General features: G+C 60.1%; 51 protein-coding genes (1 of these 51 cut by a window edge). 19 read left to right on the top strand and 32 right to left on the bottom strand.

All coding sequences use genetic code 11. From position 1 onward, the window contains the following. Positions 1-15 precede the first annotated feature (15 nt). The 4 genes from JFT87_RS21765 to JFT87_RS21750 all read right to left on the bottom strand — a co-directional run bounded on the left by JFT87_RS21765 (position 16) and on the right by JFT87_RS21750 (position 3,158). Positions 16-393, bottom strand: a complete 378-nt coding sequence (locus JFT87_RS21765) for a DUF6124 family protein (RefSeq protein WP_201204462.1) — start codon at positions 391-393, stop codon at positions 16-18. Between the two features lie 403 nt (positions 394-796). Then, a complete protein-coding gene (locus JFT87_RS21760) occupies positions 797-1,630 on the bottom strand; it encodes an IS3 family transposase (RefSeq protein WP_201200759.1) in 834 nt (277 codons plus the stop codon). Further along, positions 1,627-1,923, bottom strand: a complete 297-nt coding sequence (locus tag JFT87_RS21755) for a transposase (RefSeq protein WP_201200757.1) — start codon at positions 1,921-1,923, stop codon at positions 1,627-1,629. Before JFT87_RS21755 ends, JFT87_RS21760 begins: the two co-directional genes overlap by 4 nt. 131 nt (positions 1,924-2,054) lie before the next feature. After that, positions 2,055-3,158 carry a cytochrome P450 gene (locus JFT87_RS21750; protein ID WP_201204460.1) on the bottom strand — a complete coding sequence of 368 codons (1,104 nt, stop codon included), beginning with the start codon at positions 3,156-3,158 and terminating at the stop codon, positions 2,055-2,057. Positions 3,159-3,240: 82 nt separating this feature from the next. Between JFT87_RS21750 and JFT87_RS21745 the strand changes: the two genes are divergently transcribed. The 3 genes from JFT87_RS21745 to JFT87_RS21735 all read left to right on the top strand — a co-directional run bounded on the left by JFT87_RS21745 (position 3,241) and on the right by JFT87_RS21735 (position 6,176). Next, positions 3,241-4,002, top strand: a complete 762-nt coding sequence (locus tag JFT87_RS21745; protein ID WP_201204457.1) for an ArsR/SmtB family transcription factor — start codon at positions 3,241-3,243, stop codon at positions 4,000-4,002. Between the two features lie 132 nt (positions 4,003-4,134). After that, positions 4,135-5,355 (top strand): putative DNA modification/repair radical SAM protein, encoded by a 1,221-nt coding sequence (locus tag JFT87_RS21740; RefSeq protein WP_201204455.1) that lies wholly within the window; start codon positions 4,135-4,137, stop codon positions 5,353-5,355. Next, positions 5,352-6,176, top strand: a complete 825-nt coding sequence (locus JFT87_RS21735) for a TIGR03915 family putative DNA repair protein (RefSeq protein WP_201204453.1) — start codon at positions 5,352-5,354, stop codon at positions 6,174-6,176. The genes JFT87_RS21740 and JFT87_RS21735 overlap by 4 nt, the downstream gene beginning before the upstream one ends. Before the next feature lie 149 nt (positions 6,177-6,325). Here JFT87_RS21735 and JFT87_RS21730 read toward each other — a convergent pair whose 3' ends face one another. The 5 genes from JFT87_RS21730 to JFT87_RS21710 all read right to left on the bottom strand — a co-directional run bounded on the left by JFT87_RS21730 (position 6,326) and on the right by JFT87_RS21710 (position 12,614). Continuing rightward, on the bottom strand, positions 6,326-7,345 hold the full coding sequence (locus JFT87_RS21730) for a branched-chain amino acid aminotransferase (protein ID WP_201204451.1): 1,020 nt from the start codon (positions 7,343-7,345) through the stop codon (positions 6,326-6,328). 312 nt (positions 7,346-7,657) lie between these two features. Next, positions 7,658-9,040, bottom strand: coding sequence for a dihydrolipoyl dehydrogenase (lpdA, locus tag JFT87_RS21725; RefSeq protein WP_201204449.1), 1,383 nt, complete (start codon positions 9,038-9,040; stop codon positions 7,658-7,660). 3 nt (positions 9,041-9,043) lie between these two features. Further along, positions 9,044-10,318 carry a dihydrolipoamide acetyltransferase family protein gene (locus tag JFT87_RS21720; protein WP_201204447.1) on the bottom strand — a complete coding sequence of 425 codons (1,275 nt, stop codon included), beginning with the start codon at positions 10,316-10,318 and terminating at the stop codon, positions 9,044-9,046. Beyond that, positions 10,319-11,377, bottom strand: coding sequence for an alpha-ketoacid dehydrogenase subunit beta (locus JFT87_RS21715; protein ID WP_201204445.1), 1,059 nt, complete (start codon positions 11,375-11,377; stop codon positions 10,319-10,321). It lies immediately after the preceding gene. A 1-nt stretch (position 11,378) separates the two neighbouring features. Beyond that, positions 11,379-12,614, bottom strand: coding sequence for a 3-methyl-2-oxobutanoate dehydrogenase (2-methylpropanoyl-transferring) subunit alpha (locus tag JFT87_RS21710; protein WP_201204443.1), 1,236 nt, complete (start codon positions 12,612-12,614; stop codon positions 11,379-11,381). A 186-nt stretch (positions 12,615-12,800) separates the two neighbouring features. On the opposite strand from JFT87_RS21710, the gene bkdR reads away from it, so the two are divergent. Beyond that, on the top strand, positions 12,801-13,289 hold the full coding sequence (gene bkdR / locus JFT87_RS21705; protein ID WP_169368978.1) for a Bkd operon transcriptional regulator BkdR: 489 nt from the start codon (positions 12,801-12,803) through the stop codon (positions 13,287-13,289). Between the two features lie 20 nt (positions 13,290-13,309). Here bkdR and JFT87_RS21700 read toward each other — a convergent pair whose 3' ends face one another. Further along, positions 13,310-14,173, bottom strand: a complete 864-nt coding sequence (locus JFT87_RS21700; protein ID WP_201204441.1) for an MBL fold metallo-hydrolase — start codon at positions 14,171-14,173, stop codon at positions 13,310-13,312. Between the two features lie 104 nt (positions 14,174-14,277). On the opposite strand from JFT87_RS21700, the gene JFT87_RS21695 reads away from it, so the two are divergent. The 3 genes from JFT87_RS21695 to JFT87_RS21685 all read left to right on the top strand — a co-directional run bounded on the left by JFT87_RS21695 (position 14,278) and on the right by JFT87_RS21685 (position 16,924). Continuing rightward, positions 14,278-14,631, top strand: a complete 354-nt coding sequence (locus JFT87_RS21695) for an ArsR/SmtB family transcription factor (protein WP_201204439.1) — start codon at positions 14,278-14,280, stop codon at positions 14,629-14,631. 238 nt (positions 14,632-14,869) lie between these two features. Next, positions 14,870-16,114, top strand: a complete 1,245-nt coding sequence (locus JFT87_RS21690; protein WP_201204437.1) for an NAD(P)/FAD-dependent oxidoreductase — start codon at positions 14,870-14,872, stop codon at positions 16,112-16,114. A 9-nt stretch (positions 16,115-16,123) separates the two neighbouring features. Then, the gene (locus JFT87_RS21685) at positions 16,124-16,924 is read left to right on the top strand and encodes a sulfite exporter TauE/SafE family protein (protein ID WP_201204436.1); all 801 of its coding nucleotides are present in this window, start codon (positions 16,124-16,126) and stop codon (positions 16,922-16,924) included. Between the two features lie 102 nt (positions 16,925-17,026). Here JFT87_RS21685 and JFT87_RS21680 read toward each other — a convergent pair whose 3' ends face one another. The 6 genes from JFT87_RS21680 to JFT87_RS21655 all read right to left on the bottom strand — a co-directional run bounded on the left by JFT87_RS21680 (position 17,027) and on the right by JFT87_RS21655 (position 23,268). Next, complete coding sequence (locus tag JFT87_RS21680; protein ID WP_201149147.1) at positions 17,027-18,307, bottom strand: TRAP transporter large permease; 1,281 nt, start codon at positions 18,305-18,307, stop codon at positions 17,027-17,029. Further along, positions 18,307-18,834 (bottom strand): TRAP transporter small permease, encoded by a 528-nt coding sequence (locus tag JFT87_RS21675; protein WP_201149148.1) that lies wholly within the window; start codon positions 18,832-18,834, stop codon positions 18,307-18,309. Before JFT87_RS21675 ends, JFT87_RS21680 begins: the two co-directional genes overlap by 1 nt. A gap of 79 nt (positions 18,835-18,913) precedes the next feature. Continuing rightward, a complete protein-coding gene (locus JFT87_RS21670) occupies positions 18,914-19,885 on the bottom strand; it encodes a TRAP transporter substrate-binding protein (protein ID WP_201204435.1) in 972 nt (323 codons plus the stop codon). A gap of 60 nt (positions 19,886-19,945) precedes the next feature. After that, the gene (locus JFT87_RS21665) at positions 19,946-20,839 is read right to left on the bottom strand and encodes an SMP-30/gluconolactonase/LRE family protein (RefSeq protein WP_201204434.1); all 894 of its coding nucleotides are present in this window, start codon (positions 20,837-20,839) and stop codon (positions 19,946-19,948) included. A gap of 26 nt (positions 20,840-20,865) precedes the next feature. Further along, positions 20,866-21,690: an NAD-dependent epimerase/dehydratase family protein gene (locus JFT87_RS21660; protein WP_201204433.1), complete on the bottom strand. Its 825-nt coding sequence runs from the start codon at positions 21,688-21,690 to the stop codon at positions 20,866-20,868. 282 nt (positions 21,691-21,972) lie between these two features. Further along, positions 21,973-23,268 carry an OprD family outer membrane porin gene (locus JFT87_RS21655; RefSeq protein ID WP_201204432.1) on the bottom strand — a complete coding sequence of 432 codons (1,296 nt, stop codon included), beginning with the start codon at positions 23,266-23,268 and terminating at the stop codon, positions 21,973-21,975. Positions 23,269-23,553: 285 nt separating this feature from the next. Between JFT87_RS21655 and JFT87_RS21650 the strand changes: the two genes are divergently transcribed. Together JFT87_RS21650 and JFT87_RS21645 are read left to right on the top strand one after the other, a co-directional pair. Further along, a complete protein-coding gene (locus JFT87_RS21650; RefSeq protein ID WP_201204430.1) occupies positions 23,554-25,218 on the top strand; it encodes an MFS transporter in 1,665 nt (554 codons plus the stop codon). Further along, positions 25,215-26,357, top strand: coding sequence for an HlyD family secretion protein (locus tag JFT87_RS21645; RefSeq protein ID WP_201204428.1), 1,143 nt, complete (start codon positions 25,215-25,217; stop codon positions 26,355-26,357). The genes JFT87_RS21650 and JFT87_RS21645 overlap by 4 nt, the downstream gene beginning before the upstream one ends. Positions 26,358-26,429: 72 nt before the next feature. On the opposite strand, the gene copD is transcribed toward JFT87_RS21645, so the two are convergent. Both copD and copC read right to left on the bottom strand, forming a co-directional pair. Further along, entirely contained in the window at positions 26,430-27,290 is an 861-nt protein-coding gene (gene copD, locus JFT87_RS21640; RefSeq protein WP_201204426.1) for a copper homeostasis membrane protein CopD, read from the bottom strand. Positions 27,291-27,293: 3 nt separating this feature from the next. Beyond that, a complete protein-coding gene (gene copC, locus JFT87_RS21635; protein WP_201204424.1) occupies positions 27,294-27,659 on the bottom strand; it encodes a copper homeostasis periplasmic binding protein CopC in 366 nt (121 codons plus the stop codon). A 140-nt stretch (positions 27,660-27,799) separates the two neighbouring features. Between copC and JFT87_RS21630 the strand changes: the two genes are divergently transcribed. Beyond that, positions 27,800-28,420 (top strand): TetR/AcrR family transcriptional regulator, encoded by a 621-nt coding sequence (locus JFT87_RS21630; RefSeq protein WP_201197383.1) that lies wholly within the window; start codon positions 27,800-27,802, stop codon positions 28,418-28,420. 116 nt (positions 28,421-28,536) lie between these two features. On the opposite strand, the gene preA is transcribed toward JFT87_RS21630, so the two are convergent. The 3 genes from preA to hydA form a co-directional block, all read right to left on the bottom strand. Beyond that, positions 28,537-29,811: an NAD-dependent dihydropyrimidine dehydrogenase subunit PreA gene (gene preA, locus JFT87_RS21625; protein WP_201204422.1), complete on the bottom strand. Its 1,275-nt coding sequence runs from the start codon at positions 29,809-29,811 to the stop codon at positions 28,537-28,539. After that, positions 29,812-31,179 carry an NAD(P)-dependent oxidoreductase gene (locus JFT87_RS21620; RefSeq protein WP_201204421.1) on the bottom strand — a complete coding sequence of 456 codons (1,368 nt, stop codon included), beginning with the start codon at positions 31,177-31,179 and terminating at the stop codon, positions 29,812-29,814. 202 nt (positions 31,180-31,381) lie between these two features. Beyond that, positions 31,382-32,821, bottom strand: a complete 1,440-nt coding sequence (gene hydA / locus JFT87_RS21615; protein WP_201204420.1) for a dihydropyrimidinase — start codon at positions 32,819-32,821, stop codon at positions 31,382-31,384. Between the two features lie 637 nt (positions 32,822-33,458). On the opposite strand from hydA, the gene JFT87_RS21610 reads away from it, so the two are divergent. From JFT87_RS21610 to JFT87_RS21600, 3 genes are all read left to right on the top strand, one after another. Continuing rightward, positions 33,459-34,943, top strand: a complete 1,485-nt coding sequence (locus tag JFT87_RS21610) for an NCS1 family nucleobase:cation symporter-1 (RefSeq protein WP_201204419.1) — start codon at positions 33,459-33,461, stop codon at positions 34,941-34,943. A gap of 134 nt (positions 34,944-35,077) precedes the next feature. Continuing rightward, positions 35,078-36,361, top strand: a complete 1,284-nt coding sequence (locus JFT87_RS21605; RefSeq protein WP_201204418.1) for a Zn-dependent hydrolase — start codon at positions 35,078-35,080, stop codon at positions 36,359-36,361. A gap of 95 nt (positions 36,362-36,456) precedes the next feature. Further along, entirely contained in the window at positions 36,457-37,371 is a 915-nt protein-coding gene (locus tag JFT87_RS21600) for a DHH family phosphoesterase (RefSeq protein WP_201204417.1), read from the top strand. A 367-nt stretch (positions 37,372-37,738) separates the two neighbouring features. Here the strand turns inward: JFT87_RS21600 and JFT87_RS21595 are convergent, their stop codons facing one another. From JFT87_RS21595 to JFT87_RS21555, 9 genes are all read right to left on the bottom strand, one after another. Then, positions 37,739-37,936, bottom strand: a complete 198-nt coding sequence (locus JFT87_RS21595) for a hypothetical protein (protein WP_201204416.1) — start codon at positions 37,934-37,936, stop codon at positions 37,739-37,741. 188 nt (positions 37,937-38,124) lie between these two features. Further along, positions 38,125-39,513, bottom strand: a complete 1,389-nt coding sequence (locus JFT87_RS21590; protein WP_201204414.1) for an amidohydrolase family protein — start codon at positions 39,511-39,513, stop codon at positions 38,125-38,127. A 12-nt stretch (positions 39,514-39,525) separates the two neighbouring features. Next, positions 39,526-40,878 (bottom strand): nucleobase:cation symporter-2 family protein, encoded by a 1,353-nt coding sequence (locus JFT87_RS21585; RefSeq protein WP_201204412.1) that lies wholly within the window; start codon positions 40,876-40,878, stop codon positions 39,526-39,528. 434 nt (positions 40,879-41,312) lie between these two features. Next, a complete protein-coding gene (locus JFT87_RS21580; RefSeq protein ID WP_201204410.1) occupies positions 41,313-42,353 on the bottom strand; it encodes a CobW family GTP-binding protein in 1,041 nt (346 codons plus the stop codon). Positions 42,354-42,527: 174 nt separating this feature from the next. Further along, positions 42,528-43,166: a UbiX family flavin prenyltransferase gene (locus tag JFT87_RS21575; RefSeq protein WP_201204408.1), complete on the bottom strand. Its 639-nt coding sequence runs from the start codon at positions 43,164-43,166 to the stop codon at positions 42,528-42,530. Continuing rightward, the gene (locus JFT87_RS21570) at positions 43,163-44,548 is read right to left on the bottom strand and encodes a UbiD family decarboxylase (RefSeq protein ID WP_201204407.1); all 1,386 of its coding nucleotides are present in this window, start codon (positions 44,546-44,548) and stop codon (positions 43,163-43,165) included. The genes JFT87_RS21575 and JFT87_RS21570 overlap by 4 nt, the downstream gene beginning before the upstream one ends. Before the next feature lie 315 nt (positions 44,549-44,863). Beyond that, positions 44,864-45,769: an amidohydrolase family protein gene (locus tag JFT87_RS21565; protein WP_201204406.1), complete on the bottom strand. Its 906-nt coding sequence runs from the start codon at positions 45,767-45,769 to the stop codon at positions 44,864-44,866. A gap of 4 nt (positions 45,770-45,773) precedes the next feature. After that, positions 45,774-46,703 carry an amidohydrolase family protein gene (locus JFT87_RS21560; protein WP_201204405.1) on the bottom strand — a complete coding sequence of 310 codons (930 nt, stop codon included), beginning with the start codon at positions 46,701-46,703 and terminating at the stop codon, positions 45,774-45,776. 341 nt (positions 46,704-47,044) lie between these two features. Beyond that, a complete protein-coding gene (locus JFT87_RS21555) occupies positions 47,045-47,935 on the bottom strand; it encodes a LysR substrate-binding domain-containing protein (RefSeq protein WP_201204404.1) in 891 nt (296 codons plus the stop codon). A 118-nt stretch (positions 47,936-48,053) separates the two neighbouring features. On the opposite strand from JFT87_RS21555, the gene JFT87_RS21550 reads away from it, so the two are divergent. The 6 genes from JFT87_RS21550 (at position 48,054) to JFT87_RS21525 (ending at position 55,080) form a co-directional block, all read left to right on the top strand. After that, positions 48,054-48,518, top strand: coding sequence for a (2Fe-2S)-binding protein (locus tag JFT87_RS21550; protein WP_201204403.1), 465 nt, complete (start codon positions 48,054-48,056; stop codon positions 48,516-48,518). Beyond that, positions 48,518-50,689, top strand: a complete 2,172-nt coding sequence (locus JFT87_RS21545; protein ID WP_201204402.1) for a xanthine dehydrogenase family protein molybdopterin-binding subunit — start codon at positions 48,518-48,520, stop codon at positions 50,687-50,689. The genes JFT87_RS21550 and JFT87_RS21545 overlap by 1 nt, the downstream gene beginning before the upstream one ends. 6 nt (positions 50,690-50,695) lie before the next feature. After that, entirely contained in the window at positions 50,696-51,607 is a 912-nt protein-coding gene (locus tag JFT87_RS21540) for a LysR substrate-binding domain-containing protein (RefSeq protein ID WP_201204401.1), read from the top strand. 65 nt (positions 51,608-51,672) lie between these two features. Next, positions 51,673-53,169 (top strand): helix-turn-helix transcriptional regulator, encoded by a 1,497-nt coding sequence (locus JFT87_RS21535; RefSeq protein WP_201204400.1) that lies wholly within the window; start codon positions 51,673-51,675, stop codon positions 53,167-53,169. 134 nt (positions 53,170-53,303) lie between these two features. Next, positions 53,304-53,561 (top strand): DUF1652 domain-containing protein, encoded by a 258-nt coding sequence (locus tag JFT87_RS21530; protein ID WP_201204399.1) that lies wholly within the window; start codon positions 53,304-53,306, stop codon positions 53,559-53,561. An 868-nt stretch (positions 53,562-54,429) separates the two neighbouring features. After that, complete coding sequence (locus JFT87_RS21525) at positions 54,430-55,080, top strand: trimeric intracellular cation channel family protein (RefSeq protein WP_207199787.1); 651 nt, start codon at positions 54,430-54,432, stop codon at positions 55,078-55,080. Between the two features lie 114 nt (positions 55,081-55,194). On the opposite strand, the gene JFT87_RS21520 is transcribed toward JFT87_RS21525, so the two are convergent. Beyond that, positions 55,195-55,962 (bottom strand): SDR family oxidoreductase, encoded by a 768-nt coding sequence (locus JFT87_RS21520; protein ID WP_201204398.1) that lies wholly within the window; start codon positions 55,960-55,962, stop codon positions 55,195-55,197. Between the two features lie 38 nt (positions 55,963-56,000). Next, positions 56,001-56,704, bottom strand: the 3' portion of a protein-coding gene (locus JFT87_RS21515) for a phosphotransferase family protein (protein WP_201204397.1). It continues 364 nt past the right edge of the window; 704 of the gene's 1,068 nt are visible here — the last part of the coding sequence; its start codon lies off the right edge, out of view; the stop codon is at positions 56,001-56,003.

Here is a 56,704-nt window from a genome sequence, read left to right as displayed (position 1 = left end):
CCTCATCAACTCACTTCAATTTCTGGTCGGCGGCTCCAGGTTGTCGAGCGCGCGGTTGACGGCGAGTTCGCCGAGCATCACCACTTGCTGAATGCCAAGCAGGGTGTTGCGGTAGGGCGTTTCGAGCAGGCCGGCGAAGTCGCTGAGCATGATGCTGGCCGAGGCCATGGATTCGCAGGCGTGAGCGAGGAGGGATTCGGTGTCCATGTTCGGGGCGACCAGGAACATGGTGCTGGGTGTTCGCTGCGGTGGGGCGTGGGGTTTGAGGTAGTGATCGAGGGCGCGTTCGGCGGCGTCGTTCAGTTTTGTCGGGTCTAGCGTGGAGTAAGGGGATGTTGGATCGGATTCGGGTATGGCATCCGCTTCTGGCGGATTTGGCGTTACTTTGAACATGACTTGGATAACCTCAATGAGGCTGACACGGTCTTGCGACTAAACAATAGGTGGCAGCTGTACGCAGGTTAGTCGACCAGTATCCAAGCATTACCGGCGCACCCGAAGGCGCCCTGCGCACAGCTACCATTTAGCGCAGGCGTATAAATACCTGACTGAATGACAGCTTGCGAACTTGGAAAAACACCGAGCGACTAAACCCGATCACTGACCATCAGTGATGCGAACAAAGTTACCGGCGACCCCCAAGACGCACAAGCCGGCGGATTCTGGCGTAGTTGTAGGCAAAGGCGCAAGGCGTTGTAGCCCGGTGGATGATGTCGAAATGATGCGTTGTTTTTCCGGGCCTTTTCGCGAGCAAGCTTGTAGTGGTTCAGTTTTTTTAAACCATTCCGTAGGAGCATTAGGCCGCCTGCCGCTCAAATAGCGCAGGTGGCAAGTGGTTTGAAGCAGAGTGGCAGCGGCGATGGTTGTAGTGCGAAATGAAATCCATCACATCCTTCTCCGCTTCCAAATGATTTTGGTAGCCGTTCTCCGGCATCCAGTCGTGCTTCAATGTTCTGAAATAGCGCTCTACCACGGCGTTATCCCAACAGTTTCCTCGACGGCTCATACTCTGCAAAATCCGGTTTTCTGCCAAGCAGGCAACAAATCGATCAGCTGTGTACTGACAGCCCTGGTCTGAGTGAAATAACAACTCAGGCATCGGTCGGCGAAATGCCACTGCCAACCTCAGAGCCTTCGCAGCGAGTTCGGCGTCGGCAGTTCTTGAGCACGCCCAGCCCACAATCCTGCGTGAAAAAAGATCCATCACTACGGCAAGATAAAGCCAACTGTTACCGACCCTGATGTAGGTGATATCGCCTGCCCAAAGAGTATCTGGCTGAGTCGGATTAAATCGACGATCAAGTATGTTGGGAGCAACGATTGCCGGCTTTGTGGCGCGGCGATAGTGTGCATAACGCGGTCTGCGCCGGTGCAGACCGAAGGTTTTAATCAACGTGCGCATTCGATAGCGTCCGATAAAGACCCCTTCTTTTCTCAACGCTTTGCAAAGGCCACGAGTACCTAAGGCTTCCCGATGCTGTTTGTGCAATGCACGAAGCTTGCGCCTTAGCCAACGCAGACGAGGCTTTAGTCGTTTGGTTTTACGCTTTGCGTAATAGCTGCTTCGAGCAATGCCAAGCACGGAGCACGTGCGCCGAATTGACAACGCACCTCTAACGCCATCAATCATTTGGTTCGACCGAACAGAACCTTCAGATGAGAGGGCAATTGCTTTTTTAACACTTGATTCTCGGTCTCAAGTAGCGCCAGTTTCGCTTGAAGCGACTCGATCAGTTCCTGATCCTGCAGTCGTGGCAATTGAGCAACGCCTTCCTGATCCCGGCGCCACCGTATTACCCATCGACGCAGGGCTGTAGGCCCTACACCGGTGGCCTCACAGGCTTTGGGGACGGAGTATTGCATGTCCACCACCAAGCGAATCGCCTCTGCTTTTTCTTCTGGTGTAACAACCCGATATCCCATGATGCTTCCTTAAATCGACGCTCCTACATCATGGTCTAAAAAAGTTCGACCACAGCAGCTTTGCTCCTACAGTGTCTCGGGGTGTGCAAGAAACCTTTGTAGGAGCCGGGCTTGCCCGCGAAGGCGGACGATCAGTCACCGACGATATTGAACAGTGGAATTCGCCCATTCAGCGAAGGCCGGTAATGCCAGGCCAGTCGCTCCAGATTCACACCGTGATCGAGGATTTCCCTGACAGTCGCGCAGGCAATTTCCATCGCCAGCACCTGACCTGGACACTGATGTCGCCCGCTGCCAAAACTGAAACTGCGCCGATTCGGCCGATCCAGTAAAAAACTGTCTGGCTGTTCATCAAGCGCCGGATCGCGATTGGCCGAGGCCAGCAGTACCAGAATCACATCGCCGGCCTCGACCCGCACACCGTCGATCTCGCAAGCGGCAGCCACAAACCGCCGCGTGTTTTGCACCGACGGATCAAAGCGCTGCACTTCGGCCATCAGCGTATCCATCGACGCACCGAGCAACTCAGGATGACGCCGCAACGCCACCAACGCGTTGCCAATCAAACCAGCGGTAGCTTCGTGGGTCTGCGAACACAGGCCAATCAGGTTAGCGATCATCGTGTCTGCATCGCCTTCAAATCGCTGCTTGATCGCCGCCAGCAAAGCGCTATCCGTCTTCGCCAGCAACTCAATGAAATAACCCCGCAACTGTTCAGTCGCCCCATGCGCAGCATCCAGTTGAGCCTGGCTACTCAGCGGCGATAGGCAGGCCACGAAGTCCGCCGTCAACTCACTGATCATCCGACCCTGAGCAGGGGAGAACCCCAACAACGCCGCCACCACGCACACCGGACCGCGGAACATCGCTTTGGACAGACCCTCGGCGTCCGGGGTGATCAACCGCGCATTGACCAACGCTTGCACTTCATTCCGGTCGATCAACGCCAGTCCCGGCTCAATCGCCGACCTCGGGCAGCGCTGCGGTTCACCTTCATTCATCCGCATCAACCGACCGAATACTTCGCCGGCCAATCCTTCAACAATCGTCTTGGGCACCGGCTCACTCAGCGGGCGCACCTGGCAGTCCGGATGCGCGAACACCGCCGCCACGGCGTCAGCACTGCTGGCCACCCACAGTTTCAGTCCTTGATGAAAAACCAGCCCACCCTCGGCGCGCAGTTGCGCGTAATACGGGTAAGGGTCGGCATGAGTCGCAGCGATGATCGGGTCCATGGGTCGCAGCCTTGTTCGTGGTGGGAAAAGTGTTGCTACTATCTCCAGTCCAACCAGGCCTTGATTCGTCCGGGAGCGAAATATGAACGTTGAACAACACGACATCGGCGTTTCTCAAGTGGCGGCCGCGATTGCGGAGCCGGCCCGGACGAAAATCCTCTGCTCGTTGATGGACGGCCACGCCCGCACCAGCACCGAGCTGGCGGCGATTGCCGAGGTCAGTGCCTCCACCGCCAGCGCGCACTTGGCCAAACTCAAGGAATCGGCGCTGGTGCGGCTGCACGTTCAGGGCCGCCATCGTTATTACAGCCTCGCGGACAAGCGTGTGGCCCAAGCACTGGAAGCCTTGATGGTGCTCGGCCAGAACGCCGCGCCGACGTTCAATTCGCGCACCCCGGATCGCCTGCAATTCGCCCGCACTTGCTACGACCACATGGCCGGCACCCTGGCGGTGTTGCTGCATGACCGGATGATCGAGGCGGGGTGGTTGCTGGAAACCGATGAGCAGGTTTATCAACTGAGCGAGAGCGGCGAGGCGTTGTTCGAGGGCTTGGGGGTTGAGGTCAAGGATTTGAGCGCGTTGCGCCGGCGGTTTGCCTGCCCGTGCCTGGACTGGAGTATGCGCCGGCCGCATTTGGGCGGTTCACTGGGGGCGGCGTTGTTGCAAACGGCGATCAAGCGCAAATGGGTGACCCAGGATCTGGACAGTCGGGCGTTGGCGTTGACGGCGCTTGGCAGAAAGGAACTCAACGTGCGGTTTGGCTTGGCGTTGCCAATTGAAAACCGCCAGATCGAAAGATCGCAGCCTGCGACGGCTCCCTCAGGAAGTGTGCACACCCGATAAAGAATCCATGTAGGAGCTGCCGCAGGCTGCGATCTTTTGATCTTCGCCCCGAGCCGACGAGGGGTCATACCTCACCTTGTGCCCACGCTCAGGACTCTATACTGTATATCTAAACAGTAAAGAGCCCGCACCATGCAAATCATCGACAAGCTCAGCATCCTCGCCGACGCCGCCAAGTACGACGCCTCCTGCGCGAGCAGCGGTGCGCCCAAGCGCAGCTCCGAGGGCAAGAGCGGTCTGGGCTCGACCGATGGCATGGGCATTTGCCACAGCTATACGCCCGACGGGCGTTGTGTCTCGCTATTGAAAATCCTGCTGACCAACTTCTGCCTCTACGATTGCCAATACTGCGTCAATCGCCGCTCCAGCGATGTGCCGCGGGCACGCTTCACGCCCGAAGAGGTCGTCACGCTGACCCTGGATTTCTACCGGCGCAACTGCGTCAGCGGGCTGTTCCTCAGTTCCGGCATCATCCGTTCGGCGGACTACACCATGGAACAACTGGTGCGGGTGGCCAGGTTACTGCGCGAAGAGCACGAGTTTCGCGGCTACATCCATCTCAAGACCATTCCCGAGGCCGACCCGGCGCTGATCGAAGAGGCCGGGCGTTACGCCGATCGCCTGAGCGTGAACATCGAACTGCCCACCGATGCTAGCCTGCAAACCCTGGCGCCGGAGAAGGACATCGGTTCGATCAAGCAAGCAATGAGCACCATCTACACCGGCGTACAAACAGTACTCAACGAACCCCGTTCGGCGAAGTTCGCGCCCGCCGGCCAGAGTACGCAAATGATCGTCGGCGCCGATGACACCGACGACAGCACGATTTTGCACAGTGCCCAGTCGCTGTACGGCAACTATCGCTTGCGGCGCGTTTACTATTCGGCGTTCAGCCCGATCCCCGACAGCCCGAAAAGCGTGCCTCTGGCCGCGCCGCCGCTGATGCGCGAGCACCGTTTGTACCAAGCCGATTTCCTCTTGCGCAGTTACGGTTACAGCGCCGACGAGTTGCTCAAGGGGCCGGGCAATCTGGCGTTGGATATCGACCCGAAGCTGGCGTGGGCGCTGCAGAATCGCGAAGTGTTTCCGCTGGATCTCAACCGCGCCGAAGCCTCGTTGATCGCGCGCATCCCCGGCATCGGGCTACGTACCACTGAACGTCTGGTCGAGCTGCGTCGGCAACGACGGATCCGCTACGAAGATGTCGCGCGCATGCGCTGCGTATTGGCCAAGGCCAAACCCTTCATCATCACCAGCGACTACCACCCGCAGCAGGCTGAGGTCACCAGCCATATGCTTTATCAGCAACTGCGCGACCGGCCGATGCCGCAACAGATGGGGTTGTGGGGATGATCAATCTCGATTGCGACGATTTGTTCGACACCTGGCGACAGCAGGCGCGTTGGCTGCTCAGCCATGAAGTCGACCCGAGTCTGGTGAGTTGGGCGTCGGAAGGCGTGGGAGATCTGTTTGCCAATAATGATGATCCGGTGCCTGAAGGGCAGGGGCCGTTTATGGCGAAGATCCCGCGCGTGCTGCTCGATACCCTGGAACAAGCCGCGCAATATCGGGGTGATCAACGCTGGAGTCTGTTGTACGAAGTGCTGTGGCGCGTCAGCCACGGTGATCGCACGGCAATGATGGCCGGTGACAAACTCGGTAGCGAGTTGCAGCGGCGAATCAAGCAAGTGCGCCGAGAAGCTCATCACCTGCATGCCTTTGTCCGATTCATCGAGCGTCCCAAATCCAGTGTCGGCCCGCAATATGTGGCGTGGCACGAACCGGCCCACGACATTCTGCACAGCGCCAGCGAGCATTTTGTCGGGCGCATGGGCCAGCACCGCTGGCTGATCGCCACGCCGCGTGACGGGGTTTATTACGATGGCGAGCAACTGATCCATCAGCGTCAATGTCCGCGGGAATGGCAACAACTGGCACAGAACGTCGACGATCCGCATGGCGAATTGTGGCTGACCTATTACAGCCACATCTTCAACCCGGCGCGTTTGAACGAGAAGGTCATGCAGGGGCATCTACCGGTGCGGTTCTGGAAAAATCTGCCGGAGGGTGAGTTGATTCCCGGATTGATCACCCAGGCACGAATGGGCAAACAGCAGGATGGCCAGGCGAGTGGGATTGCCAGTCGTTCGGGTAAACGTATTGCGTTGAAATAAAAGATCAAAAGATCGCAGCCTGCGGCAGCTCCTACATCGATCTCCTGTAGGAGCTGCCGCAGGCTGCGATCTTTGATCTTCATCTTCACAACAAAAAGCCCCCCATCGATCACTCGATGGAGGGCTTTCGTGCATCAGCAGCCGTCAGGTCAGACCTTAACGATCCAGCCCGCTGGCGCTTCGATGTCGCCGGTCTGTACACCAGTCAGCTCTTTGTAGAGCTTTTGGGTGACCGGGCCGACCTCGGTTTCGCTGTGGAACACGTGCAGGTGATCGTTGTAGCTGATGCCGCCGATTGGCGTAATCACGGCAGCGGTGCCGCAAGCGCCTGCTTCCTTGAAGTCCGACAGTTTGTCGATCAACACGTCGCCTTCGATCACTTCCAGGCCCAGACGCGATTTCGCCAGCTCGATCAACGACAGACGGGTGATGCCCGGCAGTACCGATGGCGAGTTCGGGGTGACGAACTTGTTGTCGTGGGTGATCCCGAAGAAGTTGGCCGAGCCGACTTCTTCGATTTTGGTGTGGGTCATCGGGTCCAGGTAGATGCAGTCGGCAAAGTGCGCCTTCTTGGCTTGGGAGCCTGGCATCAGGCTGGCGGCGTAGTTGCCACCGACCTTGGCCGCGCCGGTGCCTTGTGGGGCTGCGCGGTCGAAGCTGGAGATCAGGAAGTTATGCGGGGTCAGGCCGCCCTTGAAGTAGGCACCGACCGGGATCGCGAAGATCGAGAAGATGAACTCGGGAGCGGTGCGCACGCCGATGTTGTCACCCACGCCGATCACGAACGGACGCAGGTACAGCGCGCCGCCAGTGCCATAAGGCGGGATGAAACGCTCGTTGGCGCGGACCACAGCCTTGCAGGCTTCGATGAACTGCTCGGTTTCCACGAACGGCATCAGCAGGCGAGCACAGCTGCGCTGCATGCGCAGGGCGTTCTGGTCCGGGCGGAACAGGTTGATCGAGCCGTCCTTGCAACGATAGGCCTTCATGCCTTCGAAGCACTGCTGGCCATAGTGAAGGGCAGTCGAGCCTTCGCTGATGTGCAGCACGTTATCTTCGGTCAGGGTGCCTGCGTCCCACTCGCCATTGCGCCAGTACGACAAGAAACGCTTGTCTGTCTTGATGTAGTCAAAACCCAGCTTGTCCCAATTGATGCTTTCGTTACCCATGACACCCTCTATCACTTAACAACCGCCGAAACGGTTCAAGGCTTCTGACGTTTTTCTGGATGGGGACAACAATACTTCATTCCGGGCCTGTTTCGCAGCCCGGACTATCGGCTGATTGGCAGATTTCTTAGGTAGCTCATGAAATTTGCCGCCGATTCTTCATTGTTCAAAATACCTGTGGCGAGGGAGCTTGCTCCCGCTCGGCTGCGAAGCAGTCGTAAATCCTGACAACTCGGTATCCCGGGAAGTCAGCAAGGGGCCGCTTTGCGACCCAACGGGAGCACAAGCTCCCTCGCCACAGTTTGATAGCGTTTACAGGTGCAGCGCATGCCCAAGCGCACGCAACGCCGCTTCCTGCACCGCCTCGCCCAGCGTCGGGTGCGCGTGGATGGTGCCGGCGATGTCTTCCAGCCGGGCGCCCATTTCCAGGCTCTGGCCGAACGCGGTCGACAACTCCGAAACTCCCACGCCGACCGCTTGCCAACCCACAATCAGATGATTGTCCCGACGAGCGACCACCCGCACGAAGCCGGTTTTCGATTCCAGGGTCATCGCCCGGCCATTGGCCGCGAACGGGAAGCTCGAAACGATGCAGTCCAATCCGGCAGCCTTGGCCTCGTCCGGGGTCTTGCCGACCACCACCAGTTCCGGGTCGGTAAAGCACACGGCGGCGATGGCGGTCGGGTTGAACTCGCGGGATTTGCCGCTGATCAACTCGGCGACCATCTCGCCCTGAGCCATGGCCCTGTGCGCGAGCATCGGTTCGCCACTCAAATCGCCGATGGCGTAGACATTGCGCATGCTGGTCTGGCAGCGATTGTCGATCTTGATCGCCGAACCGTTCATGGCCAGGTTCAGCCCTTCAAGGTTCCAGCCCTGGGTGTTCGGCTTGCGACCGACCGCTACCAGGACCTGATCGGTTTCAAGGTTCAGAACGTCGCTATCCGGATCCAGAACTTGCAAAGTATTGTTTGTAGAATCAAATCCTTGAACGCTGTGCTTCAAGTAAAGCTTCACGCCAAGTTGCTTGAGTGCTTCGTGCACCGGTTGAGTCAATTCGGCGTCGTAGGCCGGCAGGATGCGATCCTGAGCCTCGACCACACTGACTTCGGCGCCGAGCTTGCGATAGGCAATCCCGAGCTCCAGACCGATGTAACCGCCACCGACCACGATCAGTCGTTTAGGCACGGACTTCGGCGCCAGGGCTTCGGTAGAAGAGATGATCGGCCCGCCAATCGGCAGCATCGGCAGGTTCACGCTTTTCGAACCGGTGGCCAGCACCAGGTGCTCGCACTGAATCCGCGTGTCGCCGACTTCAACGGTTTTACCGTCGATTACTTTCGCCCAGCCTTGAACGACCTGGACCTTGTGCTTCTTCAGCAACGCGGAAACGCCAGTGGTCAGGCGATCAACGATGCCGTCCTTCCACTCGACGCTCTTAGTGATGTCGAGGGTCGGCGTCGAAACGCTGATGCCCAGGGCCGAATGTTGGCTGTGGTGCTGCGTCTGGTGAAACTGCTCGGCGACATGAATCAGCGCCTTCGACGGAATGCAGCCGATGTTCAGGCAGGTGCCGCCCAACGATTCGCCTTCCACCAGAATGGTCGAAATGCCCAGCTGACCGGCACGGATCGCCGTCACATAGCCGCCAGGGCCGCCACCGATAATCAGCAGCGTGGTGTTCAGAGTTTGCATCACTTACTCCACAAACAAGGTTGCGGGTTGTTCGAGCAAGCCACGAATGGCCTGGATGAATTGCGCCGCGTCCATGCCATCGACCACGCGGTGATCGAAGGAGCTGGAGAGGTTCATCATCTTGCGAACCACGATCTGGCCTTTGACCACCATCGGGCGTTCGACGATTTTGTTCACGCCGACGATCGCCACTTCCGGCAGGTTCAGCACCGGAGTGCTGACGATCCCGCCCAACGCGCCAAGGCTGGTCAGGGTGATGGTCGAGCCGGACAGCTCATCGCGGCTGGCCTTGCCATTACGCGCGGCGGTGGCCAGACGAGAAATTTCCTGAGCGCTGTCCCACAGGCTGCGGGCTTCAGCGTGACGCACCACCGGCACCATCAAACCAATGTCGCTCTGGGTGGCGACGCCGACATGCACCGCGCCGAGGCGGGTGATGACTTGGGCTTCGTCGTCGTAACGGGCATTGATCTGCGGGAAGTCGCGCAGGGCAACGACCAGTGCACGGACCAGGAACGGCAGCAACGTCAGCTTGCCGCGGCTCGCGCCGTGTTTTTCGTTCAGGTGTGTGCGCAGTTCTTCCACGGCGGTGACGTCGATTTCCTCGACATAACTGAAGTGCGCGGCGCGCTGGGTGGCGTCCTGCATGCGCTGGGCGATCTTGCGGCGCATGCCGATCACCGGGATTTGCTCTTCGTCGGTACGCTGGGCGTAAGCGGCGGTAGCGGTCGAGACATTCGACTGACCCTCGGCCAGATAGGCGTCGAGGTCTTCGTGCAGTACGCGACCGGCAGGGCCGGTGCCACGCACCAGACGCAACTGGATGCCGAGGTCCAGCGCATGTTTACGTACGGCCGGGGAGGCAAGCGGACGTTCATCGGCGTCACGGGCAACCATCGGGCCCTGACAAACCGCAGGACGAGGCGCTGCTACGGGCTTGCTTGCAGCTACGGCTTCGACTTTAGGAGGCGCTGCAACCGGTGCTTCTTTAGCAGCAACCGGAGCAGGCTGCGAGGACTCTTTAAAGTTGCCCGCGCCTTCGACTTCAATGCTGATCAGGATGCTGCCAACCGCCATCACTTCCCCCGGCACACCGCCCAGAGAAATGACTTTGCCGTGCACCGGCGAAGGGATGTCGACCATCGCCTTGTCGGTCATTACATCGGCCAGCACCTGATCTTCGACAACCAGGTCGCCGACCTTGACGTGCCACACCGACAATTCAACTTCTGCAATGCCTTCACCAATGTCCGGCATTTTAATAACGTGCGTGCCCATTCAGACCTCCATAACCCGTTTCAACGCCGCGCCCACTCGGGACGGACCTGGGAAATACGCCCACTCTTGCGCGTGCGGGTAGGGGGTGTCCCAACCGGTGACGCGTTCGATCGGCGCTTCCAGGTAGTGGAAGCAATGCTCTTGCACCAACGCGACCAGCTCCGCGCCGAAACCGCAGGTGCGGGTGGCTTCGTGAACGATCACGCAACGGCCGGTTTTCTTCACCGACTTGACGATGGTGTCCAGGTCCAGCGGCCACAGGCTGCGCAGGTCGATGACTTCAGCGTCGACACCGCTTTCTTCAGCGGCCACTTGCGACACGTAAACCGTGGTGCCGTAGGTCAGGATGGTCACGTCCTTGCCTGGGCGGGCGATGGCGGCAACGTCCAGTGGCACGGTGTAGTAACCGTCCGGCACTTGTGCGGCCGGGTGTTTCGACCACGGGGTTACCGGGCGGTCGTGGTGACCGTCGAACGGGCCGTTGTACAGGCGTTTCGGCTCAAGGAAGATCACCGGATCATCGTTTTCGATGGAGGCGATCAGCAGGCCTTTGGCGTCGTAAGGGTTGGACGGCATGACCGTGCGCAGGCCGCAGACCTGGGTGAACATCGCCTCGATACTTTGGCTGTGGGTCTGGCCGCCGTAGATGCCGCCGCCGCAAGGCATGCGCAGGGTCATCGGCGCGGTGAACTCGCCGGCCGAGCGATAGCGCAGGCGCGCTGCTTCGGAAATGATCTGGTCGGATGCCGGATAAACGTAATCGGCGAACTGAATCTCGGCCACCGGCCGCAGACCGTAGGCGCCCATGCCGACGGCGACGCCAACGATCCCGCTTTCGGAGATCGGTGCATCGAACACCCGGGAGGTGCCGTACTTGCTTTGTAAACCTTCGGTGCAACGGAACACGCCGCCGAAGTAACCCACGTCCTGGCCGAATACCACGACGTTGTCGTCGCGCTCAAGCATCACGTCCATGGCCGAGCGCAGGGCCTGGATCATGGTCATGGTGGTTGTGGTCATGGCGGTTTCCAGCTCGATATTGTTGTTGTGGTCGTTCATGTCAGATCCCCAACTCTTGACGCTGGCGCTTCAAGTGCTCCGGCATCTCTTTGTAGACGTCTTCGAACATGGTCGCGGCGCTTGGCGTCTGGCCACCGGCGAGGGTGCCGTACTGCTCGGCTTCTTTCTGCGCGGCGATCACTTCGGCTTCCAGCTCGGCGCTGACGGCGGTGTGTTCCTCTTCAGACCAATGGCCGATTTTCACCAGGTGCTGCTTGAGGCGCGCAATCGGGTCGCCCAACGGGAAGTGGCTCCAGTCGTCGGCAGGACGGTATTTCGAAGGATCATCGGAGGTGGAGTGCGGGCCGGCGCGGTAGGTGACCCATTCGATCATGGTCGGGCCAAGGTTGCGGCGCGCGCGTTCGGCGGCCCAGGCAGAGGCGGCATAGACCGCGACGAAATCGTTGCCATCAACCCGCAGCGAGGCAATGCCGCAGCCGACGCCACGACCGGCGAACGTGGTGGCTTCACCACCGGCAATTGCCTGGAAGGTCGAAATCGCCCATTGGTTGTTGACCACGTTCAGGATCACTGGCGCCCGGTAAACGTGGGCGAAGGTGAGGGCGGTGTGGAAGTCCGATTCGGCGGTAGCGCCGTCGCCGATCCAGGCCGAAGCGATTTTAGTGTCGCCCTTGATCGCCGATGCCATGCCCCAGCCCACACCCTGTACGAATTGGGTGGCAAGGTTGCCGGAAATGGTGAAGAAACCGTGATCGCGCACCGAGTACATGATCGGCAACTGACGGCCCTTGAGCGGATCGCGCTCGTTGGACAGCAGTTGGCAGATCAGGTCCACCAGCGGCACTTCGCGGGCCATCAGGATGCTTTGCTGACGGTAGGTGGGAAAGCACATGTCGTCGATGTTCAAGGCCAGGGCCTGGGCGCTGCCGATGGCTTCTTCGCCGAGGCTTTGCATGTAGAACGACATTTTTTTCTGACGCTGGGCGACCACCATGCGGTTATCGAAGATCCGCGTCTTGAGCATGGCGCGCATGCCTTTGCGCAGGATCTCGACCGGGACGCCTTCAGCCCACGGACCGAGGGCATTGCCCTGGTCGTCGAGCACGCGAATCAGGCCTTTGGCCAGATCAGCCGTGTCGGCCGGTTCAACGTCGATTGGGGGTTTGCGCACCGTACCGGCATCGGTCAGACGCAGGTAGGAGAAGTCGGTTTTGCAGCCTGGGCGGCCCGATGGTTCGGGAACGTGCAACTGCAGCGGTTCATACGCTTGGTTCATGGCTTCTACGCTCGATCTTGTGAATTTCTTGTAGTGAGCTGGCAGTCCTTCCACGGGTGATGGAAATCTTGTCCTACAAACATCATAGGCCCGGTGCAGGAGAATATTTCTCTCTGTTTCGTTGCGTTGGCGGTCATTTGAGGATAGAAATTCTGCATAAACAAAAATAACAGGTGGTTTTGTCTCATGCGCAAACTGGACCGTACCGACATCGGCATTCTCAACAGCCTTCAGGAGAACGCCCGCATCACCAACGCCGACCTCGCACGCTCGGTCAACCTGTCGCCGACACCGTGCTTCAACCGGGTCAAGGCAATGGAAGAATTAGGGCTGATTCGTGAGCAAGTCACGCTGCTGGACGCCGACCTGCTGGGGCTGCATGTGAATGTGTTCATTCACGTCAGCCTGGAGAAGCAGGTGGAAGAGGCGCTGGCGCATTTCGAAGAAGCGATTTCGGATCGCCCGGAAGTGATGGAGTGCTATTTGATGGCTGGCGACCCGGATTATCTGATCCGGGTGTTGGTGCCGACCATTCAGTCGCTGGAGCGCTTCATGATGGACTTCCTGACCAAGGTGCCTGGCGTCGCCAACATCCGCTCAAGCTTTGCGCTCAAGCAAGTGCGCTATAAGACCGCGCTGCCATTGCCGGCGAATGGGTTGACCCTCGGGGGCTAAGCGAAACTCTGTGGGAGCGTTCACAGTTTATTAACGGGGATCTTTAGGTACGTCACGCCGTTATCCTCGGCCGGCGGCATATTCCCCGCCCGCACATTCACCTGAATTGCCGGCAGCAACAGATTCGGCATCCCCAACCCGGCATCGCGCTGCGTCCGCATGGCGACGAACGCCGCCTCTTCAACGCCGTCGTGCACATGAATGTTGCTTTTACGCTGCTCACCCACCGTGGTCTGACATTCAGGCTCGCGCCCCTCAGGCGGGTAGTCATGGCAAACGTAGAGCCGCACGCCAGCCGGGAAGGCCAGCAGCTTGTGGATCGAGGCGAACAACTGGTTGGCATTGCCGCCCGGAAAGTCGCAACGCGCGGTGCCGACATCCGGCATGAACAGTGTATCGCCCACCAGAATCACATCGCCGTCGATCAAATACGCCATGTCTGCCGGGGTGTGGCCGGGCACGTGCAGGGCCGTGGCCTTGAGGTTGCCAATCATGAACGATTCGTTCGGGGCGAACAGGTGATCGAACTGCGAGCCATCCACACAAAATTCCGGCTCCAGATTGAACAGGGTCTTGAACACGCCCTGGACCTTGCTGATCGACTGCCCAATCGCAATCTTCCCGCCCAGTTCCCGACGCAGATACGGCGCGGCGGAGAGGTGATCGGCGTGAGCGTGGGTTTCCAGCAGCCATTGCACCTGCAACTGCTGTTCGCGCACGAAAGCGATGATTCGGTCGGCCTGGACAGTCGCGGTTCGCCCGGCGGCCGGGTCGTAATCGAGCACCGTGTCGACAATCGCGCAGTACCCGCCAGCCTGCTCGTAGACAACGTAGCTGTAGGTCGACGAGGCGGGGTCGAGGAAGGCTTCAATCAGCGCGGGCATGGGAGGCAAACCTGTGAAAAAGGTGGAAAGACAGTAACCGGTTGCAACACTTTATGTTTACACATAATGTCTGCAGCTTAAGTGACGTCGAAGGCATCCTGCAAATGCAATCCAGTCTGACCGAATGTGAAGTCGCCCAATTGCGGGCGTCGGCCTCCAAAGCTTGCGCGCTGCTCAAGGCTTTGGCCAATGAGGATCGCTTGCTGATTCTCTGCCAGTTGACCCAGGGCGAACGCAACGTTGGCGAACTGGAAACCATGACCGGCGTACGCCAGCCCACACTGTCCCAACAGCTGGGCATTTTGCGCGATGAAGGCCTGGTCGCGACTCGCCGTGAAGGCAAATACATTTTCTATGGCCTGGCCAGTCATGAAGTGATTCAGGTAATGAAAACGCTGTCCGGCCTGTATTGCGGGGCGGTTCTAAAAAGTTGGGCCGACCCTGTACCTGTCAGTTAAAGGAGGCACGGTGAGCACCCTACTTGTGGCGAGGGGGCTTGCCCCCGTTCGGCTGCGCAGCAGTCGTAAATCCAGGCGACTCGGTTGACCTGAATAAATGAAGGGGCCGCTTCGCGACCCAACGGGGGCAAGCCCCCTCGCCACAGGGTGTTTGCCAGACTTTGATACTCAATTTAACTGATGGGTATCGGGCCCGAACCCGGCTAAATGCGTGTAGCAGTAAAAAAGGGAACAACCTATGAACGATCAACACTGGGGCCCAACCATCAGTGCAGACATCGTGGTGATAGGCGGCGGCACGGCAGGGATTGGTTTTGTCGCCAGCCTGCTTAAGCGCGATCCGTCGTTGAACATCACCGTTATCGAACCTAGCGCCCAGCATTACTACCAACCGGCCTGGACCTTGGTCGGCGGTGGTGCCTACTCGGTGGAAGACACCGTACGCCCGATGTCCAGCGTCATGCCGCGTCAAGCGACCTGGCTGCAAGCCGCCGTCACTGAAATCGCGGCTGACAAAAAACACCTGACCCTCGACGACGGCCGTACGGTCGGCTATCAAAACCTCATCGTCTGCCCCGGCCTGCGCCTGGCCTGGGAGAAGATCGAAGGCTTGCAGGACGCCCTCGGCCAGCACGGCGTGACGTCCAATTACAGCTACCAGCACGCGGCCTACACCTGGGAACTGGTCAAGGGTTTGCGCGGCGGCAAGGCGATCTTCACCCAGCCACCGATCCCGATCAAATGCGCCGGAGCGCCGCAAAAGGCCTTGTACCTGTCCTGCGATCACTGGTTGAAAAGTGGTGTGCTGAACAAGATCGACGTCGAGTTCAACCTGGCCGGTGCCGCGTTGTTCGGTGTGCCAACGTTCGTGCCGCCGCTGATGAAGTACATCGAAAAATACAACGCACGGCTGGCCTTCACCTCCAACCTGATCAAGGTCGACGGCCCGGCAAAAACCGCATGGTTCGAGATCAGGGACGCCGACGGCAACGTCACCCGCGAGGCGAAAACCTTCGATCTGTTGCACGTGGTACCGCCGCAGGTTTCGCCAGACTTCATCGCACACAGCCCTTTGGCCGATGCGGCCGGCTGGTGTGAAGTCAATCCGCACAGCCTGCAGCACCCGCGTTATCCCGAGGTCTTCGGCCTGGGCGATATCTGCTCCACCAGCAACGCGAAAACCGCTGCCGCCGTGCGCAAGCAGATTGTGGTGGTGGCCGAAAACCTGCTGGCCCTGCGCAAGCAACAGCCGCTGCCGCTCAAGTACGACGGCTATGGCTCGTGCCCGCTGACGGTGGAAAAGGGCAAGGTGATCCTCGCCGAGTTTGGCTATGCCGGTAAGTTGCTGCCGACCTTTCCCTTGGACCCGACCGTAGCCCGTCGTTCTGCGTGGTGGCTGAAGGCGAGCCTGCTGCCGTGGTTCTACTGGAACGGCATGCTCAAGGGCCGCGAATGGCTGACTGCCCTGTCCAAGGTCGATTGAGAGAACCCTATGCTGCTGGCAAGTTTTTTTGGTGTGCTGATGGGCCTGGTCCTCGGTTTGACCGGGGCCGGGGGCGGGATTCTGGCGGTGCCGGCGTTGGTACTGGGGCTCGGCTGGACCATGACCCAAGCGGCGCCGGTCGCATTATTTGCGGTGGGTAGCGCGGCGGCGGTCGGTGCCATCGATGGCTTGCGCCACGGTCTGGTGCGCTATCGTGCGGCGCTGTTGATCGCCTTGCTCGGCGCGGTGTTTTCGCCAGTGGGCATCTACTTTGCCCATCAGATGCCGGAAAAAATCCTGATGATCCTGTTCAGTCTGCTGATGGTCATGGTGGCCTGGCGGATGCTGCGCCGCGAACGTCAGGAGGAGGGCCCGAACGACCACGGCCACGCCAACTGGGGCCAGAAGAACTGCATGCTCGATCAACAGACCGGGCGTTTTTCCTGGACCGCCAAATGCACCGCGACCCTGGCAGCCCTCGGCGCGGTGACCGGCGTGGTGTCAGGATTGTTGGGCGTGGGTGGCGGCTTTCTGATCGTCCCGGCGTTCAAGCAACTGACCGACGTGCAGATGCGCGGGATCATCGCCACGTCGTTGATGGTGATCAGCCTGATTTCCGTGATTGGCGTTATCGGCTCGTTCCACGCAGGCGTACGCATCGACAGTCAGGGGGTGGCGTTTATCGTTGCCAGCGTTGTCGGCATGATCATCGGGCGCAAGCTGTGCGCGCGAGTGCCGGCGCGGGCCTTGCAGGTGGGGTTTGCCAGTGTCTGTCTGGTGGTGGCGGGGTATATGTTGTTACGGGCGTGAGTGTGGGCAAGATCAAAAGAGCGCAGCCTTCGGCAGCTCCTGCATGGGAATACGATTCCTGTAGGAGCTGTCGAGTGAAACGAGGCTGCGATCTTTAGGGCTTTACAACACCAAGTGCGGTAACCACAGGGAAATGGCGGGAATGTAAGTCACCAGCATCAACACCAGGAACAACACCGCGTAAAACGGCATCAGCGCTTTCACTGTGCTCTCGATACTCACTTTTCCCACCGCTGAACCGACAAACAACACCGCGCCCACCGGCGGCGTTATCAGCCCGATCCCCAGGTTAACCAGCATGATCATGCCGAACTGCACCGGATCAACGCCGATGCCGAGAATCACCGGCATCAGAATCGGCGTGAGGATCAGGATCAGCGGCGCCATGTCCATCACCGTGCCGAGCAATAGCAGCATGACGTTGATGCACATCAGGATCACATAGCGGTTGTCCGACAGGGTCAGGAACAGCGTGGTGATTTTCGCCGGGATCTGCATCAGGGTCATGATGTAGCCGAAGCTCGCGGCGAAGCCGATCAGGATCATCACGATCGAAATGGTGCGCACGGTGCGGTGCATCAGTTTCGGCAGTTCACGCCATTTGTAGTCACGGTAGATGAACATGGTCACGAAGAACGCCCAGAGCACCGCAATCGCTGCCGATTCTGTGGCAGTGAAAATCCCCGAGAGAATCCCGCCGAGGATGATCACCATCGCCATCAGCCCCCACAGCGCTTCGCCGCAGATTTTCAGCGCCTCGCGCAGCGGGATGACTTCGCCTTTCGGATAGTCGCGTTTGCGCGCGAAGATCAGGCACAGCACCATCAGGCACGCGCTCATCAACAGGCCCGGCACGACGCCGGCCATGAACAGCGAAGCAATCGAAACGGTGCCACCGGCTGCCAGCGAATAGAGCACCGAGTTGTGGCTCGGCGGTGTCAGCAACGCTTGCACCGAACCGCTCACGGTCACCGCCGTGGAGAAGTCGCGTGGATAACCCTTGCGCTCCATTTCCGGAATCAGCACCGAGCCTACCGATGCGGTGTCGGCTACCGACGAACCGGAGATTGCGCCGAAAAACGTCGAGGCCATGATGTTGACCAACGACAGACCGCCACGCACGAACCCGACCAGCACGCCGGCAAATGCCACCAGCCGGCGCGACATGCCGCCCTCGGCCATGATCGCCCCGGCCAGCACAAAGAACGGAATCGCCAGCAGCGAGAATTTGTTCACCCCGCCCGCGACCTGAATCATCAGGGCCTGGAACGGGATGTCGATCCACCACGCACCGATCAGCGCCGACAGCCCGAGGGCGTAGGCGACAGGCATGCCCATCAGGATCAAAGCGATAAAACTGCCCAGCAGAATCAATGCGTCCATCAGGCAGCCCCTTCGTTTTCTTCAACCATGTCGAACCGCACAACCCGACGGTTGCTCTGGTCGCCGAACAGCAGTTTTTCCACGACAAAAATCAGCGTCAGCGCGCCGCCCAGCGGGATCGGCATGTAAGTGATGCCCACGCGCAACGTCGGCAGGGCGCTCATGAACTGGTTCCACGTCGAGGCGCACAGCTTGGCGCCCCAGATCGTCATGAACAGGCAGATGGTGGCCATTAATAATTGCGAAACGATGCTCATGGTTTTGCGCAGATTCGGTGGCAAACGGTCGGTGACCATCGCCACCGCCATGTGGGCACCTGCGCGGTAACTGGCGGCGGCGCCGATGAAGGTGAAGACCATCATCAGCAAGATAGCGGTGGGCTCCGGCCAACTCGAACCGGTGCCGAGGGCGTAACGGGCAAACACGCCCCAGGGAATGATCAGGGCGATGGTCAGCACGGACAGGCCGGCGACCCAGATGCAGGTCATGTACAAGATGTCGTTGAGGCGCAGCAGCGAATTCTTCATCGGGTTCCACCGTAACCGGGCGGACGCGGGCGTCAATGCACGCCAGCGCCGCCGGGCCTTTCGTTGAGGGTCGGGAGGGTTACTGAACGGCTTCGATGCGTTTGATCAGGTCGGCGTAAGGCGCGCCGTATTTCTCGCGAATCGAGGCGGTGGCCTCGTAGAAGGGTTTCTTGTCGACGGTGATGAACTCGACGCCTGCGGCTTTGAGTTTTTCCTCGCTGCTGGCGGATTTGGCATCCCACAGCACGCGCTCCTCTGCCTGCGCGGCCTTGGCGGCTTTCTTCACCAGCGTCTGCTGATCGGGGGTGAGTTTTTCCCAAGTGATTTTCGACATCACAATGGGCTCGGGCAGGATCAGGTGCCCGGTCAGGCTGTAGAACTTGGCGTTCTGAAAATGGTTGTGTTCAAGCAGGGTTGGCGGGTTGTTTTCCGCGCCGTCGATCACCCCGGTCTGCAAGGCGCTGAAGATCTCGCCGGTGTCCATGGCAATGCCGTTGCCGCCCATGGCGTTGATGGTCTCGATGAACATCGGGTTGCCTTGCACGCGGATCTTCATGCCCTTGAGGTCTTCAAGTTTGCGCACCGGTTTTTTGGTGTAGATATTGCGCGTACCGCCGTCCATCCAGGCCAGGGCCACCAGGCCGAATTCGGAGTTGCTGATCTTGTCGAGAATCGCATCGCCGACTTCGCCATCGATCACCGCACGCATGTGCGCCTGATCGCGGAAGATGAACGGCATGTTGAACACGTTCACATCCGGCACCACCGGGCCGACGATACCCAGGCTGACGCGGGTCATCTGGATCGCGCCGACCTGCGCCTGCTCGATGACTTCTTTCTCCGAACCGAGCACGCCGCCCGGGAAATACTTGAAGGTGAGTTCGCCATTGGTTTCCTTGTTCAGGGTCTTGCCCATACTCTCTTCAGCGACCACGGTGGGATAACCGGCGGGATGCACATCGGCGAATTTGATCTCCAGCGCCTGGGCGGCACTGGTGAAGGTGAAGGCCAACGGTAGAGCGACGGCGAGCAAGGTGCGTTTGAAGTCCATGGGGTTCTCCAGTCTTGTTATTGTTGTGTTCAAGGCGCAGCGGTGCAGCACAGGCGGGCGTTACAGCAAATCGTTGAATTGGGGTTCCGGCAGGCCTTTGACGCCGGGGTTCAAGGCGAATACGCCGCCGGCCAGCGACTGCGGATCATGGTCGTCACCGGGGCGGATTGAAGTCACGAACAGTGTGTCCAGTCGATTGCCACCAAAGGCACACATCGTCGGTTTTTTCACCGGCACGGCGAGGGAACGATCCAGTCGACCATCGGGCGTAAAGCGGTGAATCAACCCGGCGTCGTTGGCGCAGATCCAGTAGCAGCCTTCGGCATCGACCGCCGCGCCGTCGGGACGACCAGCGTACTGATTCATGTCGACAAACAGCCGACGATTGCTCGGCGTGCCGCTGTCGATGTCGTAGTCAAAGGCCCAGATTTGCTGGGCCAAAGGGTGGGAGTCCGACAGGTACATCGTCCGGCCGTCCGGGCTGAAACCCAGGCCGTTGGGGACGATGAAACCGTCGAGTTGCGCGGCGATTACTGCGGATTGTCCGGCGCCATAGCGATAGAGCCGGCCTTCGGGCGCATTCAAGCCCATGTTCAGCACCATGCTGCCAGCCCAGAAACGGCCCTGACGATCGCAGCGACCATCGTTCAGGCGCATGTCCGGACGGGCGTGATCGACGTGGGCCAGCAGTTCGCTGTCGAGGCTGCCATCGCTGTGCGGGAGCAGATGAAAGAACCCGCTTTCCATCCCGGCAACCCAGCCGCCGTCGCTGTGCCGCGCAATGCAGGCGAGCATCTCGGGGGCGGTCCAGGCATGGACGTGGCCGGTGTCGGCACTCCAGCGCTGCAAGCCGCCGGTGGGAATATCGACCCAGTACAGGGCGTTTTCTTCGGCGACCCATACCGGGCTTTCACCAACGGCGTTACGGGCATCGACAATCAATTCGGCTTGCATGGCGAATCATTCCTTTGGACGTTGGCTCAGTCGCCGAACGGGCCGGAGGCGACAAACGCGCCACCCTGGTAAACCATCGCCGGGTCATCAGCGGCCGGCATCGGTTGGGCTTCGACTTTTTCGCGGAACCCTTCGGAGCTGTCCTGCGGCGCATATCCCAGGCCGGTGGCAAAGCGGTTGTCCCACCAGACGTTCTTGTTATCGGACACGCCGTACACGATGGTGTGGCCGACGTTCGGGGCGTACAGAGCACGTTCGATCAGTTGAGTCAGGTCACCGAAGCTCAGCCATGTGCTCATCATCCGGCGGTTTTGCGGTTCCGCGAACGAGGAGCCGATACGGATGCTGACGGTCTCGATGCCATAGCGATCGAAGTAGAAACTGGCCATGTCTTCGCCATAGGACTTGGACAAACCATAGTAGCTGTCCGGGCGGCGAGGGGAGTGGGCGTCGATCACCTCATCTTGCTTGTAGAAACCGATGACGTGGTTGGAGCTGGCGAAAATGACTCGCTTCACGCCATGGCGGCGCGCCGCTTCGTAGATGTGGAAGACGCCGCAGATGTTGGCGCCGAGAATCTCCTCGAACGCGTGCTCTGTCGATACACCGCCAAAGTGCAGGATCGCGTCCACGCCTTCGACCAGTTGATGCACGGCGTGTTTGTCGGCGAGGTCGCAAGGCACGACTTCTTCGCGGTCATCGATGGCCGGGGTGATGTCGGCAATGTCCGACAGGCGAATCACGTTGGCATAGGGCCGCAGGCTCTCGCGTAGAACTTTACCGAGGCCACCGGCGGCACCGGTCAGCAGCAGACGATTGAAAGGGGCGCGGGGAGTAGAGGTAGACGTCATGGCAATCCCTTACACGTTGTTATTAGGTTTGTTGTAGGTTGTCGTATGACTGCGCTGAAGTATCGGTAGGGTTTCCGGAACTTGTCAACGCGACTTTCGGTGTAAATGACGGAAGGGCTATTCCTTTTTCGATCACCACAGTTCCGTATTTGCAATGCAATCCCTTGTGGAAGCGAGCCTGCTCGCGAACGCGCTGTGTCATTTGGAATTTATATCGACTGACACGCCGCCTTCGCGAGCAGGCTCGCTCCCACAGGGTGAAACCCGGTGTGGCGGCTGGCTTTACAACAACGAAATCGGATAGCTGATGAAGATCCGGTTCTCATCAAATTCGTTGGTGCTGAAGTCCTTGCGAATGCTCGAGTTGCGCCATTTGACGTTGAGGTTTTTCAGTGTGCCGCTCTGCACGGTATAGGCCAGTTCCGATTCGCGGCCCCATTCCTTACCGTCGGTGATTGCTCCGGTGTGCACGTTATCGCCGCTGATGTAGCGGTTCATCATGGTCAGGCCGGGAATGCCGAGGGCGACGAAATTGTAGTCGTGGCGCACTTGCCAGGAGCGTTCCTGAGCGTTGTCGTAGCTGTTGTTGTAACTGTCGTTGGCCAGGGTTCCGCCGCTGGTGCCGTTGACGCGCATCCAGACGCTGTCGCCGGTGAGTTTTTGTAGGCCGACATAGAACGTGCTGCCGCCGTACCCGGCCGAGAGCAGGGCGAAGGTGGTTTTGTTATCCAGTTCGCCGGCCAGCGCACTGCCGTCTTCCTTACCGGTGAAGTACCCGAGGTTGGCGCCCAGCGTCCAGTCGCCGATTGGCTGGCTGTGACTCAGGTTGAAAAATTCCTGCTGATAAATGTCGCTGAGTTGCGAGTACCAGACGCCGACCATCGTGCGTTTGTCGTTGAAGGTGTATTCACCGCCACCGAAGTTGAAGCGATCCGAAGTGAACGCCGCTTTGCCGTTCATCGACATGTCGCTCATGCTCGAATCGTTGCGTGGGCTGTTGGCGCGGAACTGGCCGCCGTAGAGCTTCAGGCCTTCGATCTCGCTGGAAGTGACCTGGCCACCGCGGAAGGTTTGCGGCAGGGAACGGCCATCGTCCGAGCGCAGGATCGGCAGCACCGGCATCCATTCGCCGACCTTCATTTCAGTCTTCGACACCTTGGCTTTGAGCGCCACGCCCAAGCGCCCGAAATTGTCCGCCGGGCGGCCATCGTGATCCAGCGGCAGCAATTGCGTACCGCCGGTGCCTTTACCACCGTCGAGTTTTTCCGAGAACAGACCCAGTACATCCAGGCCGAAGCCGACGGTGCCTTGGGTGAAGCCGGATTTGGCGTCGAGGATAAAGCTTTGCGTCCACTCTTCAGCCTTGCCCTGGGGGTAGGCCGGGTTGGTGAAGTTACGATTGAAGTAGGCGTTGCGCAGGTTCAGCGAGGCCGTGGCGTCATCGACGAAACCTTCAGCATGGCTGGTCATGGGCAAGGCCAGGGCCAGGCTGCCGCAACCGATCAGGCTCAAGGTGTGGCGGCGTACGAAGGTCGGGCGAGGGGTGCAGACGGAGGAATGACGGACGAGCTTGCTCACAGTGACGCTCCCTTGTTGCTTTGTTGTTTTTATTTTTTGTTATACGTCGTCGTACAACGCTGGTGCGGATATTTCCTACGTTTCCCGGGAAAGTCAACCCTCGGTTGTACGATAACCTGCAGGAGCTACGGCACGCTGCGATCTTCTGATCTGGCTTTTTTAAAATCAAAAGATCGCAGCCTCGTTTCACTCGACAGCGCCTACAGGGATTTGTGTTGTCCATGGGATGTGTGTTGCCGGTGATTTTGCGGCAAACTTCAATCACCTTTCGCACAAGGCCATTGAATGGATCACTACGCCCCGCGCAATTGGCAGCCCCACGAGCGGCCCAGTTTGCCCGGTTCCCCTTCGACGCCCGAGCACTCCAATCCCAAGCGGCTGGCGTATGCGCTGGTGGGTTTGCTGGTGGCGTTGACCGGTGGCCTCGGCAATTCGCTGGTGATTGCCAACCTGCCTTACCTGCAAGGCGCACTCGGCGCGACCACCGCCGAGATGGCGTGGCTGCCGGCGGCCTACGTGATGACCAACGTCTCGATGAACCTGTTGCTGGTGAAGTTCCGCCAGCAGTTCGGCTTGCGGGCGTTCACCGAAGTCTTCCTGGTGCTCTACGCCCTGGTGACCTTCGGCCATTTGTTCGTCAACGACCTGAGTTCGGCGATTGCCGTGCGGGCGGCCCACGGCATGGTCGGTGCGGCGCTGAGTTCGCTCGGCCTGTATTACATGATCCAGGCCTTCCCGGCGAAATGGCGGATGAAGGCGTTGGTGCTGGGCCTCGGCACTTCGCAACTGGCATTACCGCTGGCGCGATTATTCTCTGAAGACTTGATGCAAATCGCCGAATGGCGCGGCTTATACCTGTTCGAACTGGGCATGGCGCTGCTGACGTTGGGCTGTGTTTTCTTGCTTAAATTGCCACCGGGCGATCGCTTCAAAACCTTCGAAAAACTTGATTTCCTGACCTTCGCCATCCTCGCCACAGGTGTGGCGTTGCTCTGTGCGGTGTTGTCGCTGGGACGCATCGACTGGTGGCTGGAAGCGCCATGGATCGGCGTGGCCTCGGCGGCGTCTATCGTGCTGATCCTCGCCGGCCTTGCCATCGAACATAACCGCAGCAACCCGATGCTGATGACCCGTTGGCTCGGTAGTGGCGTGATGATTCGGCTGGCCCTGGCGGTGATCCTGATTCGCATGGTGCTGTCGGAGCAGTCCACCGGCGCGGTCGGGTTTATGCAGGCGCTGAACATGAGCAGTCAGCAGTTGCACAGCCTCTACGTGGTGATGTTGCTCGGCAGCATCGCCGGTCTGGCGACCAGTGCCCTGACCATCGACCCCAAACACCTGTTCATGCCGCTGATCGTATCCCTGGCGCTGATGGCGGTCGGCTCGGTGATGGACAGTTATTCGAACAACCTGACTCGCCCGGAAAACATGTACTTCAGCCAGTTTCTACTGGCCTTCGGCGGCACGTTTTTCCTCGGCCCGACCATGGTTCTCGGCACGCGCAACGTGCTGACCAACCCGCGCAACCTGGTGAGTTTTTCGGTGCTGTTCGGGATCTGCCAGAACCTCGGCGGCCTGATCGGCGCGGCGCTACTGGGCACGTTCCAGATCGTTCGCGAGAAATTCCATTCCAGCAATATCGTTGAAAACCTGACCTTGCTTGATCCGCGTGTCGCGGCTCGAGTGCAGAGCGGCGGCAACGCGGTGGGTTCGGTGATCGCCGACCCGAGCCTGCGCAATCTTCAGGGCATTCGCAGCCTGGCCACGGCGGCAACTCGCGAGGCCAATGTGCTGGCCTATAACGATGTATTCATGCTGATCGCGGTGATTGCCGTGCTGACCATGATCTGGATTTCCATTCGCGCCCTGTGGCTGATGAGCACTACTCAAGCCGTCGCCCCAGCGCCTGCCACTCCTTCCGTCCCATCCAGCGGTGCCACTTCTTCATGACCGAACCGACCACTACGACCACCAACGCCATCGCCGCCACGCCCGAAGGTGTTGCGCCACCGTCCTCGCCGGCCACTGAGCCGCGCTCGTTGCGGGTGCGGATCGTCTCGTCCATGGGCTTCGCGGCGATTGCCATCGTCGGTGTGCTGATCGTGTTGTACGCCTGGCAACTGCCGCCCTTCGGCAGCGCGGTGGAAACCACCGAAAACGCTTTGGTCCGCGGCCAGGTGACAATCATCGGCCCGCAGCTCAGCGGCTATGTGTACGAAGTGCCGGTGACGGATTTCCAGTTTGTGAAGGCCGGCGACCTGCTGGTGCGCCTCGATGACCGGATCTACAAGCAACACCTCGATCAATCCCTGGCACAACTGGCGGTGCAGAAAGCAGCACTGGCCAATGTCGTGCAGCAGCGCAACAGCGCCGAAGCAACCATCAAGTTGCGTCAGGCCGCCATTGCCGACAGCGAGGCACAGTCGCGCAAGAGCGAGGCCGATCTGCGGCGTAACCAAGAACTGGTGAATGACGGCTCGGTGTCCAAACGTGAGCTGGACGTGGCCCTCGCCGCCAACGCCCAGACCATTGCTTCGGTGGCCCAAGCCCAGGCCAACCTGGAAATCGCCCGGCAGGACCTGCAAACCGTGATCGTCAATCGCGGTTCGCTGGAAGCGGCGGTGGCCAGCGCGGAAGCGGCGGTGCAACTGGCGCGGATCGACCTGTCCAACACTCGGGTGCTGGCCCCGCGTGACGGTCAGCTCGGACAGATCGGTGTGCGCTTGGGTGCCTACGTCAACTCCGGTGCGCAGTTGATGGCGCTGGTGCCGAACCAGTTGTGGGTGATTGCTAACATGAAGGAAACCCAGATGGACGACGTGCGAGTCGGCCAACCGGTGAGCTTCACCGTCGACGCGCTCGACCATCGTAAATTCAAGGGGCGGGTGCAGCGGATTTCACCGGCCACCGGTTCCGAGTTCAGCCTGTTGCAGGCGGACAACGCCACCGGCAACTTCGTCAAAATCGCCCAGCGAGTGCCGGTGCGGGTGACGGTGGATGCGGATCAGGAACAGATTGAACGGTTACGGCCGGGGATGTCGGTGGTGGTCAGCATCGACACCGCCGCGGGCGACACCCAACCGCATTGAGATCAAAAGATCGCAGCCTTCGGCAGCTCCTACGCGCCTGTGGGCGCTGCCGAAGGCTGCGATCTTTGATTTTCAGGTTGTGATCATCGGCGGCATGGTGCCCAGCAGCGAAACCGCCGCCACCGCGCCCATCCCCAGCAACCACTCCAGAATTACACTGGTCTTGAGCACGCCAACCCGTTGCTCGCAGTCCTTGATCCGCAACCGATTGAACAACGCCAGCCCCAGCATCACCGCGACCAGCACCACCTTGATCAACAGAATCAAGGCAAACCCGGACAGCAGCGGCGTCGGCCAAAACGCCCCGGTCAGCACTCGCACGTTAATCAAACCGGTGATCACCAACGCTGCGACCAAGCCGTAGCCGATCCCACTGAAACGGCGCAAAACCGCGCTCAATGAGTCGCTGTTCGGGTGCAGCAGAATCATCACCAACAGCATCAGCCCGCCGAGCCAGGCACCGACGCAGGTCAGGTGAATGATTTGATTGAGGATCAGCAACTGGCCGCTGAGACCGTCGAGCATTGCGCCATGACCCACCGGTGCCAGGGTCGCGAGCAACAGGCCGCTGACGATCAACCGCAACGGCACGTTCGTGCGCAGTGGTGTCAGCAGCAACCCCATCAGCACGGCGTTGAGCAGCAGGTGCCAGGTCCAGACCTGGCCAAAAAAGGTATTGCGCAGCACCAGGCGCAGGGTCGAGGGATCGAACGCCGCGTCCCAGGCCCCGGCCATGCTGGCGGTGATCAGCAGCAACCAGCTCACGCCGCTGACCAACGCCACGGCGGTCAGCCCTCGGGTGACTTGCGCCAGTTGCCGATCCAGGTTGTGGGCGTCAGCTTTCAGCAACAGCGGCCTGAACAGCCAGGCCCCGAACAGCATCAGCACCACCACAAAATGCAGGAAGCGGCACAGCACCAGCGCGTCGGTCATGAATTACTGGCCAACCTTGAAGCTGTAGGCGCCTTCGCTTTTGTGGGTGTCGACCGACACCGCGTGCCACTCGACCTTATAAGCACCCGCCGCCAACGGCGCTGCCGGGGTGACGATCAGGGTTTTCTTATCGGCGCCTTCGGTGGCCAGGCTTTTCACCGCAACGTCGGCGCCGTCCTTGCTGAGGCTGACTTTGGTGAAGGTCGCTTCAACACCTTCGGAAAACACCAGGCGCAAATCGGCGGGGGCAGCGACGGTGCTGTCGGCGGCCGGGGTCTGGCTTTTAAGATGGGCGTGGGCGAATACCGACGAAGCGGCGAACAGCGAGGCGAGCAGGGCAGTAGTGGTCAGGACGTTCTTGAACAGCATCGCGGATACCTCTGAGGCAGGATCGAAGAAGCTGCCAGTTTAGCCATCCGGCCACGCCAGTACGAAGTTTTGTTTGCAGCGGTCGCCCCGGTGGCAGAGCGGATGCTAGTCTTCAACAACGTTGTTGTCAGGGAGCCCTCATGGGCAATCACAAGATCGAGATTCGTCGCAGTAACGTCGAGAAAATTCTGCTGGGGGCGGAGAAGGTTTTCGCCGAAAAAGGCTTCGGCAGCACCGCCATGGCGGACATCGCCGCCGAAGTGCAACTGCCGCGCTCCAATCTGCATTACTACTTCAGCACCAAAAGCGAGTTGTACAGCGCGGTGTTGTTCGACCTGCTGGAAGTCTGGAAGCAGGACGCCTTGTGCTTTGAGATGTTCGACGACCCGCGCGTGGTGCTCAGCAGCTACATCCGCGCCAAGATGAACCATTCCCGCAGCCGGCCGTACGGTTCGAAAGTCTGGGCCAACGAGATTATTCACGGCGCGCCAACGTTGGGTGAGGCGCTGGACGTCAGCCTGTACGACTGGGCCAAGATGAAAGAAGCGAAAATTCGCCAGTGGGTCGAGGACAAACGGATCTTGCCGGTGGAGCCTTCAGCGTTGCTGTACATGATCTGGGCGTCGACCCAGCATTACGCGGACTTTGATCATCAGGTGAATATCCTGAATGATCATCAGGCGTTGTCGGACATGCAGTTCGAGCGGGCGGTGCAGACGGTGACGAGTGTGATATTGCGCGGGATTGGGTTGGAACCCTGAGATTTTCAGCGCAGCCAATGGCCCCTTCGCGAGCAAGCCCGCTCCCACATTTGAAATGCATTCCAAATGTGGGAGCGGGCTTGCTCGCGAAGGCGTCAGATCAGGCGCAGCAGATCCTAAAGGGCAACATGGTAAGGATTCCTCGGATCATGATTCCAATCCAGAAACGGCTTCCCACTGTCCATCGGCACCATCTCAATACAATCCGCCACCGGACAAGTGATCTGGCACAAATTGCACCCCACGCACTCATCATCAATCACTTCATATTTATGCGTCCCATCCGCCTGCTTGAGGCTGGCAATCGCCTGGTGCGACGTATCCTCGCAAGCAATATGGCAACGCCCGCAACCGATACAGGCCTCCTGATCAATCTTCGCAATCACCTGATAGTTGATGTCCAGGTACTTCCAGTCCGTGGTGTTGCCCACCGCGCGCCCGGAAAACTGCGAAATGCTGGTGTAACCCTGACTGTCCATCCAGCGTGATAAGCCGTCCTTCATCTCATCGACAATCCGGAAGCCATGCAGCATCGCCGCCGTGCACACCTGCACCGCGCCGCTGCCCAGGGCGATGAATTCAGCCGCATCGCGCCAACTGCCGATGCCGCCGATGCCGCAAATCGGCAGGCCTTGGGTCTGCGGGTCGCGGGCGATTTCAGCGACCATGTTCAGCGCAATCGGCTTCACCGCCGAACCGCAATAACCGCCGTGGGTGCTTTGATGGCCAACCGTGGGAATCGCGACCATTTGTTCCAGGTTGACGCTGGTGATCGAGTTGATCGTGTTGATCAGCGACACCGCATCGGCGCCGCCACGGTGGGCCGCGCGGGCGGCAACACGGATGTCGGTGATGTTTGGCGTGAGTTTGACGATCACCGGCAGCGAGCAATAGGTCTTGCACCAGCGGGTGACCTGTTCGACGTACTCCGGCACCTGGCCGACCGCCGCACCCATGCCCCGTTCCGGCATGCCGTGAGGGCAGCCGAAGTTCAGTTCGATACCATCGGCGCCGGTGGCTTCCACCAGCGGCAGGATGAACTTCCACGACTCTTCGACGCACGGCACCATCAACGAGACGATCAGCGCGCGGTCCGGCCAGTCCTTTTTGACCTGGGTGATTTCCCGCAGATTGATCTCAAGCGAGCGGTCGGTGATCAGCTCGATGTTATTGATGCCCATGACCTCGCGGTTAGCCCCGAAGTGTGCCGAGTACCGCGATGACACGTTGACCGCCGCCGGGTCTTCACCCAGGGTTTTCCAGACCACACCGCCCCAGCCGGCCTCGAAAGCGCGGACCACGTTGTAGGCTTTATCGGTGGGCGGCGCGGAGGCCAGCCAGAACGGATTGGGGGCTTTGATGCCAGCGAAGACAATCGAGAGATCGGCCATTTACGCAGCCTCCACGTTGAGCATGAGTTGAGCGTTGATGGCTTCTGCGGCCAGTTTTCCGTGTTGCACCGCTTGCACCGTGAGGTCCTGATCGAGGCTGGTGCAGTCGCCACCGGCATACACGCCGGGGATGCTGGTACGCAGGTTTTCATCCACCTGAATGCGTTCGCCCTGACGCTTGAGCTCCCGGGCCAGCGGGTCGGCGAGGGCGCTGCCATCGAAGGCCTGGCCGATGGCTTTGAAGATCGCATCGGCGGCCAGTTCGAAGGTTTGTCCGGTGGTTTGCAAGCGACCTTCGACCATGTGGGTACGGGCGAAACGCATGCCGCGCACGTTGCCCTGATCGTCGAGCAACACTTCTTCCGGTTGTGCCCAGGTCAGCAAGCGCACCTGATTGGCTTTGGCGATGTCTTGTTCATGACCGGTGGCGCCCATGTCCTCGACGCCACGGCGGTACACCAAATTGACGTCATGAGCCCCGAGACGAGCCATTTGCACGGCCATGTCGATGGCGGTGTTGCCGGCGCCGAGGACGATGCAATGATCGGCCAAGGGCAGTTGTGTCAGGTCATCAGCCTGGCGCAGTTCGCGGATGTAGTCGGTGGCGGCGACCAGCCCCGGCGCGTCCTCGTGATCGAGCCCGAGTTGTTTGCTGGCGGCCAGGCCGAGGCCGAGGAACACCGCGTCGAATTGCTGGTGCAGTTCGCTCAGGGTCAGGTTCTCGCCGAGTTTCTGACCATGACGGATTTCGATGCCGCCAATTTGCAGCAAGAAATCCAGTTCCTTTTGCGCGTAATCGTCCACCAGTTTGTACTTGGCGATCCCGTATTCATTGAGGCCGCCAGCCTTTTCCTTCGCTTCGAAAATCACCACGTCATGGCCGTGCATGGCACTGCGGTGAGCGCAGGACAAACCGGCCGGGCCGGCGCCGACCACCGCGATGCGCTTGCCGGTAGCGGCAGCGCGCTGGAACGGGTGCTCGCTGAAATTTGCGTTATCGACGGCATAGCGTTGCAACAGGCCGATCAACACCGGCGCGCACTCATGGTCGTTGTTGCGCACGCAGGCTTGCTGGCAGAGGATTTCGGTCGGGCAAACCCGGGCGCAACTGCCGCCGAGGATGTTTGCCGAGAGGATTTTCTGCGCGGCGCCCTGGACGTTTTCCTGATGGATATTGCGGATGAACGACGGAATATCGATCTCGCTCGGGCAGGCGTTCACGCACGGTGCGTCGTAGCAATACAGGCAGCGCGAGGCTTCCAGATGCGCCTGACGGTCGTTGAGCGGCGGCGCCAGATCGGTGAAATGGCCGGCGAGGGTGGCCGCATTCTCGTAGGGATGCGGGAGGTGGTTCAGGGTCTTGATCACGGTTTAAGGCCTCATGTTTTTTTGAGGTGCTGCCTCTGGTGGGCATTGGGTGTTCATGCATAACCTGTGGCGAGGGAGCTTGCTCCCGTTGGGCGGCGAAGCCGCCCCATATCCAGTCGATTGGATACACCTGACACCCAGGGTCGACTGGTGTTGGTCCTGCTGCGCAGGCCAGCGGGAGCAAGCTCCCTCGCCACAGGGGTCAGCGCTTGACGGCGGTAGGTTTGTGCAACTCAGCCCGCTTACTCAGCAAATCAAACACCGCCGGGTACGCCGGCCGTTCGATGTACCGCCCGGCGCCGCGCTCGGCGCGCAAGTCGCCATCGGCCCAGACCACGCGGCCCTGGCTGACGGTATGGCTGGGCACACCACGCACGGTCTTGCCTTCGAAGATGTTGAAGTCCACCTGCTGATGGTGGGTTTTGGCGGAGATGGTTCGCGTACCTTCCGGGTCCCACAGCACCAGGTCGGCATCGGCGCCAACGCGGATCGCGCCTTTGCGTGGGTAGAGGTTGAAAATCTTCGCGGTGTTGGTGGAGGTCAGGGCGACGAAATCCTGCATCGACAAGCGACCGGTGTTCACCCCTTCATCCCAGAGCACCGCCATGCGGTCTTCGATACCGGCGGTGCCATTCGGGATCTTGCTGAAGTCGTCACGCCCGGCGGCTTTTTGCTCGGCGCAGAAGCAGCAATGGTCAGTGGCCGTGGTGTGCAGGTTGCCCGATTGCAGGCCGTGCCAAAGCGCTTCTTGATGACCGCGGGGGCGGAAGGGCGGGCTCATCACGTAACCGGCGGCGGTCTGCCAGTCCGGGTGTTGGTAGACGCTGTCGTCCAGCAGCAGATGCCCGGCCAATACTTCGCCGTACACCGGTTGACCCTTGCTGCGGGCGTAAGTGATTTCGTCGAGGGCTTCCTTGGTCGAGACATGCACCAAGTACAACGGCGTGCCAATCGTTTCGGCAATGCGGATGGCCCGGCTGGCGGCTTCGCCTTCCACTTGCGATGGTCGCGACAGCGGATGCGCTTCCGGGCCGGTGATGCCCTGGGCCATCAACTTGCGTTGCAGGTGATAGACCAGTTCGCCGTTTTCCGCATGCACGGTCGGCACCGCACCGAGTTCCAGACAACGCTCGAAACTCGCCACCAAGGTGTCGTCGGCGGCCATGATCGCGTTCTTGTACGCCATGAAATGTTTGAAGCTGTTGATGCCGTGATGGCTGACCAGTTCGGCCATTTCCTCGCGGACCTGCTCGCTCCACCAGGTAATCGCCACGTGGAAGCCGTAGTCCGACGCCGACTTCTCGGCCCAGCCGCGCCACTGATGAAACGCTTCCATCAACGACTGCTGCGGATTGGGAATCACGAAGTCGATGATCGACGTCGTGCCACCGGCCAGACCCGCCGCCGTGCCACTGAAGAAATCTTCACTGGCCACGGTGCCCATGAACGGGAGCTGCATATGCGTGTGGGGGTCGATGCCGCCGGGCATCAGGTATTGGCCGCTGCCGTCGAGTTCTTCGGCACCCGCCGGAACATCCAGATTGTTGCCGATGGCTTTAATCACGCCGTCGGCGCAATAGACGTCGGCGCGATAACTTTCATCATGGGTAATAACGGTGGCGCCACGGATCAACAGAGACATTCCGAGTTCCTCGCAGGCATGACCGACTTATGCCGGTTCTAAATGTTTTATATGAAGCGGCCGCAAACAGGTGTATTCCTGTCAGGGCTGTCAGGAATAGAAACTAGCTGGTGTTATTGGAATGAGCAAGAATATTTTTTATAAGCTTATAACGTACATAAAGTATTGAAATATAAGGATTAAAAATATAAATCACCAAAATGGTGAGGGCTTTCACCATTTTGACGCACTTGACAGGAACCAGATTTGAGCGAGATTTGTCATGGTAAATCAGCTGCTTGAACGCTAAAGAGTCGCGGCCCAGACGCTTTGCTGAAAATAACCGTGCACCACTTTGAACCTGGCTGTTCGAGTAACTTGTCTTGGTCTTTTGCCTGAGAGATGAAACAAGTAAGCAATATGGCTCAATAATTTGAATAAAAGCGTTTAAACATCAAACAGTTGAAAGCGCTATACGGACAGGTCGGGAAGCTCGGCGCAACAGTCGGCACGTTTATTGAGTGCTGGCGCTGACAAGCCAGGCCGGTTAGTGAAGTGCGTGTTCACATGCAAGTACTCCGGCCATCGCCCGGTGTGCGGCGCGTCCGCCTACCAGCCCCTGATGAGCAAAAATAATTCAAAGAACAGTGGAGCGGCCATGCAACAGATCAGATCGCAAGTGACCGAGCGCGACGGCTTGTTTGAGCTCGAAGCCGGCACCGACGTCCTCGACAGTCCCCGTTACAACCACGACATGGCACCGACCAAGGTGCACGAACGAACCTGGAACAAATGGCACATCACCGCGCTGTGGATCGGCATGTCGGTCTGCGTGCCGACCTACACCCTCGGCGGCGTGCTCACCGCGTACTTTGGCTTGAGCGTTGGCGAAGCGCTGCTGGCGATTCTGCTGGCCAACTTGATTGTGCTGATCCCGCTGACCCTCAATGCGTTCGCCGGCACCAAGTACGGCATCCCGTTTCCGGTGTTGCTGCGCTCGTCCTTCGGCATCCTCGGCTCCAACGTACCGTGCCTGATTCGGGCGCTGGTGGCGTGCGGCTGGTTCGGCATCCAGACGATGTTCGGCGGGTTGGCGATTCACCTGTTCCTGGGCTCGATTTTCGACGGCTGGAAATCCCTCGGCGGCACCGGCGAAGTCATCGGTTTCATGATCTTCTGGACGCTGAACCTGTGGGTGGTGCTGCGCGGTGCCGAATCGATCAAATGGCTGGAAACCCTGTCCGCACCATTGTTGGTGGCGGTCGGCATTGGGTTGCTGGTGTGGGCGATGCCCAACGTGTCGATGACCGAATTGCTGGCGATTCCACCGAAACGCCCTGAAGGCGCGAGCGTGATCAGTTACTTCGCCGCCGGGCTGACGGCGATGGTCGGGTTCTGGGCCACTCTGTCGCTGAACATCCCGGACTTCAGCCGCTACGCCAAAAGCCAGAAGGATCAGATCCTCGGGCAGATTTTCGGTCTGCCGCTGACCATGTTCCTGTTCGCCTCCCTCGGCGTGATCATGACTGCCGCGTCGGTGAAACTGGTGGGCGTCACCGTCTCTGACCCGGTCAGCCTGATCGGGCATATCCAGAGCCCGGTGTGGGTTGCGTTAGCCATGGCGCTGATCATCATCGCCACGCTCTCGACCAACACGGCGGCCAACATCGTGTCGCCGACCAACGACTTCCAGAACATCGCGCCGAAGGTGATCAACCGCACTAAAGCAGTGATGCTCACCGGTCTGGTCGGGTTGCTGCTGATGGGGCATGAACTGCTGAAAAAGCTTGGGCTGATCGTTTCGAACGTGAGCCTGGAAACCGTCTATTCCAACTGGTTGCTGGGCTATTCCAGCCTGCTCGGACCGATTGCCGGGATCATGGTGGTGGACTATTTCCTGATCAAGAAACAGCAACTGGACCTGGCCGGGCTCTATCGTGATGACGTCTATCCGGCGTGGAACTGGTTTGGGTTTATCGCGTTTGGCGTGCCGGTGGTGCTGACGTTGCTCTCGCTCGGTAGCAGCGCATTCAGCTGGTTTTACAGCTATGGCTGGTTTACCGGCTCGGCGCTGGGAGGGTTGATTTACTACGGGTTGTGTTCGATGCGGACCAGTCCGTCTGTTGTGAAATCTTCGGTGTAGCGGATGGCCCCTTCGCGAGCAAGCCCGCTCCCACATTTGAAATGCGTTCCCCTGTGGGAGCGGGCTTGCTCGCGAAGGCGATCTACCAGAAACCAGAGAAATATCCATAAGAAACGCAGCCTGAGGAGATCCCCATGAACGCTGCCGTAGACGTTCTGCAATCCACCCATCAGCACATCAATCGCGACCGCCTGTGGCAGTCGCTCATGGAACTGGCCAAGCTCGGTGCCACGGTCAAGGGCGGGGTCTGTCGCCTGGCCCTGACCGACCTCGACCGCCAGGCCCGGGACATTTTCGTCAACTGGTGCGAAGAGGCGGGCTGCACCGTCACCATAGACGCCGTCGGCAATATCTTCGCCCGCCGTCCCGGCCGCAATCCAAACCTGCCACCCGTGATGACCGGCAGCCATATCGACACCCAACCCACCGGCGGCAAGTTCGACGGCTGCTTCGGCGTGCTCGCCGGGGTTGAAGTGTTGCGCACCCTCAATGACCTCGGCGTGGAAACCGAAGCGCCGCTGGAAGTGGTGGTCTGGACCAACGAAGAAGGCTCGCGTTTCGCCCCGTGCATGATGGGCTCAGGCGTGTTCGCGGAAAAATTCACCCTCGAAGAAACCCTGGCCAAGGTCGATGCCGACGGCGTCACCGTTGGCGAAGCACTCAACGCCATCGGCTACGCCGGACCACGCAAAGTCAGCGGCCACGCGGTCGGCGCCTATTTCGAAGCGCACATCGAGCAAGGCCCGATCCTCGAAGACGAACACAAAACCATTGGCATCGTCATGGGCGCTCTCGGCCAGAAGTGGTTCGACCTGAAACTGCGCGGCGTCGAAGCCCACGCCGGCCCGACCCCAATGCACCTGCGCAAGGACGCCCTGGTCGGTGCCGCCGTCATCGTCGGCGCGGTCAATCGCGCCGCCCTCGGCCATCAACCCCACGCCTGCGGCACCGTCGGTTGCCTGCAAGCCTACCCCGGCTCACGCAACGTCATCCCCGGCGAAGTGCGCATGACCCTCGACTTCCGGCACCTGGAGCCGGCGCGCCTGGATTCGATGATCGCCGAAGTTCGCCAAGTCATCGAAACCACCTGCGAGGAACACGGCCTGACCTTCGAACTGACCCCCACCGCCGACTTCCCGCCGCTGTACTTCGACAAGGGCTGCGTCGAAGCCGTCCGCGGCGCCGCCCAAGGGCTGGGCTTGTCGCACATGGAAATCGTCAGCGGAGCAGGGCACGACGCAATTTTCCTCGCCGAACTCGGTCCAGCCGGGATGATCTTCGTGCCATGCGAAGGTGGCATCAGCCACAACGAAATCGAAAACGCCGCACCGGATGATCTGGCGGCGGGGTGTGCGGTGTTGTTGCGGGCGATGTTGGCGGCGTCGGCGATGGTCGCGGCCGGTAAAGCCGCCGCATAAACATCAATAGATCGCAGACCTGTGTAGGCGCTGCCACAGGCTGCGATCTTTGCCTGTCACCCAAATGTCATGGAAATGTGTGATGTTGCCAGCCCATGAAAATCATCACTTCTGGCGCGTCCTATCTGGACATCGACGCCTACGCCTGCTGCATTGCCTACGCAGAATTGCTCAATCTGCAAGGCATTCCCGCCCGCGCCGTGAGTAGCGCAAAACCCAACGCCAGTGTTTCCAGCACCGTGCGCGGTTGGGGCAATTTCTTGCACGACGCGGCACCGATGCCCGGCGACGAATTTGTCTTGGTCGACGTTTCCGACTATCACCACTTTGATCCAATGGTCGTGCTCGATCAGGTCGTGGAAGTCATCGACCATCATCCGGGTAACGAAGATTATTGGGCAAAGAAACTTGGTTTAGCCGCCGACATCCGCCCGATCGGCGCAGCGGCGACTCAGGTATTTCAGCGCTGGCTGGCGGCCGACTTGCTGCATCGAATCAGTCAGCCAAGCGCCGCGCTCCTGGCCACCGCGATTCTCGACAACACCCTGAATTTCACCAGCCAGATGACCACGCCAGCGGACATCGACGCCTACGCCGACCTCGCGCCACGGGCGAAACTGACGAAAGACTGGCCCGAGCAGTATTTCCTCGAATGCCAGGCCAGTATCGAATCAGACCTTGTCGGTGCATTGGCAGTTGATTTGAAACGGATGAAACCCGAAAGCAATCTGCCGCAGATCTTTGCGCAAATGACCGTGTGGGATGCCGATGCGTTGTTGCAAAAACACCGGACGACGATGAGCCACTGGATGGCGAAGCAGGGCGAAGACTGGCTGCTGAACCTCATCAGCATTCGCGACCGGAAAAGCTGTTTGCTGGCAGAGCCACTACCCAGCCAACACAAGCTGAGTCAACTGCAGACGCTCGACTGGCACGCAGGACTGGCCGTCCTCACCCCGTCAATACTGCGCAAGCAACTACTCAAACTGGGCCTACACACAACCCCGTAGGAGCCAAGCTTGCTCGCGAAGGCGCCAGCACAGCTTGCAAGGCTGCTACCTGACACCCCGCTTTCGCAATCAAGCCCAGATCCCACAATGTTTTGCGGTGTTCCCGGAATCTGCAACAACACAAAACCCTGTAGGAGCCGAGCTTGCTCGCGAAGGCGCCGGCACAGCTTGCAAGGCTGCTACCTGACACCCCGCTTTCGCAATCAAGCCCAGATCCCACAATGTTTCGCGGTGTTCCCGAAATCTGCGACAACACAAAACCCTGTAGGAGCCGAGCTTGCTCGCGAAGGCGCCAGCACAGCTTGCAAGGCTGCTACCTGACACCCCGCGTTCGCGAGCAAGCTTTGCTCCTACAAGGGGTATTGGATTAATCCGGGGTGGTGGTTTTTGTGCGGCGGTCATGGCCCTTTGGGTTGCCTACGTCCAGCAACCGTCTTTCCACCAGGACGTTCTCCAGCGCTTGGCGCTCGACTGGCGCCATCTGGTGTTCGCGTTTTTTCAGCTCCAGCAGAATGGGGCTGGACCAGGTGCGATAGGTCTGTTCGATGTTGCGACGCGACGTCATCAGTCTCTCCTTGATGAAGAGCCCGGTGTGGCTGGCAGGGGCTCAATCCGATGAGGGGATAACCTTAGTCGACAAAGCGATGGAGCGCGAACTGGGCCACCGGTGCAGGAGCTGCCGCAGGCCGCGATCTTTTGACTTTGTTTTTAAAAAGACAAGATCGCAGCCTGCGGCAGCTCCTACAGGGGTTTTCAGTCGTCGACGTTCATCAGTTGTTGGACACCTTCCCACGCGTCAGCACGCATTTGCTGCAAGTCCAACCCCGGTATCACGCCGTCATCCACCACCACGCGACCACCGACGAGGCTGTATTTCACGGCAATCGGTTCGCCCGCGACCACGGGCGCCACGGCAATATCGTGGAAGCCAAAGAACCGTGGATGGTCCAGGCCATAGATCACCAGATCCGCCGCTTGCCCGACTTCCAACGTCCCGACCGCGCCTAGCCCCAACACTTGCGCGCCACCCGACGTGCCCCAGTGGATCACCTCTTCAGCGGTGGTCGCCGACGCTCCTTGCTCTGCTCGGTGAATCAACCATGCCGTGTGCGCTTCGCCGACCATGCTCCCGGATTCATTGGACGCTACACCGTCGACCCCCAGTGAAATCGGCACCCCGGCCTCGACCATTTGCGGCACTGGCGCGACGCCGCTGCCCAGGCGTGCATTGCTCACAGGGCAATGGGAAATGCCGGTGCCGGTTTGCGCGAGCATGCGGATTTCGCCGGGTTGTAGGTGCACGGCGTGGGCGAACCAGACGTCGGGGCCGAGCCATTCGTGTTCGGCGACGAACTCCACCGGCAGGCAGTTGTATTTCTCGCGGCAGAAGTTGACGTAGTTCTGCGTCTCCGACAGGTGCGTGTGCAAGCGCAAGTTGAGCCCACGGGCGGTGTGCGCCAGTTCGCGGAGCAAGGTCGGAGGCAGGGAGAAGGTTGGGGTGGTCGGGGCGACCACGACCCGGCGCATCGCGTCTGGCGTGTCTTGGTGATAGCGGGATTTGAGCCGCTCGATGTCCCCGACCATCTGGTCCAGCGTCTCCGGTTGCAGTGCGGTTTTCGAGAACCCCGGATGGGCGCTGGCCGACCCCAGCGCGCCGCCCCGGCACAGCACGAAACGCAGGCCGAATTCATCAGCGGTGTCGAACAGCGTATCGCCGCTCTCGGTGCTGCCATGGGCGTGATAGAGGTAGTGGTGATCGGCGCAAGTGGTCACGCCGGACAGCAGCAGTTCCGCCATTCCCAGTCGTGCAGCGATCCTTGTCAGTTGCGGGGTAAACCGGTTGAGGCGCGGGTAGGGCACGCTGGCGAGCCAGCCTTGCAGGTCTTGATTCAACCCTTCGGGCACGGCTTTGAGCAGGTTCTGGAACAGGTGATGGTGGGTGTTGATCCAGCCCGGATAGACCACAGCGTTGCGCGCATCGATCACTCGTTCACCGGGTTGCGCCACCAATCCAGCCGCCATTTCGGCGATGCGGCCATTGACGATGCGGATGTCGACATTGCCGGCCCGGGCACGCGGGCCGCGCAGGCCAGTCATCACCGCCACGGGATTCTTGATCAGGATATTTTGCAGTTGAGTCATGGTCGGCTCCGGTCAGAGGATGTGGGAGGCAGATTTAGCGGGTGCATCAGGAACGCTGACGCCGTTGAGCGTGGCGTTGAGCAACACCGACACCAGGCAGGCGATCACCACGCTGCTGTGCAGGAACGGCTGGCACCACTCGGGCATTTGCTTGAACAGGGTCGGCGCGAGCACCGGCACCAGGGCGGCGGCGATGGTGAAACCGACGATCAACACGTTGTAGCGATTGCGCTCGTAATCGACCTTGGCCAGGGTCTGAATCCCAGCCGCCGCGACCACACCGAACATCGCAATCCCGGCACCACCCAGCGCAGCCATGGGCATCGAGGCAATGATTGCCCCGGCCTTCGGCACCAGTGCCACCGTGCACATCAGCAAACCGCTGATCGCCACCACCCAGCGACTGCGCACGCCGGTCAAAATCACCAGCCCGACGTTTTCCATGAAGGCAATGAACGGAAACGCCGCGAACATCCCCGCAATGGTGCTGGCCAGACCATTGGCGCGCAGGCCGTTGATCACTTGTTTCTCTTCCACCGGTTTGTCGACGATGTCGCCGATGGCCACGAACAACCCCATGGACTCGACCATCTGCACGATCATCACCACGATCATGGTGGCGATCGGGATCACGCTAAACGTCGGTAAACCGAAGTAGAACGGGTAGGGCACAGTGAACCAGGGCGATTCCTGCACACTTTGAAAACTGCCCATGCCCAGCGCGTAAGCCAGCCCCGCGCCAACCAACATGCCAAAGAGCACCGCCATGTTGCGCATCATCGGGCTGCCATAACGGTTGACCAACAGGATGGTCGCCAACACCACGGCGGCGACGGCGAGGTAGGCCGGGGCGCCGAAGTTGCTGGCGTTGCGGCCGCCGCCGACCCACTCATAAGCAATCGGGAATAGCTGCAAACCGATCACGGTGACGATGCAACCGGTCACCACCGGTGGGAAAAACCGGCGTAATCGACCCACGAATGGCGCGGCGAGCATGGTAAAAATCCCCGCGCCGATCACCGCCCCGCAGACCCCGGCGAACCCCACTTGGGGGTTGGTGCCGATGGCGATCACCGGGCCGACGCTGCTGAACGCCACGCCTTGGAGAATCGGCAAACGCACGCCGAATTTCCAGAAACCGACGGTTTGCAACAGCGTGGCGATGCCGGAACAGAACAGCGTGGTGCTGATCAGCACCACCGTATCGGCCTGGGACATTTTCAAGGCGCTGGCGACAATCAACGGCACGGCGATAGCGCCGATGTACGAGACGGCCATGTGTTGCAGGCCGAGGGTGAGCATTTGCCGGACTGGCAAAATCTGGTCGACCGGGTGCACGGTGGAGACGGTAGTGGCTGACGACATGGGGAAACACCTCTTGCTGTTTTTATTCGGTAGAGAGGGGTATTCGTTCTGATGCCTTTGGATCCGGGAGCACTGAAGAACCCTTGCTGAAATGAGCCTGACTGTTCAGAGGAGAACCTGTGGCGAGGGGATTTAGCGAAACGTCGCACCGTCCCGATCGGCTGCGCAGCAGTCGCAAATCCAGTGCATGCGGTTTTTCTGATAAACCGCGAGTTCAGGTTTTGGGGCGCTTCGCACCCCAACGGGGCGGTGCGACGTTTCGCTAAATCCCCTCGCCACAAATTAACTGCCTCCCCACAGGGAAATTGCCTCAGCAAGAGTAAATTGCCTCAGCTCAGAACCTCATACAGAGTTCACTTCACAGATTTGCAAAGCCCATTGGGCATCAGTCATTCGTGCTGCGAAGCCGCCATCCACCGGCTCCGATGCTGTGTTCAGCCTGCCAGGCAGGCGGCAAAGCCCTGGTTCAGCGCCGCGCGGTCCAGGTCGCGGCCGATGAACACAATCTTGCTGGAGCGCGGCTCCGTGCCCCACGAGGTCGAGGCGCGAAACTCGACCAGGCTGTGCACGCCCTGCAGCACGTAGCGTTGGTCCTGGTCCGCCACCGACAGCACGCCTTTCATGCGGTAAAGGTTGTCGGCCTGCTCGCTGCGCAGCTTGGTGATCCAGCGATGGAACGCGCCCAGATTCACCGCGCCGTCCACGGCGATCCCAACCGAGGACACGCTCGGATCGTGCTCATGGTCCGGTTCATCGTGATGATGTTCTTCAGCGTGATGGTCATGCTCCGATCCGATCTCCATCAGTTTCTGAGTCGATTCGAACGCGCCGATGCCAAGGATTTTCGTCAGGTCGATCTCGGCATAACTGGACGTCACCAGTTCCGCCGTGGCGTTCAATCCGCGAATCTTGCCCCGCAACGCTTCCACGTCTTCGGCGCTGACCAGATCGACCTTGTTGATCACGATCCGGTCGGCGCAAACAATCTGATCCACCGCCTGGTTGTCGACGCCGTCGAGTTGCAAATCCTCCAGGTGCTGGGCGATGTGCTTGGCGTCGACCATGGTCACGATGGCGTCGAGTTCCACATCCTCGGCAATCGGGTCGTTGATGAAAAAGCTCTGCGCCACCGGGTACGGATCGGCCAAGCCGCTGGTTTCGATCAGGATGTGATCGAGCCGCACCGGACGCGCCACCAGTTCGCGGACGATGCGCACCAGGTCCTCGCGAACCTCGGCAGTGCAGCACACGCAACCGTTAACCATCTCGTAGATTTCTTCGGTTTCGGAGCTGAGCACCAGGTCGCCATCGATGCCGACTTCGCCGAATTCGTTTTCGATCACGGCAATTTTTCGGCCGTGGTTTTCCTTGAGGATGTAGTTGAGCAGGGTGGTTTTACCCGCGCCGAGGAAACCCGTGAGGATGGTCACCGGGATTTTTCGGTTCGGGGTTGGGGCGTTGAATGGACTGTTCATGTAATGCTCCTTGATGACGAATTGACCGGTGCACATTGAATTCGGGTAATGAAATTTTTGGTGTGTAACCCTTGTGGCGAGGGGATTTAGCGAAACGTCGCACCGCCCCGTTGGGGTGCGCAGCGCCCCCAAAACCCGACAACGCGGTGAAACAGGCAAAACGCGTTGACCGGTTTACGACTGCTTCGCAGCCGAACGGGGGCAAGCCGCCTCGCCACAGGTGTTTGTCTCAGGTGATGTATTTGATTGAGGTTCTCGCCAGCGTTGTAAGACGCCGGCGTCGAGATCGAACAGGTCGAGGACACGGCCGAGGCTGTGATCGACCATTTGCGAAAGGTTGTGCGGGCGGGCGTAGAAGGCTGGCACCGGCGGGGCGATGATCCCGCCCATTTCGGTGACGGCGGTCATGTTGCGCAGGTGGGCGAGGGTCAGCGGGGTTTCCCTGGCCATCAACACCAGCGTGCGGCGTTCTTTGAGAGTGACGTCAGCGGCGCGTCCGATCAGCCCTGACGAAGTGCCCGTGGCAATCTCCGCCAGCGTCCTCATCGAGCACGGCGCGACCACCATGCCCAGGCAACGGAACGAACCGCTGGCGATCCCGGCCGCCACATCGTCGGCGCGGTGGTAGTGGCTGGCCAGCGCGGTCACGTCCGCCAGTTTGTAGTCGGTTTCATGGGCCATGGTCAGTAGCGCGGCACGGCTGATGATCAGGTGGGTTTCGATGTTCAGCTCGGCGAGCAGCTCCAGCAAACGCACGCCGTAGATAAACCCCGATGCGCCGCTGATCCCGACCACCATCCGCTGGCGGCTCATGATTGATAGCCTTTGAGCAGATTGCGCGCGCGCTCGACCACGTCCTGATCCAGTTGCGCCTTGATTCCGTCAAACCCCGAACCGCGCGTTGCATCGAGCCCCATGCGCGAAGTAGTGCCGTTGACCGAGGACGACGGATCGAGCGGACTGCCGGGCAAGCCGTCGATGACGAAGATGTCCTGATGTGGCTGAAAATGCGTGGCCAATGCCCAGAGCACTTGGCTGTCATCGGTGATGTCGATGTCGCTGTCCACCGCGATCACGGTTTTCAGGTACGGGTCCCAGCCGAGCAGGGCGAGCATGATCTGCCGCGCTTCACCGTCGCGGCTTTGATCCAGTGCCACGTAGCAATGAAAGTGCGTGCCGGAATTCGGGTAATGCACTGCGGTGACGGCCGGGAAACGTGCCTTGAGTTTCTCGCTCATCTCCGCTTCCCGTGGCAGCCGCGCCAGGGTCAGGTGTTCGGCGTAACGCCCGCCGACCACGTCGACCAACCAGGCATCCTTGCGCCGCATCAGGGTATCGACCCGCAGCACGTTGTTGGTCGAGCGGTCCGAGGAATAACCACTGAACTCGCCGAACGGACCTTCTTCGGCATACGCCGCCGGGTCGATGGCGCCTTCCAGTACAAACTCGGCATAAGCCGGCACACCGATGCCGTAGCGCGGGGTCTTGACCAGTTCCAGTGGTGCGCCGAACAGGCCACCGGCCACGGCACGTTCGTCACTGCCGTAGGGCAAGCGTGCTGCGGCGGCGAGCATGAATAACGGATGCGCGCCGACCACCATGGCCACGCGCAATTCTTCACCACGCTCGCGAGCGGTTTGCAGCATCCGCCACAGGTGACCGCGCGAATGCAGGCTGGTGGCGAGGGTCTGGCGAGCGTGGCGCATCGAGCGGTGATAGCTCATGTTGGCGATGCCGGTAATCGGGTCTTCGGCAATGATGATGGCGTTGGTGATGTAGGGCCCGCGATCACTGTCGAAATGCTTGAGCATTGGCAGCAACGCGAGGTCCACGGCTTCGCCTTCGAAGATTTCGTCCAGCACCGGGCCGGTGTCGACGTAGCGCGGCGGAATCGGATTGTTGGCGCGGGCCTGGAAGGTCTCGTGCAGTTGCGCCGGGGTTACGCCGAAGATCCGGGCGATGCGGGTTCGGGAGGCGAACAGGTTGGTGGCCACTGGCACGCCGAGATGGCCAACCTTTTCGCAGATCAGCAGCGGGTCGCGACCTTGGCTGGCTAGGGCATCGACCAGGGCGGTGACGTCCTGATCGGCAGAGAGTTGTTGCTGAACGGTCAGCACATCGTCCGGGTACTGCCGGCGATAGGCATCGATGAAATCGTGGAAATCCTGGGTATCGCCGAGCGTCGAGAGGGTCATGGTTTCACCTCGTAAAAAGCAGGCACGCAGGGGTGAGAGGGCGTTCGCGCGGCCAGCCGTTGGCCTGCCGGTCGAACGAACGCCGGGTCATCTTCGTGCCTGTAAAGTCGCTGTGTGCTCTGTGCACAGATCCCTTGTGGCGAGGGAGCTTGCTCCCGTTCGGCTGCGAAGCAGTCGTAAACCCGGTTCGCGCGATGTGCCAGGAGAAATGGGTCGCCGGTTATAGGGCCGCTTCGCGACCCAACGGGGCGGTGCGACGTTTCGCTAAATCCCCTCACCACAGGGTTTCCTTGTTACCCCAAGGGTCTGCGTTATCTAGAGGTACGTGGTGGTCAGGCGAATGTCCGCCTCGATAAGGTCCTTGGGTGGTGGTGTCGGTTCGATGCCGCACAACCGGGCGATGTTGTTGCCCAGGTAGTCCTCAAGGTGATCTTCATCAATCCCCAAGCCCTGTGGCGCCGGAGAACACAGCACCTCAAGTTCGCGCAACCACATCCCCGGTTCGTTCGGCGGAGAATCCGTGCCGAACACGATCTTGTTGCGCGGTAAATCCTTGGCGAATTCGACGATCCGCGACTGGAAGCACCAGCCGGATTCGCAGTAGACGTTCGGCGTATCCATGGCCATCCAGAACGCTTCGAACGAGTAGTTGCCGCCGGTCTGGATGCCGAAGTGACCGATGACGAAATTGACCATCGGGAACTCGCGGATGATCGGGTAGAACATCGTCGGAATGGTGTACGGGCCGTCGCCGGTATGGATCAACACCACGATGTTGTACTTGGCGCAGACCTTCATCGCCGGGCGCAACCAGTCGAGTGCGCGGTCCGGGCGATAGCCGTGCATGTTGGCGTGCAGCTTGAGCATCTTGAAGCCGTACTCCTTGATGTGGAATTCCAGCTCCGCCGCACCGTTTTCCGGGCCCCAGCGCGGGTTGAAGTTGAAGTTGCCGATGAAGCGGTCCGGGTACTTCATGCACAGCTCGGCGATGTAGGACATGTAGTCGCGCACGCCTTCACGGCCCCGGCGGTTGCCGTCGCGGTAACCGGTGTTGCCCGGTGGTGGCTGGATGAAGCCCATGTCGATACGCCGAGGCTTGCCGTTGATCATGTACGGGCCGTCCATCAGCTTGAGCATGCGCTCGCCAGTGAACGGTTCGCCGGTATGGCGCCAGGCCTCGTCGACCAGGTTGGTGGGGTGCAGATGGGTGTCGATAATCATCGATTCAGCTCCTGGCCAGTTGAGTGGTGACGGGGCGCTTGAGTTGCGCCTCTGCTTCGCTGACGGTGCGCGGTGGTGGCGATGGTTGGAGGCCGATCATCCGCGCGGTGTTGTTGCCCAGGTACTCTTCGAGGGTGTCCTCGTCGAGGTTCAACCCCTGCGGCGGCTCATGGCAGAGCACTTCGAGCAGGCGCAGCCACATGCCCGGTTCGTTTGGCGGGGTGTCGGTACCAAAGAGGATTTTGTGGGTCGGCAGGACCTTGGCGAACTCGACGATCCGCGATTGCAGGCACCAGCCCGATTCGCAGTAGACGTTGGGCAACTCCATCGCCCATTGCATCGGTTCAAACACGTAGACGCCGCCGGTCTGCACCCCGAAGTGGGCCATGATGAAATTGACGTTGGGGAACTCCTTGATCATCGGCACCCATTCCGACGGGATGCTGTACGGCCCGTCGCCGGTGTGCAGCTTGACCGGGATGCCCAGCTCGGCGCATTTCTCGAAGCACGGGCGCACCCAATCCAGTGCCCGGCCAGGGCGATAGGCGTGCATGTTGGCCTGCATCTGGACCATTTTGAAGCCGTGCTCGGTGACGTAACGCTCGATGGCTTCGACGCCATTTTCCACACCGCAGCGCGGGTTGTAGACGAAGCAGCCGATGAAACGGTCCGGGTAGGTCTGGACCATTTTCAGGGTGTAGGCCATGTAGGCGTCGATGGATTCGCGACCGGTCAGGTCGCCGTCGGTCCAGGTGTAAATCGTGTTGCCCTGGGGCGGCTGGATGAAGGCTTTGTCGATGCGGCGAGGTTTGCCGTTGACCATGTAGGGGCCATCCATCATCTCCAGCAGACGCTCGCCGGTGAACGGGTCACCGTCATGCCTCCAGGCGAGGTCCACCAGGTCGGTGGGATAGCAACTGATATCGATGATCATTGAAGTCGATCTCCTGATAGCGGGGAAGGGAGCCTCTGGGCTCACAGCAACCACGTCCCGGGTCATCGGCCATTTCTATGCGCACGAATGCGCATTCCCTCGCCTGGTCGCATCCGGCTTGGGACGCTGGTTGCTTGGGGGGAAGTATTGGAAGGGGGGATTGGGTTCGTACAATATTAATTGGGCGGGGTGTTGATATGCGTTCGATATCGGGTCGGTTTTTGTGGTGGATTTGCGGGCCTCTTCGCGAGCAAGCCCGCTCCCACAGTTTGATCGGTGTCAGACACCAATCCTGCACCCACTGAAGATCCACTGTGGGAGCGGGCTTGCTCGCGAAAGCGTCAGCCCTGTGTACGCAAGGCTAACTGCTTGATCACCTCAACCACCGGCGCCACCCGCTCAGCCTGCCCCGGAGGCCACACGGCATACAGGTTGTAATGCGCTGGAATCTGCGCGTCATTCAGCTCAATCAACCGCCCCGAACGCAACGCATCCGCCGCCAGCAAGCCGCGCACCAGCCCCGCGCCAACACCCGCTTCAGCCGCTGCAATCAGATTCGCCGCATTATCAAACACCACCCGCGCCGCAGGTTCCACCGGAGCCATTCCCGCCGCGTCCAGCCACGGAATCCACGACCGGCGCGTATACCCCAGCAAAGGCAATTCCAGCACTTGATCCGGGCTGATCGGCACCTGCAATCCATACCGTTCCAGCAACGCCGGCGACGCCACGGCCCTGACGCTGTCCGCACAAATCTGCGTCATTTCGCAATCATCCCAATCGCCATAACCGTAGCGCAACGCCAGATCCACTCGCTCGAAAGAGCTGCGATCCGAACGCGGCATCGACAGCAGCACCACCTCATGCTTAGGCAACAAATCCAGCAGCTCCGGCAAGCGTGGATTGAGCCAGCTCTGGGCCAGTTCACTGTCCACATCGATGGTCAGCCGTTGCGCCACGCACCGGTTTTTCACCGAGGACAGTGCCCGATCAATCTGCGCCAACCCGTCGGACAACACGCTGGCAAACAACTGCCCGGCATCGGTCAGGTTGCTGCCGCCGCCTTCACGCACGAACAACGGTTGACCGATGAAATCTTCCAACGAACGGATCTGCTGGCTGATGGCGCTGTGGGTCAGGTCGAGTTTGCGCGCGGCGCTGGAGAAGCTGCCGCTGCGGGCTGCCTGGATAAACGCGCTCATGGACTGCACCGACGGGTATCGCTTGTACATGCTGTTAGTCCTACTTACACACGATGGCAGAAATCGTCGCTGGCCCGCTGTTGCGCAGGCTTCCAATAATCGATGACCAGGCCCGCACAAAGACGGGCCGCTCTCTTGGAGCCTGACAATGATCGAATTCACGGTAAACGGCGAACGACGCGAGCTGGTAGAGGCGTCGCCCTCCATGCCCTTGTTATGGGTGTTGCGTGACCACTTGAAACTCACCGGCACCAAGTTCGGTTGCGGCATGGGCCTGTGTGGCGCGTGCACCGTGCACCTGGACGGCGTCGCGGTGCGTTCCTGCCAACTGCCGGTCGCCGCTGTGGCGGGGCACCACATCACCACCATCGAAGGCTTGTCGCCCACCGAACAGCATCCGCTGCAATTGGCCTGGGTTGCCGAAGATGTGCCGCAATGCGGTTACTGTCAATCCGGGCAGATCATGTCCGCCGCCGCATTGCTCAATACCGGGGCGGCGGTGAACGACGACTCTATCCGCAACGCCATGTCCGGCAACGTGTGCCGTTGCGGCACTTACGGACGGATCAACAAAGCCATCAAACGCGCAGCCTCTGCGCCGAAGGAGGCGTGATGACCAATCTCTCGCGCCGACTTTTTCTTAAGCAATCGGCCACCGTGACGGCGGGGCTGGCGATCTCGTTCCATTTGCCGTCGGGAATTGCGGCAACGCCAGGTGACTTCGAACCTAACGCCTGGGTCCGCGTGCTGCCCGATGGCACGGTGAAACTGGTGGTGCACAAGCATGATTCCGGCACCGGGACTCAGACTGCGCTGGCTGCGTGCGTGGCTGAGGAACTGGACGTCAACCCGATGACCGTGCAAGTGATCACCCCGGAAAATCCATTTTTCGAGGCTTACATTCATCCGGTCTGGAAGGTCTTTTCCACGGGGGGCAGCACCAGTGTTTCCCTGGAATACGATCGCTTGCGCATGGCCGGTGCCACTGCACGGGTGCTGTTGATTGCAGCGGCGGCCAAGCAATGGAAAGTCAGCCCCGACAGTTGCACCACTGAGGACGGTCATGTGTTGCATGGCGCCAGCAAGCGCAGCCTCGGCTACGGTGAACTGGTCACTGTCGCCGCCCACTTGCCGGCACCCACCAAGGTCACATTGAAAGACCCGGCGCAGTTCAAATACATCGGCAAACTGCGGCATAAACGGGATGCGGCGGCCAAGGTCTGTGGGCGTTTCAAGTACAGCATCGATGTGCTGTTGCCAGAGATGCTGGTGGCGGTGATTCAACGTGCGCCAGTGATTGGGGCGAAAGTGCTTTCGGTCGATTCCATAGCCGCGTTGCAAGTACCGGGCGTGCGCAAAGTGATTGCGATTCCCGGCCGACCAGATGTGCTCGGCGGCAATCTGGAAGGCGTCGCGGTGCTCGCCGACAATTATTGGGCTGCTCATCAGGGCCGAGCCGTGCTTAACGTGCAATGGAGCGAGTCACCGTTGGCCGGGTTCGACAGTGATGAGCTGGCGAAGGCCCAGATTGCAGCGCTCGACGACAAAACCGCGCAGCGTGTCACCGCGATGACCGCAGGCGATGTAAGCGCCCAATGGCCCAACGCCGCGAAGCTGCTCGAAGCCGATTACCGCATGCCGTACAAGGTGCAGAATCCGCTGGAACCGATCTGCATCACCGCACACATCAAGGGCAACGGGATCACTTACTGGGGCGGGGTTCAGGTGCCGTCGTCGGCGCTTGAGGCCGCAGAAACCGTGTGCAAGATCGCCAAGGACAAGGTGACGATCAACGAGTTGGTGTCCGGCGGCAGCTTCGGTGCCCGAGAGTCCAAGTACTGGCTGTTCGAAGTGGCGTACCTGGCGCAACAGGCCAAAGTCCCGGTCAAGTTGATGAACAGCCGTGAAGATGAAATGCGCGCGTTGTTCATGCACCCGGCAACCTTGCATCGGGCCAAAGGCGCGCTGGACGCCGAGGGCCGATTGACCGCGTTGCAACTCAATGCCGTGTCGCCAGCCTCGCCGGAACAATGGGAGCCGGGCTATTTCGAGCGCCCGGACAAAATGGACTACAGCACCACCGAAGCCATCACCGCGTGGGATTTTGCCTACCGTGCGCCGCACCTGGATCTGGCCTGGGTCAAACACGAAAGCAACGTGCCCAGCGGCTGGTATCGCTCGGTCAGTTTCATTCCCAACGTGTTCGCCGTGGAAAGCTTCATGGACGAACTCGCCCATGGTGCCGGGCAAGATCCGTTGGCGTTTCGCCTGGCCAACATGAAAGACCGGCCCCGGCATGTCGCGGTGCTCAAAAGCGCCGCCGAACGCGCAGGGTGGGGCCAGTCGTTGCCGGAAGGCACTGCGCTGGGGATCGCCACCAATCAGGGTTACACCAGTTTCATCGCGATAGTGGCCAGAGTGTCGAAACAGGACGGCGTGACCAAGGTCGACAAGCTGACCTGCGTGGTCGATTGTGGTTTGGCAGTGTCGCCCGGCGGGGTCGAGGAGCAAATCTACGGCGGCCTGATGTGGGGTTTCGGCCACGCGTTGTTCGATCGCATGGACATCAAACAAGGCCGGGTGGTGCAGAGCAATTTTCACGACTACCGCGTCACGCGGATGTCGGACATGCCCGCCACGGACATCCTGGTGCTGGACGGAGAGCCGAGCAAACCCGGCGGCGTCGGTGAACTCGGTAGCCCGTCAGTGGCCCCGGCCATCGCCAATGCGTTGTTCAGCCTGACCGGTGTGCGCCAACGCTCGACACCACTGACTCTGGGATAAACCACCATGGACCTGCGCTTGCTGCGTTACTTCATGGCCCTGGCCGAAGAGCTGCACTTCGGTCGCGCCGCTGAGCGCTTGCACATTTGCCAGCCGCCGCTGAGCCAGCAGATTCGTTTGCTGGAAGAAGAACTCGGCACACCGCTGTTCGAGCGCAGCCATCACCGCGTTGAGCTAACGGCGGCCGGGCAGATGCTCAAGGAACAGGCGCCGCTGGTGTTCGAGCAACTGAACCGCGCACTGGACCTGACCCGGCAGACTGGTCGCGGGCAGTTGGGGGAACTGGAAATCGGCATGATCAGTTCGGTGATGGTCGGTGTGTTGCCCCGGGCGCTGCACCTGTTTCGCGAGCGCTATCCACAGGTCAACTGGCGTCTGCATGAGATGACTCCGGCGGCTCAGGTCAAGGCGTTGAAGGCCAAACGCATCGATGCCTGCGTTTTTCGGGTCGGTTCCGATGATCCGCAGTTACGCAACGAACTGCTGATCTACGAGCCGATCCGGGTGGTCATGCCGGCCGACCATCCGCTGGCCCAACGCGAAAGCCTGGCGCCGGCGGACCTGGCGCAGGAGCCGTTTGTGGCGCTGGAGCTGAAGCAGTCGCGGTTTGCTGATTTTCTCTATCAGTGCTGCATCAAGGCCGGGTTCACGCCGCAAATCCGTCAGCAAGTGATCGAAGTGCAAACCTTGCTCAGCCTGGTGCGAGCCGGGTTCGGCGTCGCGTTGCTGCCGGCCTCCATCGAGCAAATGGCCCCGGTCGGCCTGGTGTTCCGGCGCCTGACTCCGGCGTTGCCGGAAGTGCCGCTGTACGTCACCTACCGCGCCGACGACGCCTCGCCAGTGCTCAAGCTATTCCTCGACACCCTCCGAGAACTGATCGAACCCCACCCCACATGGGGATGTGTTGTGTGCGAATAGAGGTGCACGATCACGATTGGCTGCGGTCGTACTCTTCACATGGGCGCAACACTTGTGGAGAGCCAATGAGCCAGGACGTCCTGACCACCGAAACCAATCGTCGCCAGTTGCAGCAGATCATCGCTGGTTTGTCGGACGGGGTGATTTTGCTGGAGCTCAACCAGACTATCCTCTGGGCCAATGCCGCCGCGCTGGCAATGCATGGTGTCAGCGAGATCGACGAGTTGGGCGCCAATGCCGAGGAGTACGCCCAGCGTTTCGCCTTGCGCTATCGCAACAATCACCCGGTGCCGACGGACAACTACCCGATCAGCCGCATCGCTCGAGGTGAAATCTTCAGCGACGTACTGGTGGAAGTGACGCCGGCCGATGACGAGACGCGGATGTGGGTTCACAGCGTGCGCAGTATGCAACTGGCCGACAGCGCTGGTGCACCGGAATCCCTGGTGTTGATCATGAACGACGTCACCGAGTGGGCCAGCGCCGAACAGCGTTTCGAAAAGACCTTCAACGCCAACCCGGCCCCGGCGGTGATCTGTCGTCTCAGCGATTTGCGTTACATCAAGGTCAATTCAGGCTTCCTGGAAATGACTGGCTACACGCGAGATCAGGTGATCGGCGTGTCGACCTACGAGTTGGACATCCTCGAAGGCGCGGAAAAGAAAGACCTGGCGATTGATCGTCTGCGCGAGCACGCGACGATTCCGCAAATGCAGGCCGAGCTTAAATTGGCCGACGGCGGCAGCAAACAGGTGATCGTGGCCGGGCAACCCCTGGAGCTTAACGAAGAAGACTGCATGCTGTTTTCCTTCGTCGACATGGAACCACGGCACAAGGTCGAGCTTGCCCTGCGTCAAAGTGAAGAGCGTTTCGCCAAGGCCTTTCGCCTGACCCCGGTGCCGACACTTGTGTGCAGCGCCGAGCATCAGTTGGTGATCGACGTCAACGAAGCCTTCCTCGAAACCCTCGCTTACCCCAGTGAAGAAGTGCTCGGCAAGACCGTGGCAGAGATCGACTTTATCGATGACAAGGGTGCTCGCACGCGGCTGTTTGCTGCGCTGGAGAAGGCTAGCAGGCTGGATCGCGTCGATGTTCGGGTGCGCAAGAAGGGCGCCGAGCTGATTGAGTGCACCGTCTCGGCCGACACCGTGAACATTCAGGACAACCCTTGCTATCTGTTGGTGTTTATGGACATCACCGAGCGCAAACGCACAGAGCTGGAGTTAGTGTCAGCGATCGAAGAGGTGATGAAGGACGCGTCCTGGTTCAGCCGCACCCTGATCGAAAAACTCGCCAACGTGAAGAACGTCAACTCGCCGAAGATGCCCAGCGTCTCCTTCACCGACCTGACCGCCCGGGAACGCGATGTGCTTGGGCTTATCTGCGAAGGCCTGGCCGACAAGGAAATCGCCGCGCGCCTGAAACTGGCGCCGAACACGGTGCGCAATCATGTCGCCACGGTGTATTCCAAACTCGATGTGCACAGTCGCAGCGAGGCGATTGTCTGGGCGCGGGAGCGCGGTTTGTTCTCCAGTGAATGGCGGCCGAAGGGCCAGCGATAAGGTGCAAATGCACTAGTCGCAACGGTGCAAATTGAGGTTCTGATGGGGGCGGGTGGTTCTTAGTCTGGTGGGGTACGGTGCGTGTCTTTTTTGCGTGATCGTGTCCCTTCGAAGCAGCTAAAGGAACAACCTCAATGATGAACCTTGCGCAGTTGCGCGCTCAGCTCGAGCAGAGTTTTTCGCCGCTGGCGTGTGAGTGTCTGGTGGATGGTGATCATTCGCTGACGGTGAAGCTTTATCATCCGGTGTCAGGGCAGGTGGATCTGGTGATCAGCGGGTTGAAACTCAATGGCTTGCGTACGCCTGAGTCTGTCGAAGCTTTAATTGAAGAGCTGCGTTATGAGCTCGAAAGCAATTCCCTGCGCTCCTCCCGAGACCCCGACCTGGCTTGAACCCATCATGTAGAAGCTGCCGAAGGCTGCGATCTGTTGCTTTTGGGTGTATATCCGTTTCTGCGGTAACGGCTACTTAGGGGTTCGCCCTTACGGCGACTCACTTTTTTTCAAACGCCAAAAAAAGTAAGCAAAAAAAGGCTCGCCCCGAGCGTCCGGCCCCTCGCTTAGGCTCGGCGTTCCTTCGTTACGGTATTCATCCGGGGGCATTGCCCTCCGGTCTGCTTCGCTACGACCTACATGCAATGTGTTCGACTGCGTCGAACAGCGCTGCGCGCCAATCCCCGGATGAACACCTCCGCTCAGCCTCCCGAAGGGGCGGGTAGATCAAGAGCTGCAGCCGAGCTAACGCTCATCCTGTGTAGGAGCTGCCGGAGGCTGCGATCTGTTGCTTCCGCTGTTCTGTGGGAGCTGGCTCGCCAGCGATGGCGTCCGTCGGGCCGATTTCTAACTGAATGCACTCAATCCAACTGTAGGAGCCAGCCTGCTGGCGATGGCGGCGCAACGGTCAAACAAATTCCCGCTCCCCACCCCGAAATCGACAGCCACTTCCCCCAATCCACCCGGTTTTCTGGCGCTTGCAGCCACCTCGGCTATAAAGAATGAGTGGTCAGGTCTTCCGTGGTCGGTTTGATTGCGGGAGTTTGTCTCTCATTTCTCGCGGGTCGTCCTATGAACAATCTTGGGAAACGCGTGTTGCCGTTGGCTTTTTTGCTGTGTTGTTGGCGGGTTGTGCCAGTCCGCCACCGCCTCCACCCGTAGCGCCTCCACCACCGCCGGAACGCACGTGTCAGGTGCTGGAAAACACTGAGGTCGTCGGCGATATGTACGTCGACGGGCAAGTCACTCGTCACATCACCACTACCCGTTGCGTCACGCAATAGCACCGGCTGGGCGTAAGTCCCGGGTTGAGCGGATTGTGCTGGTGGCCGATCTGGCCGGTACGGCGGTGTTTGCCGTGGAAGGCGCGATTGCGGCGATGCGCAGTCAGCTCGATTTGCTTGGGGTGATGGTGATTGCGTTCATCGTTGCCCTCGGCGGCGGGGTCACCCGTGATCTGTTGATCGGCGCCACGCCACCCAATGCGGTGGCGGATTGGCGCTATCCGGCGTTGGCGTTTTTCATGGGTGGCCTGGCGTTTGTCTGTCATCAACAGGTGCTGGGTTGGTCCGGTTCGACGCTGATTGTGCTGGATGCGGCGGGGCTGGCGCTGTTTGCTGTGGCCGGGGCGCAGAAGGCCCTGAACTTCGGGATCACGCCGTTTGTGGCGATGCTGATGGGCACGGTCACGGGCGTCGGTGGCGGGGTGTTGCGCGACATCGTGCTGGCGCGGATACCGGTGGTGCTGCAGGCGGATTTGTATGCCAGTTCGGCGTTTGTAGGGGCGGCGGTGTTGATCATCGGCCGCAGGCTGGGTGTTTCGCCGGTAGCGGCGGCGTTGTTGGCGGGGGCGGTGTGTTTAGCCTTGCGCTTGCTCTCGGTGCACTTCGGCTGGCAACTGCCCAAAGTGCAAGTCTGACCCCATAACCTGTAGGAGCTGCCGCAGGCTGCGATCTTTTGATCTTGTTTTTAAAAGACAGATCAAAAGATCGCAGCCTGCGGCAGCTCCTACAGGTTCGTGTTTCAGTGGGGGTCAGGACAGGAAACCACCGTCGACATTCAGCGAGACGCCCGTGGTGTAGCTCGATGCATCGCTGGCCAGATACAACACCGCGCCAGCCATTTCGCTCGGATCGGCCACGCGTTTGAGCGGAATCTGGGTCAACGCCTGCTTGAGGATCGCATCGTTTTTCACCAGTGCCGAGGCAAATTTGGTGTCGGTCAGGCCCGGCAGCAGGGCGTTGCAGCGGATGCCGAATTGCGCGCATTCCTTGGCGAAGACTTTGGTCATGTTGATCACCGCCGCTTTGGTCACCGAGTAGATGCCCTGGAAGATCCCCGGCGAAATGCCGTTGATCGACGCGACGTTGATGATGCTGCCGCCACCGTTCTCGCGCATCAGCTTGCCGGCTTCGACCGACATGAAGAAGTAACCGCGGATGTTCACGTCGACGGTTTTCTGGAAGGCGCTGAGGTCGGTGTCCAGCACGTTGCAGAACTGCGGGTTGGTTGCGGCGTTGTTGACCAGGATGTCCAGGCGCCCGAATTGTTCGCGGATGCTGGCGAAGACTTGGGTGATCTGTTCCATTTCGCCGATGTGGCAGGCGATGGCGGTGGCTTTGCCGCCAGCGGCGATGATCGCGTCGGCCACGTGTTGGCAGCCGTCGAGTTTGCGGCTCGAAACAATCACGTGGGCGCCTTGCTGGGCCAGCAGTTTGGCGATGGCTTCACCGATGCCGCGGCTGGCACCGGAGACAAAAGCGATCTTGCCGTCGAGGTCGAACAACTGAGTCTTGGACATGGGATTCTCTTATAAAAAGTCTTATTAGGGGGCCTGGATCAAAGGCTGGATTTCTGGATGACCTGCAAGCTCATCTGCTCCAGCAGTTTGTTCATGTGAATGAACTGCGCGAAGCGTTTGTCCTGGGTCTGACCATGGAAGAAACGGTAATAAATCTGCTGCACGATGCCGGCCAGGCGGAACAGACCGTAGGTGTAGTAGAAGTCGAAATTGTCGATCTGAATGCCGGAGCGCTCGGCGTAGTAGTCGACGAATTCGCGGCGGGTCAGCATGCCCGGCGCGTGGCTCGGCTGGCGGCGCATCAGTTGCACCGGCGCCGGGTCGCCGGCCTCGATCCAGTAGGCGAGGGTGTTACCCAAATCCATCAGCGGATCGCCGAGGGTGGTCAGTTCCCAGTCGAGCACGCCGATGATCTGCATCGGGTTGTCCGGGTCCAGGATTACGTTGTCGAAGCGGTAGTCGTTATGGACGATGCTCGACGTCGGGTGGTCGGCCGGCATTTTGTCGTTGAGCCAGGCCTTGACCACGTCCCACTGCGGCGCGTCGGGGGTCAGGGCTTTCTCGTAGCGTTCGCTCCAGCCTTTGATCTGCCGCGCCACGTAGCCTTCGGGTTTACCGAGGTCGGCGAGGCCACAGGCCTTGTAGTCGACTTGGTGCAGTTCGACGAACTTGTCGATGAAGCTTTTGCACAAGGCCTCGGTCTTGGTGGCATCCAGACCGAGTTCAGGCGGCAGATCCGAGC

Origin of the sequence: Pseudomonas sp. TH15 (assembly GCF_016651105.1) — a bacterium.
GTDB lineage: Bacteria > Pseudomonadota > Gammaproteobacteria > Pseudomonadales > Pseudomonadaceae > Aquipseudomonas.
The sequence above is the reverse complement of the archived record's forward strand: the minus strand, read 5'-3'. Positions and strand labels throughout refer to the sequence as shown.

Bases quoted from the DNA above. Each gene is read 5' to 3' on its own strand.
- JFT87_RS21765 (WP_201204462.1), bottom strand. From the start codon at position 393: ATGTTCAAAGTAACGCCAAATCCGCCAGAAGCGGATGCCATACCCGAA.
- JFT87_RS21760 (WP_201200759.1), bottom strand. From the start codon at position 1,630: ATGATTGATGGCGTTAGAGGTGCGTTGTCAATTCGGCGCACGTGCTCC.
- JFT87_RS21755 (WP_201200757.1), bottom strand. From the start codon at position 1,923: ATGGGATATCGGGTTGTTACACCAGAAGAAAAAGCAGAGGCGATTCGC.
- JFT87_RS21750 (WP_201204460.1), bottom strand. From the start codon at position 3,158: ATGGACCCGATCATCGCTGCGACTCATGCCGACCCTTACCCGTATTAC.
- JFT87_RS21745 (WP_201204457.1), top strand. From the start codon at position 3,241: ATGAACGTTGAACAACACGACATCGGCGTTTCTCAAGTGGCGGCCGCG.
- JFT87_RS21740 (WP_201204455.1), top strand. From the start codon at position 4,135: ATGCAAATCATCGACAAGCTCAGCATCCTCGCCGACGCCGCCAAGTAC.
- JFT87_RS21735 (WP_201204453.1), top strand. From the start codon at position 5,352: ATGATCAATCTCGATTGCGACGATTTGTTCGACACCTGGCGACAGCAG.
- JFT87_RS21730 (WP_201204451.1), bottom strand. From the start codon at position 7,345: ATGGGTAACGAAAGCATCAATTGGGACAAGCTGGGTTTTGACTACATC.
- lpdA (WP_201204449.1), bottom strand. From the start codon at position 9,040: ATGCAAACTCTGAACACCACGCTGCTGATTATCGGTGGCGGCCCTGGC.
- JFT87_RS21720 (WP_201204447.1), bottom strand. From the start codon at position 10,318: ATGGGCACGCACGTTATTAAAATGCCGGACATTGGTGAAGGCATTGCA.
- JFT87_RS21715 (WP_201204445.1), bottom strand. From the start codon at position 11,377: ATGAACGACCACAACAACAATATCGAGCTGGAAACCGCCATGACCACA.
- JFT87_RS21710 (WP_201204443.1), bottom strand. From the start codon at position 12,614: ATGAACCAAGCGTATGAACCGCTGCAGTTGCACGTTCCCGAACCATCG.
- bkdR (WP_169368978.1), top strand. From the start codon at position 12,801: ATGCGCAAACTGGACCGTACCGACATCGGCATTCTCAACAGCCTTCAG.
- JFT87_RS21700 (WP_201204441.1), bottom strand. From the start codon at position 14,173: ATGCCCGCGCTGATTGAAGCCTTCCTCGACCCCGCCTCGTCGACCTAC.
- JFT87_RS21695 (WP_201204439.1), top strand. From the start codon at position 14,278: ATGCAATCCAGTCTGACCGAATGTGAAGTCGCCCAATTGCGGGCGTCG.
- JFT87_RS21690 (WP_201204437.1), top strand. From the start codon at position 14,870: ATGAACGATCAACACTGGGGCCCAACCATCAGTGCAGACATCGTGGTG.
- JFT87_RS21685 (WP_201204436.1), top strand. From the start codon at position 16,124: ATGCTGCTGGCAAGTTTTTTTGGTGTGCTGATGGGCCTGGTCCTCGGT.
- JFT87_RS21680 (WP_201149147.1), bottom strand. From the start codon at position 18,307: ATGGACGCATTGATTCTGCTGGGCAGTTTTATCGCTTTGATCCTGATG.
- JFT87_RS21675 (WP_201149148.1), bottom strand. From the start codon at position 18,834: ATGAAGAATTCGCTGCTGCGCCTCAACGACATCTTGTACATGACCTGC.
- JFT87_RS21670 (WP_201204435.1), bottom strand. From the start codon at position 19,885: ATGGACTTCAAACGCACCTTGCTCGCCGTCGCTCTACCGTTGGCCTTC.
- JFT87_RS21665 (WP_201204434.1), bottom strand. From the start codon at position 20,839: ATGCAAGCCGAATTGATTGTCGATGCCCGTAACGCCGTTGGTGAAAGC.
- JFT87_RS21660 (WP_201204433.1), bottom strand. From the start codon at position 21,690: ATGACGTCTACCTCTACTCCCCGCGCCCCTTTCAATCGTCTGCTGCTG.
- JFT87_RS21650 (WP_201204430.1), top strand. From the start codon at position 23,554: ATGGATCACTACGCCCCGCGCAATTGGCAGCCCCACGAGCGGCCCAGT.
- JFT87_RS21645 (WP_201204428.1), top strand. From the start codon at position 25,215: ATGACCGAACCGACCACTACGACCACCAACGCCATCGCCGCCACGCCC.
- copD (WP_201204426.1), bottom strand. From the start codon at position 27,290: ATGACCGACGCGCTGGTGCTGTGCCGCTTCCTGCATTTTGTGGTGGTG.
- copC (WP_201204424.1), bottom strand. From the start codon at position 27,659: ATGCTGTTCAAGAACGTCCTGACCACTACTGCCCTGCTCGCCTCGCTG.
- JFT87_RS21630 (WP_201197383.1), top strand. From the start codon at position 27,800: ATGGGCAATCACAAGATCGAGATTCGTCGCAGTAACGTCGAGAAAATT.
- preA (WP_201204422.1), bottom strand. From the start codon at position 29,811: ATGGCCGATCTCTCGATTGTCTTCGCTGGCATCAAAGCCCCCAATCCG.
- hydA (WP_201204420.1), bottom strand. From the start codon at position 32,821: ATGTCTCTGTTGATCCGTGGCGCCACCGTTATTACCCATGATGAAAGT.
- JFT87_RS21610 (WP_201204419.1), top strand. From the start codon at position 33,459: ATGCAACAGATCAGATCGCAAGTGACCGAGCGCGACGGCTTGTTTGAG.
- JFT87_RS21605 (WP_201204418.1), top strand. From the start codon at position 35,078: ATGAACGCTGCCGTAGACGTTCTGCAATCCACCCATCAGCACATCAAT.
- JFT87_RS21600 (WP_201204417.1), top strand. From the start codon at position 36,457: ATGAAAATCATCACTTCTGGCGCGTCCTATCTGGACATCGACGCCTAC.
- JFT87_RS21595 (WP_201204416.1), bottom strand. From the start codon at position 37,936: ATGACGTCGCGTCGCAACATCGAACAGACCTATCGCACCTGGTCCAGC.
- JFT87_RS21590 (WP_201204414.1), bottom strand. From the start codon at position 39,513: ATGACTCAACTGCAAAATATCCTGATCAAGAATCCCGTGGCGGTGATG.
- JFT87_RS21585 (WP_201204412.1), bottom strand. From the start codon at position 40,878: ATGTCGTCAGCCACTACCGTCTCCACCGTGCACCCGGTCGACCAGATT.
- JFT87_RS21580 (WP_201204410.1), bottom strand. From the start codon at position 42,353: ATGAACAGTCCATTCAACGCCCCAACCCCGAACCGAAAAATCCCGGTG.
- JFT87_RS21575 (WP_201204408.1), bottom strand. From the start codon at position 43,166: ATGAGCCGCCAGCGGATGGTGGTCGGGATCAGCGGCGCATCGGGGTTT.
- JFT87_RS21570 (WP_201204407.1), bottom strand. From the start codon at position 44,548: ATGACCCTCTCGACGCTCGGCGATACCCAGGATTTCCACGATTTCATC.
- JFT87_RS21565 (WP_201204406.1), bottom strand. From the start codon at position 45,769: ATGATTATCGACACCCATCTGCACCCCACCAACCTGGTCGACGAGGCC.
- JFT87_RS21560 (WP_201204405.1), bottom strand. From the start codon at position 46,703: ATGATCATCGATATCAGTTGCTATCCCACCGACCTGGTGGACCTCGCC.
- JFT87_RS21555 (WP_201204404.1), bottom strand. From the start codon at position 47,935: ATGTACAAGCGATACCCGTCGGTGCAGTCCATGAGCGCGTTTATCCAG.
- JFT87_RS21550 (WP_201204403.1), top strand. From the start codon at position 48,054: ATGATCGAATTCACGGTAAACGGCGAACGACGCGAGCTGGTAGAGGCG.
- JFT87_RS21545 (WP_201204402.1), top strand. From the start codon at position 48,518: ATGACCAATCTCTCGCGCCGACTTTTTCTTAAGCAATCGGCCACCGTG.
- JFT87_RS21540 (WP_201204401.1), top strand. From the start codon at position 50,696: ATGGACCTGCGCTTGCTGCGTTACTTCATGGCCCTGGCCGAAGAGCTG.
- JFT87_RS21535 (WP_201204400.1), top strand. From the start codon at position 51,673: ATGAGCCAGGACGTCCTGACCACCGAAACCAATCGTCGCCAGTTGCAG.
- JFT87_RS21530 (WP_201204399.1), top strand. From the start codon at position 53,304: ATGATGAACCTTGCGCAGTTGCGCGCTCAGCTCGAGCAGAGTTTTTCG.
- JFT87_RS21520 (WP_201204398.1), bottom strand. From the start codon at position 55,962: ATGTCCAAGACTCAGTTGTTCGACCTCGACGGCAAGATCGCTTTTGTC.